Source organism: Haladaptatus sp. HS23, from assembly GCF_056892285.1.
The window spans coordinates 1-56,599 of the sequence record NZ_JBXGLH010000013.1; the positions used below are offsets into that span (position 1 = coordinate 1).

The 56,599-nt window shown below is 52.1% G+C and carries 61 protein-coding genes (1 of these 61 cut by a window edge); 26 read left to right on the plus strand and 35 right to left on the minus strand.

All coding sequences use genetic code 11. From position 1 onward, the window contains the following. The first annotated feature begins 373 nt into the window (after positions 1-373). Positions 374-1,270 (plus strand): sugar kinase, encoded by an 897-nt coding sequence (locus tag AC1XDK_RS24800; RefSeq protein WP_483352698.1) that lies wholly within the window; start codon positions 374-376, stop codon positions 1,268-1,270. 110 nt (positions 1,271-1,380) lie between these two features. Here AC1XDK_RS24800 and AC1XDK_RS24805 read toward each other — a convergent pair whose 3' ends face one another. The 5 genes from AC1XDK_RS24805 to AC1XDK_RS24825 form a co-directional block, all read right to left on the minus strand. Beyond that, on the minus strand, positions 1,381-2,196 hold the full coding sequence (locus AC1XDK_RS24805; RefSeq protein WP_483352699.1) for a carbohydrate ABC transporter permease: 816 nt from the start codon (positions 2,194-2,196) through the stop codon (positions 1,381-1,383). A gap of 59 nt (positions 2,197-2,255) precedes the next feature. Beyond that, positions 2,256-3,179 (minus strand): carbohydrate ABC transporter permease, encoded by a 924-nt coding sequence (locus tag AC1XDK_RS24810; protein WP_483352700.1) that lies wholly within the window; start codon positions 3,177-3,179, stop codon positions 2,256-2,258. A gap of 24 nt (positions 3,180-3,203) precedes the next feature. Beyond that, positions 3,204-4,514 carry a type 2 periplasmic-binding domain-containing protein gene (locus tag AC1XDK_RS24815; RefSeq protein ID WP_483352701.1) on the minus strand — a complete coding sequence of 437 codons (1,311 nt, stop codon included), beginning with the start codon at positions 4,512-4,514 and terminating at the stop codon, positions 3,204-3,206. Between the two features lie 222 nt (positions 4,515-4,736). Then, positions 4,737-5,723 carry a BadF/BadG/BcrA/BcrD ATPase family protein gene (locus AC1XDK_RS24820; protein ID WP_483352702.1) on the minus strand — a complete coding sequence of 329 codons (987 nt, stop codon included), beginning with the start codon at positions 5,721-5,723 and terminating at the stop codon, positions 4,737-4,739. 31 nt (positions 5,724-5,754) lie between these two features. Beyond that, positions 5,755-6,966, minus strand: coding sequence for a class II D-tagatose-bisphosphate aldolase non-catalytic subunit (locus tag AC1XDK_RS24825; RefSeq protein WP_483352703.1), 1,212 nt, complete (start codon positions 6,964-6,966; stop codon positions 5,755-5,757). Positions 6,967-7,147: 181 nt separating this feature from the next. On the opposite strand from AC1XDK_RS24825, the gene AC1XDK_RS24830 reads away from it, so the two are divergent. Next, on the plus strand, positions 7,148-8,182 hold the full coding sequence (locus AC1XDK_RS24830) for an SIS domain-containing protein (RefSeq protein ID WP_483352704.1): 1,035 nt from the start codon (positions 7,148-7,150) through the stop codon (positions 8,180-8,182). A gap of 125 nt (positions 8,183-8,307) precedes the next feature. On the opposite strand, the gene AC1XDK_RS24835 is transcribed toward AC1XDK_RS24830, so the two are convergent. Both AC1XDK_RS24835 and melA read right to left on the minus strand, forming a co-directional pair. Then, positions 8,308-9,444, minus strand: a complete 1,137-nt coding sequence (locus tag AC1XDK_RS24835; RefSeq protein ID WP_483352705.1) for an ABC transporter ATP-binding protein — start codon at positions 9,442-9,444, stop codon at positions 8,308-8,310. A 132-nt stretch (positions 9,445-9,576) separates the two neighbouring features. Next, entirely contained in the window at positions 9,577-10,920 is a 1,344-nt protein-coding gene (gene melA / locus AC1XDK_RS24840; protein ID WP_483352706.1) for an alpha-galactosidase, read from the minus strand. A gap of 322 nt (positions 10,921-11,242) precedes the next feature. Here melA and AC1XDK_RS24845 point away from each other — a divergent pair, with 322 nt between their 5' ends. After that, positions 11,243-12,175 carry a glucosamine inositolphosphorylceramide transferase family protein gene (locus AC1XDK_RS24845; RefSeq protein ID WP_483352707.1) on the plus strand — a complete coding sequence of 311 codons (933 nt, stop codon included), beginning with the start codon at positions 11,243-11,245 and terminating at the stop codon, positions 12,173-12,175. 121 nt (positions 12,176-12,296) lie between these two features. Continuing rightward, on the plus strand, positions 12,297-13,502 hold the full coding sequence (locus AC1XDK_RS24850) for an aminotransferase class V-fold PLP-dependent enzyme (protein ID WP_483352708.1): 1,206 nt from the start codon (positions 12,297-12,299) through the stop codon (positions 13,500-13,502). Positions 13,503-13,509: 7 nt separating this feature from the next. On the opposite strand, the gene AC1XDK_RS24855 is transcribed toward AC1XDK_RS24850, so the two are convergent. Further along, positions 13,510-14,265, minus strand: coding sequence for an IclR family transcriptional regulator (locus AC1XDK_RS24855; protein WP_483352709.1), 756 nt, complete (start codon positions 14,263-14,265; stop codon positions 13,510-13,512). A 99-nt stretch (positions 14,266-14,364) separates the two neighbouring features. On the opposite strand from AC1XDK_RS24855, the gene dgoD reads away from it, so the two are divergent. The 3 genes from dgoD to AC1XDK_RS24870 all read left to right on the plus strand — a co-directional run bounded on the left by dgoD (position 14,365) and on the right by AC1XDK_RS24870 (position 17,272). Then, positions 14,365-15,516 (plus strand): galactonate dehydratase, encoded by a 1,152-nt coding sequence (dgoD, locus tag AC1XDK_RS24860; RefSeq protein WP_483352710.1) that lies wholly within the window; start codon positions 14,365-14,367, stop codon positions 15,514-15,516. 740 nt (positions 15,517-16,256) lie between these two features. Then, positions 16,257-16,466: a hypothetical protein gene (locus tag AC1XDK_RS24865; RefSeq protein ID WP_483352711.1), complete on the plus strand. Its 210-nt coding sequence runs from the start codon at positions 16,257-16,259 to the stop codon at positions 16,464-16,466. Then, the gene (locus AC1XDK_RS24870) at positions 16,463-17,272 is read left to right on the plus strand and encodes an SDR family NAD(P)-dependent oxidoreductase (RefSeq protein ID WP_483352712.1); all 810 of its coding nucleotides are present in this window, start codon (positions 16,463-16,465) and stop codon (positions 17,270-17,272) included. The genes AC1XDK_RS24865 and AC1XDK_RS24870 overlap by 4 nt, the downstream gene beginning before the upstream one ends. 410 nt (positions 17,273-17,682) lie before the next feature. Here AC1XDK_RS24870 and AC1XDK_RS24875 read toward each other — a convergent pair whose 3' ends face one another. Next, entirely contained in the window at positions 17,683-17,895 is a 213-nt protein-coding gene (locus tag AC1XDK_RS24875) for an antibiotic biosynthesis monooxygenase family protein (RefSeq protein ID WP_483352713.1), read from the minus strand. Between the two features lie 369 nt (positions 17,896-18,264). Between AC1XDK_RS24875 and AC1XDK_RS24880 the strand changes: the two genes are divergently transcribed. After that, positions 18,265-18,630 carry a hypothetical protein gene (locus AC1XDK_RS24880; protein WP_483352714.1) on the plus strand — a complete coding sequence of 122 codons (366 nt, stop codon included), beginning with the start codon at positions 18,265-18,267 and terminating at the stop codon, positions 18,628-18,630. Between the two features lie 346 nt (positions 18,631-18,976). Here the strand turns inward: AC1XDK_RS24880 and AC1XDK_RS24885 are convergent, their stop codons facing one another. From AC1XDK_RS24885 to AC1XDK_RS24895, 3 genes are all read right to left on the minus strand, one after another. Further along, positions 18,977-20,080, minus strand: coding sequence for a hypothetical protein (locus tag AC1XDK_RS24885; RefSeq protein WP_483352715.1), 1,104 nt, complete (start codon positions 20,078-20,080; stop codon positions 18,977-18,979). A 51-nt stretch (positions 20,081-20,131) separates the two neighbouring features. Beyond that, on the minus strand, positions 20,132-20,293 hold the full coding sequence (locus tag AC1XDK_RS24890) for a hypothetical protein (protein WP_483352716.1): 162 nt from the start codon (positions 20,291-20,293) through the stop codon (positions 20,132-20,134). Between the two features lie 674 nt (positions 20,294-20,967). Then, entirely contained in the window at positions 20,968-21,849 is an 882-nt protein-coding gene (locus AC1XDK_RS24895; protein ID WP_483352717.1) for a helix-turn-helix domain-containing protein, read from the minus strand. A 222-nt stretch (positions 21,850-22,071) separates the two neighbouring features. On the opposite strand from AC1XDK_RS24895, the gene AC1XDK_RS24900 reads away from it, so the two are divergent. The 6 genes from AC1XDK_RS24900 (at position 22,072) to AC1XDK_RS24925 (ending at position 26,117) form a co-directional block, all read left to right on the plus strand. Beyond that, positions 22,072-22,560 carry a hypothetical protein gene (locus AC1XDK_RS24900; protein ID WP_483352718.1) on the plus strand — a complete coding sequence of 163 codons (489 nt, stop codon included), beginning with the start codon at positions 22,072-22,074 and terminating at the stop codon, positions 22,558-22,560. A gap of 501 nt (positions 22,561-23,061) precedes the next feature. Continuing rightward, positions 23,062-23,802, plus strand: a complete 741-nt coding sequence (locus AC1XDK_RS24905; protein ID WP_483352719.1) for a mechanosensitive ion channel family protein — start codon at positions 23,062-23,064, stop codon at positions 23,800-23,802. A gap of 204 nt (positions 23,803-24,006) precedes the next feature. Beyond that, on the plus strand, positions 24,007-24,399 hold the full coding sequence (locus AC1XDK_RS24910) for a SprT-like domain-containing protein (RefSeq protein ID WP_483352720.1): 393 nt from the start codon (positions 24,007-24,009) through the stop codon (positions 24,397-24,399). A 44-nt stretch (positions 24,400-24,443) separates the two neighbouring features. Then, positions 24,444-24,587 (plus strand): hypothetical protein, encoded by a 144-nt coding sequence (locus AC1XDK_RS24915; protein ID WP_483352721.1) that lies wholly within the window; start codon positions 24,444-24,446, stop codon positions 24,585-24,587. A gap of 510 nt (positions 24,588-25,097) precedes the next feature. Beyond that, entirely contained in the window at positions 25,098-25,754 is a 657-nt protein-coding gene (locus AC1XDK_RS24920; RefSeq protein WP_483352722.1) for a helix-turn-helix domain-containing protein, read from the plus strand. Positions 25,755-25,847: 93 nt separating this feature from the next. After that, entirely contained in the window at positions 25,848-26,117 is a 270-nt protein-coding gene (locus tag AC1XDK_RS24925; RefSeq protein WP_483352723.1) for a HalOD1 output domain-containing protein, read from the plus strand. A gap of 1,205 nt (positions 26,118-27,322) precedes the next feature. Here the strand turns inward: AC1XDK_RS24925 and AC1XDK_RS24930 are convergent. From AC1XDK_RS24930 to AC1XDK_RS24960, 7 genes are all read right to left on the minus strand, one after another. Further along, positions 27,323-28,111 (minus strand): DUF8130 domain-containing protein, encoded by a 789-nt coding sequence (locus AC1XDK_RS24930; protein ID WP_483352724.1) that lies wholly within the window; start codon positions 28,109-28,111, stop codon positions 27,323-27,325. A 92-nt stretch (positions 28,112-28,203) separates the two neighbouring features. Beyond that, entirely contained in the window at positions 28,204-29,370 is a 1,167-nt protein-coding gene (locus AC1XDK_RS24935) for a M48 family metalloprotease (protein WP_483352725.1), read from the minus strand. Between the two features lie 415 nt (positions 29,371-29,785). Further along, entirely contained in the window at positions 29,786-30,445 is a 660-nt protein-coding gene (locus AC1XDK_RS24940) for a dihydrofolate reductase family protein (protein ID WP_483352726.1), read from the minus strand. A gap of 1 nt (position 30,446) precedes the next feature. Continuing rightward, the gene (locus AC1XDK_RS24945; protein ID WP_483352727.1) at positions 30,447-30,950 is read right to left on the minus strand and encodes an SRPBCC family protein; all 504 of its coding nucleotides are present in this window, start codon (positions 30,948-30,950) and stop codon (positions 30,447-30,449) included. Further along, on the minus strand, positions 30,947-31,411 hold the full coding sequence (locus AC1XDK_RS24950; protein ID WP_483352728.1) for an SRPBCC domain-containing protein: 465 nt from the start codon (positions 31,409-31,411) through the stop codon (positions 30,947-30,949). Before AC1XDK_RS24950 ends, AC1XDK_RS24945 begins: the two co-directional genes overlap by 4 nt. A gap of 1 nt (position 31,412) precedes the next feature. Continuing rightward, positions 31,413-31,910: an SRPBCC family protein gene (locus AC1XDK_RS24955; RefSeq protein ID WP_483352729.1), complete on the minus strand. Its 498-nt coding sequence runs from the start codon at positions 31,908-31,910 to the stop codon at positions 31,413-31,415. Continuing rightward, positions 31,907-32,245 (minus strand): ArsR/SmtB family transcription factor, encoded by a 339-nt coding sequence (locus AC1XDK_RS24960; RefSeq protein ID WP_483352730.1) that lies wholly within the window; start codon positions 32,243-32,245, stop codon positions 31,907-31,909. Before AC1XDK_RS24960 ends, AC1XDK_RS24955 begins: the two co-directional genes overlap by 4 nt. A 501-nt stretch (positions 32,246-32,746) precedes the next feature. On the opposite strand from AC1XDK_RS24960, the gene AC1XDK_RS24965 reads away from it, so the two are divergent. Then, positions 32,747-33,610: a DUF7351 domain-containing protein gene (locus tag AC1XDK_RS24965; protein ID WP_483352731.1), complete on the plus strand. Its 864-nt coding sequence runs from the start codon at positions 32,747-32,749 to the stop codon at positions 33,608-33,610. 82 nt (positions 33,611-33,692) lie between these two features. On the opposite strand, the gene AC1XDK_RS24970 is transcribed toward AC1XDK_RS24965, so the two are convergent. Then, entirely contained in the window at positions 33,693-34,121 is a 429-nt protein-coding gene (locus tag AC1XDK_RS24970; RefSeq protein WP_483352732.1) for a VOC family protein, read from the minus strand. Between the two features lie 421 nt (positions 34,122-34,542). Here AC1XDK_RS24970 and AC1XDK_RS24975 point away from each other — a divergent pair, with 421 nt between their 5' ends. Both AC1XDK_RS24975 and AC1XDK_RS24980 read left to right on the plus strand, forming a co-directional pair. Next, complete coding sequence (locus AC1XDK_RS24975; protein WP_483352733.1) at positions 34,543-35,667, plus strand: epoxide hydrolase family protein; 1,125 nt, start codon at positions 34,543-34,545, stop codon at positions 35,665-35,667. After that, entirely contained in the window at positions 35,664-36,776 is a 1,113-nt protein-coding gene (locus AC1XDK_RS24980; RefSeq protein WP_483352734.1) for a winged helix DNA-binding domain-containing protein, read from the plus strand. Before AC1XDK_RS24975 ends, AC1XDK_RS24980 begins: the two co-directional genes overlap by 4 nt. A 17-nt stretch (positions 36,777-36,793) precedes the next feature. Here AC1XDK_RS24980 and AC1XDK_RS24985 read toward each other — a convergent pair whose 3' ends face one another. Together AC1XDK_RS24985 and AC1XDK_RS24990 are read right to left on the minus strand one after the other, a co-directional pair. Next, entirely contained in the window at positions 36,794-37,456 is a 663-nt protein-coding gene (locus AC1XDK_RS24985; protein ID WP_483352735.1) for a VC0807 family protein, read from the minus strand. Then, the gene (locus AC1XDK_RS24990) at positions 37,453-38,547 is read right to left on the minus strand and encodes a hypothetical protein (RefSeq protein WP_483352736.1); all 1,095 of its coding nucleotides are present in this window, start codon (positions 38,545-38,547) and stop codon (positions 37,453-37,455) included. Before AC1XDK_RS24990 ends, AC1XDK_RS24985 begins: the two co-directional genes overlap by 4 nt. Positions 38,548-38,748: 201 nt before the next feature. On the opposite strand from AC1XDK_RS24990, the gene AC1XDK_RS24995 reads away from it, so the two are divergent. Next, the gene (locus AC1XDK_RS24995) at positions 38,749-39,393 is read left to right on the plus strand and encodes a helix-turn-helix domain-containing protein (protein WP_483352737.1); all 645 of its coding nucleotides are present in this window, start codon (positions 38,749-38,751) and stop codon (positions 39,391-39,393) included. Positions 39,394-39,486: 93 nt separating this feature from the next. Then, on the plus strand, positions 39,487-39,657 hold the full coding sequence (locus tag AC1XDK_RS25000; RefSeq protein WP_483352738.1) for a hypothetical protein: 171 nt from the start codon (positions 39,487-39,489) through the stop codon (positions 39,655-39,657). A gap of 12 nt (positions 39,658-39,669) precedes the next feature. Here the strand turns inward: AC1XDK_RS25000 and AC1XDK_RS25005 are convergent, their stop codons facing one another. The 7 genes from AC1XDK_RS25005 to AC1XDK_RS25035 form a co-directional block, all read right to left on the minus strand. Continuing rightward, entirely contained in the window at positions 39,670-40,116 is a 447-nt protein-coding gene (locus tag AC1XDK_RS25005) for a DUF6653 family protein (RefSeq protein WP_483352739.1), read from the minus strand. 189 nt (positions 40,117-40,305) lie between these two features. Further along, complete coding sequence (locus AC1XDK_RS25010; protein WP_483352740.1) at positions 40,306-41,613, minus strand: MFS transporter; 1,308 nt, start codon at positions 41,611-41,613, stop codon at positions 40,306-40,308. Positions 41,614-41,698: 85 nt separating this feature from the next. Further along, positions 41,699-42,613, minus strand: a complete 915-nt coding sequence (locus AC1XDK_RS25015) for a DUF7351 domain-containing protein (RefSeq protein ID WP_483352741.1) — start codon at positions 42,611-42,613, stop codon at positions 41,699-41,701. A gap of 373 nt (positions 42,614-42,986) precedes the next feature. After that, on the minus strand, positions 42,987-43,493 hold the full coding sequence (locus AC1XDK_RS25020; RefSeq protein WP_483352742.1) for a class I SAM-dependent methyltransferase: 507 nt from the start codon (positions 43,491-43,493) through the stop codon (positions 42,987-42,989). Positions 43,494-43,961: 468 nt separating this feature from the next. Beyond that, entirely contained in the window at positions 43,962-44,900 is a 939-nt protein-coding gene (locus AC1XDK_RS25025; protein WP_483352743.1) for a helix-turn-helix domain-containing protein, read from the minus strand. A 156-nt stretch (positions 44,901-45,056) separates the two neighbouring features. Then, positions 45,057-45,509, minus strand: coding sequence for a DUF7344 domain-containing protein (locus AC1XDK_RS25030; RefSeq protein ID WP_483352744.1), 453 nt, complete (start codon positions 45,507-45,509; stop codon positions 45,057-45,059). Between the two features lie 60 nt (positions 45,510-45,569). Next, positions 45,570-46,238, minus strand: coding sequence for a bacterio-opsin activator domain-containing protein (locus tag AC1XDK_RS25035; RefSeq protein WP_483352745.1), 669 nt, complete (start codon positions 46,236-46,238; stop codon positions 45,570-45,572). Between the two features lie 677 nt (positions 46,239-46,915). Between AC1XDK_RS25035 and ddfA the strand changes: the two genes are divergently transcribed. Continuing rightward, entirely contained in the window at positions 46,916-47,221 is a 306-nt protein-coding gene (ddfA, locus tag AC1XDK_RS25040; RefSeq protein ID WP_483352746.1) for a DdfA family disk-determining factor, read from the plus strand. Positions 47,222-47,331: 110 nt separating this feature from the next. On the opposite strand, the gene AC1XDK_RS25045 is transcribed toward ddfA, so the two are convergent. Further along, positions 47,332-48,171: a TrmB family transcriptional regulator gene (locus AC1XDK_RS25045; protein WP_483352747.1), complete on the minus strand. Its 840-nt coding sequence runs from the start codon at positions 48,169-48,171 to the stop codon at positions 47,332-47,334. A 639-nt stretch (positions 48,172-48,810) separates the two neighbouring features. Further along, positions 48,811-49,125: a DUF7344 domain-containing protein gene (locus AC1XDK_RS25050; RefSeq protein ID WP_483352748.1), complete on the minus strand. Its 315-nt coding sequence runs from the start codon at positions 49,123-49,125 to the stop codon at positions 48,811-48,813. 77 nt (positions 49,126-49,202) lie between these two features. On the opposite strand from AC1XDK_RS25050, the gene AC1XDK_RS25055 reads away from it, so the two are divergent. Beyond that, on the plus strand, positions 49,203-49,778 hold the full coding sequence (locus AC1XDK_RS25055; RefSeq protein WP_483352749.1) for an Lrp/AsnC family transcriptional regulator: 576 nt from the start codon (positions 49,203-49,205) through the stop codon (positions 49,776-49,778). A gap of 299 nt (positions 49,779-50,077) precedes the next feature. On the opposite strand, the gene AC1XDK_RS25060 is transcribed toward AC1XDK_RS25055, so the two are convergent. Beyond that, entirely contained in the window at positions 50,078-50,203 is a 126-nt protein-coding gene (locus AC1XDK_RS25060; RefSeq protein ID WP_483352807.1) for a HalOD1 output domain-containing protein, read from the minus strand. A gap of 260 nt (positions 50,204-50,463) precedes the next feature. Then, positions 50,464-50,844, minus strand: coding sequence for a hypothetical protein (locus AC1XDK_RS25065; protein ID WP_483352750.1), 381 nt, complete (start codon positions 50,842-50,844; stop codon positions 50,464-50,466). Positions 50,845-51,061: 217 nt separating this feature from the next. Here AC1XDK_RS25065 and AC1XDK_RS25070 point away from each other — a divergent pair, with 217 nt between their 5' ends. From AC1XDK_RS25070 to AC1XDK_RS25085, 4 genes are all read left to right on the plus strand, one after another. Further along, positions 51,062-52,063 (plus strand): Cdc6/Cdc18 family protein, encoded by a 1,002-nt coding sequence (locus AC1XDK_RS25070; protein WP_483352751.1) that lies wholly within the window; start codon positions 51,062-51,064, stop codon positions 52,061-52,063. Between the two features lie 71 nt (positions 52,064-52,134). Beyond that, on the plus strand, positions 52,135-52,815 hold the full coding sequence (locus tag AC1XDK_RS25075) for a hypothetical protein (protein WP_483352752.1): 681 nt from the start codon (positions 52,135-52,137) through the stop codon (positions 52,813-52,815). Continuing rightward, the gene (locus AC1XDK_RS25080) at positions 52,802-53,074 is read left to right on the plus strand and encodes a DUF8156 family protein (protein ID WP_026178017.1); all 273 of its coding nucleotides are present in this window, start codon (positions 52,802-52,804) and stop codon (positions 53,072-53,074) included. Before AC1XDK_RS25075 ends, AC1XDK_RS25080 begins: the two co-directional genes overlap by 14 nt. 3 nt (positions 53,075-53,077) lie before the next feature. After that, complete coding sequence (locus AC1XDK_RS25085; protein ID WP_483352753.1) at positions 53,078-53,644, plus strand: hypothetical protein; 567 nt, start codon at positions 53,078-53,080, stop codon at positions 53,642-53,644. A 24-nt stretch (positions 53,645-53,668) separates the two neighbouring features. On the opposite strand, the gene AC1XDK_RS25090 is transcribed toward AC1XDK_RS25085, so the two are convergent. Then, the gene (locus AC1XDK_RS25090; protein ID WP_483352754.1) at positions 53,669-54,715 is read right to left on the minus strand and encodes a hypothetical protein; all 1,047 of its coding nucleotides are present in this window, start codon (positions 54,713-54,715) and stop codon (positions 53,669-53,671) included. A gap of 541 nt (positions 54,716-55,256) precedes the next feature. On the opposite strand from AC1XDK_RS25090, the gene AC1XDK_RS25095 reads away from it, so the two are divergent. Then, complete coding sequence (locus AC1XDK_RS25095) at positions 55,257-56,495, plus strand: RNA-guided endonuclease InsQ/TnpB family protein (protein ID WP_483352755.1); 1,239 nt, start codon at positions 55,257-55,259, stop codon at positions 56,493-56,495. Between the two features lie 11 nt (positions 56,496-56,506). Here AC1XDK_RS25095 and mntA read toward each other — a convergent pair whose 3' ends face one another. Next, on the minus strand, positions 56,507-56,599 hold the final stretch of the coding sequence (mntA, locus tag AC1XDK_RS25100) for a type VII toxin-antitoxin system MntA family adenylyltransferase antitoxin (RefSeq protein ID WP_483352756.1). It continues 342 nt past the right edge of the window; 93 of the gene's 435 nt are visible here — the last part of the coding sequence; its start codon lies off the right edge, out of view — the gene reads right to left on this strand; it ends in the stop codon at positions 56,507-56,509.

Sequence of the window (56,599 nt, forward strand, 5' to 3'; positions counted from 1 at the left end):
TGGAAGCATCAGCGATTCACGCTAGCTATACGCGCTTAGCCAGCATAAGGTGCGAAGTCGAGTAACTAGACAGTGCCATTGAAGACTAAGCGACATACCAAATGGTCGACGCCGAAAGGGCCATCCCCCTTTTGGAGTTCTATATTTGTACGATAGGAAGGAAACCCCACCGCAATTGACTTACGACGAGAAGACGAATACAAGTTTATAGATCGATCCATGAATATTGGAATCGACAAACACACTGGCAAACCATCACGATCGGTGAGCTGTCCAGCGATTTTGTTTGATCGGAAGGAGTCGACTGACGTACTTGGGGAGGTGAATTGAACTGCCCAAAGTAATTACCGTTGGTGAGATACTCGTTGAAGTCATGCGCAAGAAGCGAGGTATCTCATTCTCCGAACCTGCCGACTTCATCGGACCCTTCCCAAGTGGAGCGCCTGCAATTTTCGCCGATGCCGTGGCGAAACTCGGCACCAGTTCAGGAATTGTCGGTGCTGTGGGAGAAGATGGTTTTGGAGATTGTGTTCTTAGCCAGCTCGAACTAGACGGAGTCGACATTTCACACGTTCAGCATCGGAAATCGCTTTCGACTGGTGTTGCTTTCGTTTCATACTTCGATAACGACTCACGGAGATTCATCTACCATATGGGTAACTCCGCGGCGGGAACCATCACGACCGATAATATCGACGAGTCCTACGTCACGGACGCTTCGATCATCCACTTCAATGGGTCATCGCTAGCAACGAACGAGTCGATGCGCGAGGCGTGCTACCGAGCGGCGGATATCGCCGCTGTCCACGACCTCGTAGTTTCTCTTGACCCTAACATTCGCGAAGAATTGGGATCTTTCGAGAAGACGCGAGAACTATTGGCACCCATCGTGAATAAGGCTGACATCCTGACGCCAACTAAAGAAGAGTTGTGCCTCGTCACAGCAACTGATGATGAAAGAACGGGTGCACGACGATTGCTACGGAACGATGCCGAGATAGTTGCTGTCAAAAAAGGTGCCAACGGTGCAACGATATACACCGACGACGGTGCGGACGACTTCGCTGCGGTCGACGTATCCGAGGTAGATCCAACTGGTGCTGGTGATGCATTCTCTGCGGCGGTTGTCGTTGGATTCCTTGAAGACATGCCGATATCGAAGCTTGGGAAGTTCGCTAATGCGACCGGCGGGATGGCGACGACTCGGAAAGGCCCGATGGAAGGGCTCGTTCCGCGCGAAGAGATCGATACCTTAGTGAGTGGTAACTAAGCCCGTGAAAAACAACGAAAGGGTTCGAACTGGCTATCGAGCGTGACCAAAGAGAGCAAGAGAGTAATGTTCCACGAGCTAAATTGTACTCCCATCTAATGGTTGAGTTCTCATAGCCCTTTCATTCCACCTCCTGCCAAGCCCTCGACGATGTACTTTTGCACGAATGCGAAGAGGACGATCACCGGCAGCATCGTAATCACGGCGGCTGTTAATACCGCCCCCCAATCGACGGCGTTCGCCGATTGGAACAGCGCGAGGCCGAACGGGAGAGTTCGAGTCGATTGCGATTGAGAAAGCATAGAGACGAAGAGGTAGTCGTTCCAGGACCCAACGAAGGTGTAGAATCCAGCGACGGACAAACCGGGTGCCGAGAGCGGAAGAATTATGCGGCCCAGTATATCCATCTGCGAACATCCGTCCATGATTGCGGCTTCATCGAGGGTCTGAGGTATTTCATCGAAATACCCCTTCAAGAGCCAAATGGAGAAGGGAACCGTCACGACGCTGTGAGCGACGATGATACCCAAGTACGTGTCGATGAGACCCAGTGAATACATCACCGTAAAGAACGGGATCAGTATCAACACGAACGGCAACATCTGACTCGAAATGAATCCAACGATCAAATAGCGGTGACCCGGAAACTCGAACCGGCTGAGCGAGTACGCTCCAAGCGTCGAAACCACGAGCGTAACAACGGTCGTCGCCATCGCAATAATCGTCGAGTTGACGAAATAATCCCGGAACTCGTCGCGGGCTAAAACGTCGAGGTAGTTTCCGATCGTAAACTGGTCTAGCGGCGGGACGATGATCAGTCTGTTGGCAAACAGTATCTGGTCGGATTTGAAGGTGGACGTCACCAGATATAGAATGGGGAACAAGAGGACGAGAAAATACAGTCCAAGGACCGTATATACTGCCACTGCCGTTCTCCAGGACACTTCCGAATCCAACCACGAGTCGAATCGTTGTATTACTTCCATTATTCCGTTTCCTCCAAGCGAACGTAAACGATGGTAAAGGCGGACATGATCAACAACATCACGACGCCGATGGCAGCGCCGTACCCAAGCATGTTCTGGAAGAACGCTTGCTTGTAGACGTATGTCGCCAATACTTCGGTCTTGTTTAACGGGCCGCCTCCGGTCGATAAATAGATGATGTCGAAATTATTGAACGTGTACAACACGTGAAGAACGATCATGATCATGGATGTGTACGCAATATTTGGCATAGTAATATATCGAAACTGTTGAAGCGCGCTTGCGCCATCCATTCTAGCGGCTTCGTACAGCTCGTCCGGAATTGCCATCATGCTCGCCATTAGCGCGATCGCGAAGAAAGGTGCATTTCGCCAAACGTGCATGAATATAACGAGGGGCATTGCGAGGTCAGGTGAACCGAACCAATATCTAGTCGGCAAACCCAGTTGGCCCAGCACAATGTTGATCACACCGAAATCCGTTTGGAACATGAAGTTAAAGATCGTTACCATCACGATGACGGGCAGAACCCACGTTACCATCGTGACGCTCCGAAACAGCTGAATCCCCGGAACTTTGCGTTTAAGGGCGAGAGCGAGCCCTAATCCGAAAAGATACTCCAACGTCACTGCGGAGGCGGTCAACATGACTGAATGCCACAGTGACGTCCAGAAGATGGGATCCGAGAAGAGATCCTTGTAATTTTGCAGACCGACCCACTCCGTCTGGTTCGGATAGAGATAAGATTTCTCAAAAAAACTCGTCCATATCCCGGTCACCGTTGGATACAGAATGATAAACGCGACTAAGAATACTCCCGGTAACACTAACGCCAGACCAAGCCAAGATTCACGTTTGAGTGTGAAAAATCCTTCAAGATATCTGCTCAAACTGCTTTCAGCAGTCGTATTTGAATCACTCATGGTTCTCTGAATTATACATCGCGTTTATGAGTTCATGTCCTTTGCTATTTCCACGTAGTCAGAGCGTAGATCTTTTCCTGCTTTGAACGGATCTTTTTTGCCGTAGATCACCTGTTGCATCTCATTGTATAGTGAGTCCCTCGGCTTGCCCCAGCTTATGAACGCCAGCCCCTTTCCCTTTTTGAAGGCAGTTTTTATCTCCTTCCGATCCGGACTATCGATTGCCGACTCCACGTTACTAAACGGAGACGGCAGTAAATACGAGGGATCTTTCTTTCCGATCTTCTTGATGGAATCTGGACTGGCATGAACCGCGAGCGCTTCCCATGCTTTGTCCTTATGTTTCGCGTTCGCGTTAATCATGTTCGACTCCGTTTCGAGATATGTTCCCGCAGGATCGGATGCACCGGGCGCGTGAGCAAGTTGTGCAGTGGCGGTATTTTTGATGACGCCTTTCGCTTCATCGGGATCCTTGGCCTCGGTATTCATGCCGAGTAACCACGGCCCACATGGAACGCATGCGTATTTTCCGTTCAGATATCCGACATCGTTCGCCCGCCAGTCCGTACTGCGATCCTCCTTATTCGCCGCATTGGTATTCAGATACGGATCGGCATAGAACCATTTGAACACCTTCCCAAACGTGTCCGCACTTGGAACCACGGTCCACTGACCGTTCTTTATCTTGAACACGTGATCTTCGAACTGATACATATGGGAGATCCACTCTTGAAATGCACGTACTTCCCCTTTCTTAGTGGTGTTGTGAAAGCCGTACATCCCATCTTTGCTTTTTGAGATCTCGCTCATTTGTTCGAGGAATTCGTCTGCTTTTTCGGCTGGGCCATCCTCCCAACCCATCTCCTCGAATATATCCTTTCTATAGAAGTACGTTCGGCCGTTCCCCTTCATCGGTAACGCCCACAGTTTTCCTTTCCATGTCACCGAGTCTAATCCTCCCTGCAAGAACTTATCGTAATACTCGAGGTCCTTGGCTTGGTCCGTGATCGGATCGATCAGTCCCGCGACAGCGTACTCATTGACATGTGAAAGTACGCCTTCGATTATATCCGGCGTCCCAGTTTTCGCGCCCGTGAGATACTTTTTCCGCATATCCATATAGGAGAACGAGGACAATTGAAGGTTGACTTTCGTTTCCTTCTTCGCCTTCGCTTTATACCAGTCCACCCACGCCTGTGCCTTGGGGTCATCGAAAAATCCACTCCAATGAGTGACGGTCGTGAGTGAACCGTCGGAGCCTCCACCGTTCTTTGAGCCGTTTGAATCACCAGTATCACCAGTACCACCGGTGCAGCCTGCCAGCCCGGCAGCCATACCGGCCCCGATCCCTGTGATATACTGTCGTCGATCGATTTGAAGTCTACTGCCTTCTGCCATGGTTAGACGTACCAAATGTACCAATAGATATTATATAAACATTTCTTAAGAAAATCTATATAATATATTGACTATCAGGTTCGCTCCGTTCAACGAACCTGCGCATTTCTCCATAGTCCGCTTAATGATTGGATGAACCGCTTACGGCAATTTCACCGTTCACGTATCGAGGTGGTTACGTTCGGCGGTTTCGATTTCATCATCGAGGCAAAGGAGCGTCGATTTCTCCACGTCGTCTCCCAACCGCTCTGTCACAAATGCGAGAGTTCCGACAACCGGGTGATCCACCTGTTCGAGGAATTCGATATCGGTAATTTCGTCTGATAACGCCGACCGAAAGGTGGCAGTGACGAGAGGTGATGTACCGAATCCACCGACACACCCGACTTGAACCGGTTCAGTGAGCTCGAGATTTTCGATAACCGCTACTGCCGCACTGGCAAGCTCTTCCCCGGCCTCTTCGATGATCCCCAAGGCGACGCTGTCGCCCTGCTCCGCTATTTCGGTGAGCGGTTTCGCAAACGCGGCTATCTTTTTCGGGTGGTCGAGCTTATTGTGTATCGTCGGAAGGACGTCCTCGAACTCGTCCACATCGAAATGGTCCATCGATGCGTTCAATAGCGCAGTCCTCGGACCGCGTCCATCGTACGCCTTTGCCGCCGCCTGAATCCCTCGCTTGGCGGAGTAATACCCGCTCCCTTCGTCACCGATCAACCATCCCCACCCGCTAGACCGACAGTTCCCCCCGGATGCGTTCGTTCCATACGCCATCGCACCGGTACCGGCAACGACTGTGACTCCGGGCGCTCCGGCCGTCATCGCGTAATGCGCAATGACTACATCGTTTTCTATGAACTTTCGATCGATGAACTCTATTTCGTCCAAGAAACCGGATATTATCTCGTAGTCACTCTCCGTATCGAGAGTTCCCATTCCAAATCCGCCGATAATTCTTTCCGTTTCATCGATTCCTCCTTCCCGGAGCGCCTCCCGTATCGCCCGTACGATGTTCTCACGCGCTTGATTTACCCCCGCGACGTGATAATTCCCGGGTCCGCTTTCACCGACCCCGAGCAGATCGTACTCCGAATTGACGAGGATGCATTTTGTCTTCGTTCCGCCAGTGTCTATTCCAACGATATACATAGTCTATCTTGGTAAATTTACCGCTCCGATACTAGTTGAAGGCCTGTACATATCGGTGAATGGTGTCCTGGACGGTATCCACGATCAGCCGATCCGGATTTATGGCTGACTGATTGCTCCGGAGGTTCTCGTACAGTGTTTGCCGCGCCTCGATAACATCGGTCCGGTTTAGCACGTAACGGCCAACACAGAGAGCGATGTTCCTTCGATTCTCACGAGCAAACGGTTTACGCTCGTTATCGTCCAGACGGTCCGGCGCAAATTTCTGCCAGGGAGCGTCTTCGATAGCGGCGTGTTCTAACACGTTCATGAAATCCGATGCCTCACTAGGTTCGTCTTCCAGTACTTCGCGTTCTTTTTTCTCCAACGTCTCCAACCCGCGAACGACTGCTGCAGCAAATTCCGGTCCGACGTTAGCAGCACCGACCCCCAACTCGGGAAATCTAGAGAGATCGGTTTCGTCAAGCCAATCGGTGTAATGTACTTTCAAAAATAAACCGTGATTCTCGACAATATTGGTAAGCTCTCTCGTTTTGGATCTCTCGAAATCGTTTTCCATATCGATTCTCATCGTCGTTCCCACCTGACCGACGATGAAGAGCACCCGTTCCATCACACCCCCGTATCCGGCTTCCTGTAAATTGTTCTTCAGTAGTTCGATGAACCGCTCAAAATCATCGGAATTAGTCATCCCTCCTGTTATCTCCTCAGTTCCGACCTCGTAGTAGACCTCGGAAAGTCCCTCTGCTTCTCGAGTTTCTTCCAAGTATGTTATCAGTTCGGTCGTTCTTCGTGCGATTTCCGCCAGGTCGAGAACTCCATCTTCATTCGGATCTTCCGTTGCGTCCACGTGGAGAACGTCGAACCCGGCCTGAAGATCATCCAAAAACAACTCCTTCGCGTACCGCATCGCCTCTTTCAAGGGTACTTCTGCATCGCCTCGATCGCGCATACTTTGATACGGACCACCATGATCTCTCGCGACGACGTAGGGGCCGTCGTAGCCGGCCCCCGCTGCGGACGTCTCGAGGAGTTCGACGAGTTCCGACTGGGACCAGCCGGTATAACCCCGATCTGCGTCTACCTGCCGGGGCGTAGCAATAAACATGGGAACGAAGCTAGCATTCATCGCCGCTTCTTGAAATGTGGCCTCGATGATCTCTTTAGACATCGGGCACACCCCGAGTTGAGTGGATTCATAACGGGATTCCTCTAACCACGAATGGACGTTGAATTCCTCCATTTTATCTTTTTCAGGTAAGTAGTCGGGGGACTTAATACACTCGGTCAATCCCCTAGGGGACTCGTAAGGATCACATGCGAAACCGATCTCGTTGATACTAATGTGACGACGCCCCCTAATACCTTGAAAAATAAACAGTTATCTAGTAGTTATTTAAACTCGAGTAGAATAATCCCATATAATGGAGTCGAACCATGCGACTATCAGAGAAATCGTAGAGCAACCGAAATCGATCGAAGCGGTACTCGATGAAGTGGAACGGAAGGAGGATAATCTCGCGCCACTCCTGACCGACTCAAAGGGAATCTGTCTCACGGGGTGTGGCACCTCCTATTTCCTCTCCCATTCGGGAAGCGCTAAATTGAACGAGTCAACGCCCAGCTTTGCCTATCCCGGGTCAGAGGTGTTCATGTCCCCGGAACAACTACCGAAACTCCCGATCGACCTGATCATTCCGGTTTCGAGGTCGGGCGAATCGACGGAGACCGTCCGAGCTACCGAAAAATTCGCCGAGGTGTACCCGGATGCGACGGTGCTGGGGGTTACTTGTTCTGAAGACAGTTCTATCGCAGAACGGTCCGATCAGGCGCTGTTATCTCCCGAGGGGAGTGAAGAGAGCGTCGTGATGACCAAATCGTATTCTTCGATGCTCGTCGCACTGGAGAGCGTGGCGCGGATGGCCGATGGGCATACGTCTGTCGCGGACGGTCTCCGTTCGATTCCCGAGCACAGCCGACGAGTGATCGAGAACACCGAGACGGTCGCGGAGAAGATCGGAGCTCGGACGGATTTTGAAAAATTCGTTTTCCTCGGCGGAGGATCGCTGTATGGAGTCGCTGCCGAAGCGATGCTCAAGTTCGAGGAAATGACGCTCTCATGGACGAAAGCCTACCGACCGCTCGAGTTCCGACACGGCCCGAAATCGATCGCTGATGAGAACATGCTGGTGACTATCTTCCTACCGCAGGGAGCGTCGGACGCGTATAGCGCCCTTATCGAAGATATTCGATCGTATGGAGCAGAAGTCCTCTCCATCGGTACGGAGTCCGCGCTTAGCGCTGTCGATTCGGATCACACCGTACAAATCCCATCCCACGACCCGCTCTCCGTGGCTATCTACGCACCGGTGTTCCAGCTCATCGGATATCACCGAGCGATAGCCATCGGGTTGAACCCGGATAGTCCAAAGAATCTATCCCAAGTCGTCGAATTATGATCAACTACCCGCCTGATCGAACGAGGTTACCGACCTGCTCACTGCCCGACCTATATTCATCATTCACCTGATGTAGCGTTCTCGGGTCGACCGATCTTCGACAGCAGTTTTTAATGCTCGACCGATCAGAGCCGTTCCGGGTTGATGGTCGCCGCATCGCCTTCCAACACCTTGCGATTACGGAGCGTCGCACCGGTCTCCGCATCGAAGATGTGGAGACGATCCTCGGGGAAGCGAACCGGTAGTGTGTTCCCCTCATCGACGATTACATCGCCGTCAAAACTCGCCGTGTACTGCCTCCCTCCAATGTCGAGATACACGTAGCTGACGTCGCCCAGCGGTTCAACCACATCGACGGGGAATTCGAACGAGTTCCTTTCGTCTTCGTCTGCAAGACCGATATCTTCCGGACGGATTCCGAGCGCTATCTCGGTTGTATCGCCGATATCTTTGCGCAGTTCCTCCGTGATTGTGTACTCAAAGGAATCGTGGACGATTGTTCGTCCATCGACCACAGCGTCGAAGAAGTTCATACTCGGCGATCCGATGAATCCGGCGACGAACTGATTCGCGGGCTGATGGTAGCACTCCAGCGGCGTCCCGATCTGTTGTAACTCTCCACCGTTGAGCACGACGATGTGGTCACCCATCGTCATCGCCTCCGTCTGGTCGTGAGTAACGTACATGGTCGTTACATTGAGCCTCTGTTGGATATTTTGCAGTTCAGTCCGCATCTGCGTGCGGAGTTTGGCGTCGAGGTTCGAGAGCGGTTCGTCCATCAGAAAGACTTCCGGATCACGAACGATGGCACGGCCGAGCGCGACGCGCTGTTGTTGCCCACCCGATAGCTCACTCGGCTTTTTGTCAAGCAAATCCTCGATGCCCATCATCTCTGCCGTTTCTCTGACCTTGTCGTTTATCTCTTCCTTGGAGAAATCCCCGGTCATTTTCAAGCCGAACCCGATATTCTGCTGTGCGGTCATATGGGGATAGAGTGCGTAGTTCTGGAACACCATCGCCATATTCCGCTCCTTCGGTTTTCTGTTTGTGACGTCCTCACCGTCGAGACGAATTTCACCCGAAGTCGGATCTTCGAGTCCAGCAACACACCGAAGCGTAGTTGATTTCCCGCAACCGGAAGGACCGACAAGAACGAGAAATTCGCCATCTACGATATCGATATCGAGATCATTGACAGCGATGATCTGATTCTCGCCATTGTCGAACTCTTTTCGTAGCTTCTCTATGTGAAGACTACCCATACCAAGTTCTGATTACATACATAATTAAATGTTTCTGTGTGCGAAAGCCGTTCGATAGAAAATAAGTTGATATGTGGGGGAGAAAATACGAATCCCCAATCACGTTTCGAGATGTTGTCTGCTATATCTCGATTATCGCGAGACGGTGGGAGCAAGTCCGTCGAGGTTCTCCTCCGAGATTTGAGGTAGGTACTCATGGTTGGCTCGAATGAGGTCGGTCGTCATCTCTTGTATCGCATCGAGGTCAAGTACCGCGGCCGAGAGCGGGTCGAGTTTGACAGCGTGGTAGATTGAATCGACATCCTCCTCGAGAGCCGCTTTCACTATGAGCTCTTGCACGTTGACGTTCGTTCGATTGAGAGCGGCCAACTGCGGTGGTAGGTCGCCGACCACTGCGGGATGGATTCCCGTTGCGTCGACGTAACACGGCACCTCGACGCAGGCGTTCTCCGGAAGGTTGCGTATCAAACTCCCGGCGTTGCGGACGTTGAGGTTGAACCTCCGACGCGTATCCGTTTCGAGCGAATGGATGATGCGGGCGGCGTACTCGTCCGAGCGCTCTATCAGGAGATCTTCATCGTCGAAGTCGGCGGACGTGTTTCGTTCCTCTGAACGTTCGAGCCACCCTTCGAGATAGGTCGCGGTGGGCATCCGCTCGGCGTGATCGGTTCCAGTGAGATCGTCGATGAGGTCATCGTCGGTCCGGAAGTAGGGGACGTATTCACTCATGTGGTGGCTCGACTCGGTGACGTACGCCCCGAAATGACACAGAATCTCGAATCTCACGGTGTCGCGCTGATACGTTTCGGAATCGGTCATCGCTTCCTCGAGATCGGGGTACAGATCTTCACCGTTCCGTTCGAGGTCGAGGAACCACGCCATGTGGTTGATACCGGCGACCCAGTAGTCGATGTCTGACTGGGCGACTCCCACGTAGTCCGCGATAGCGTTCACCGTGTTCGGGACGCTGTGGCACAGCCCGTAGACGTCGATATCTGTGGCTTCATCGACCGCCCAGCAAATCGGAACCATCGGGTTCGTATAGTTCAAGAATGGAGCGTCCGGACAAATCTCCTCGACGTCTCTCGCGATGTCGAGAACTACGGGAATCGTTCTGAGAGCACGAAACACTCCGCCCGGTCCGAGTGTATCGCCGATAGCCTGGTTGACGCCATACTCCTCCGGAATTCGAATCTCGTTGATAAACGGGTCCGCGTCACCGACGTTTATCATGTTGACCACGTAGTCGGCGTCCGAGAGGGCCGTTCGACGATCGGTCGTCGCTTCTACCTCCGCATCCAACCCCGCATTGGTTATCATCCGTTTCGTCACCTCCGCGACGTCGTCGAGGCGCCCTGCATCGATATCCATCAACGATATGGTGCTGTCTGTAAATTCGGGGAAGGATAGGAGGTCTCCTATTATCTTCTTAGCGAATACCATGCTCCCAGCGCCGATTATTGTTACCTTCGGCATACGAATCACTGCTCATCCCATTTATATAAAGATGTGTGTCCCCTTCACTCGGTACTAACTCACACGAAAAGTGGAGGCTAACATCCAGAATCGGTGATCAGCGATTGGCGAGCCATTTCCCCAAACGAGCCGTCCGAGTAACTTCATAGTTGATCGACAAATCGTCGCTGTCGTTCTCATCAACGTTGCAGCGATCCACACTGCCGAAATCAACTGAAGAACACGGTAAACGGATCGAACTTGCCAACGGAGCAACCACATAAGGTTATTATTACTCGGAAAATAGAGGAGAGTATCAAACGCGGATGGAGGTGAACAATATATGACTACGTGGAACGGCGCCGTTTCAAGTACCGACCCCAGCATCGTACGAAGAAAGAGTCCCGTCGTGTCGCAAGCCGATCGGGTGACGAATCCCGTGCTCACCAGTGACGACGTAACAGACTGTGAGAATCCAACGGGAGCCGCCGATCCGTTTGTCGTACACGACGGGGATCGGTACCACATGTTCTTCGAAGTGATTATAGACGATCCAGGCGATGACGACACCCTCGCGGAGAAGATTGGACACGCGGTGAGTGATAACGGTCATAGCTGGCGGTACGATTCAATCGTGCTCGATGTGGAAGGGCACCTCGCATATCCGTACGTCTTCTGCTGGAACGATGATTGGTACATGACACCCGATAGCGGTCTAGAAGGGCTCTTTCGAGTCTTCCGGGCACGGTCGTTTCCATCTGAGTGGGAACAGATTGCCACTCCGATCGAGCGTGACGGACTCGTCGATCCATCTCCCTTCCGTTATCACGGACACTGGTACATGATCTGCGGTGTCGCTCCGGTCGGGGATGGTCGGGACTACACCTTGTGTCTGTACCACGCAGACGAACTCACCGGTGAATGGATCGAACACCGGGGCAGTCCCATCGCCACCGGTAACCGGATCGCCCGTCCAGGCGGTCGTCCGATACGTCACGAGGAGCACGTCGACGTGTTCTTTCAGGATTGTCGACGCACGTACGGGGATAAAGTTCGAGCCTATCGGATTTCAGAACTGACATCCGACGGCTACGCACTCGAAGAGTATCCGACGTCGCCCATCGTCGAAGCAAGTTTCCGAGACGAGTGGAATTACGACGGGATGCACCACGTCGACTTCGGTCTCGCGTACACCGGGATCTCCGATATCATCGCCATGGATGGGAAGGCGACCGGGTGGAATCAGCGGTTCTCGATCGGACTCGGGAAATTCTAAAACTGTCAACGACCCTTTCTCCGAAGACGATTTAACAGCGGACTATTGGCCGCGATGACACATGACATATTAATGACTGTGTTATTTTTATACTAGCTCCTCAAAAATGCAGTGAGCGTCAATGCAAGAAGCAAGCATTTATGAAGAGATTGGCGTCCCGACGGTTGTGAACGCAGCCGGAACGAAGACTCGAATCAGCGGGAGTCTGATGCGCGAGGACGCTGCTAGTGCGATGCGCCGTGCAAGCGAGAAGTTTGTTCGGATCTCGGATCTACAGGCTCGGGCCTCCGAACTCATCGCTAACGTAACAGGAGCGGAAGCCGGATACGTCTCGAACGGGGCAAGCGCCGGACTAACGCTCTGTGCGGCCGCCTGTATCGCGGGACACGATCTGGTGAAGATGAACTGCCTTCCAAAGACGGACGGGATTCCCAGCGAAATCGTGATGCCGAGGTCTCATCGCAACGGATACGATCACGCTCTACGGGTCGCCGGCGCGGACATCGTCGACGTGGGAGGATGCGACCAGGACCTCGGAACGGGTGGAGAGAACACGGAACTATGGGAACTCGACGCTGCGATCGGTGATCAGACGGTTGCGGTCGCGTACATGGAGAAGTCATACTCGCAACCAGAGCTAAAGAAAGTCGTCGAGGTGGCCCACGATAACGGAGTTCCCGTTATCGTCGACGCAGCGGCCGAGTTACCTCCGTTGGAGAACCTTTCTCGGTTCACCGACGTCGGTGCCGATTTGGTCGTATTTAGCGGCGGAAAAGCGATTCGAGGGCCGCAGGCGTCCGGGATTATTGCAGGAAAATGGGAGTACATCGAGTCCATTGCCCTCCAGAACCTCGATATGCATACCGATTCATCCGTCTGGTCACCATCTACGGACCTCATCGACGTCGAAAAACTCCCCGGGGTCCCGCGTCACGGTCTCGGGCGGGGATTTAAAGTTGGAAAAGAGGAGATCGTCGGACTTATCGTAGCACTCCAACGGTTTATCGAGATAGACCACGAAGAAGTCGAGGCAGGGTGGCACTCGCAGGCAGAGTGGCTCAGTGACGAACTCGAGATCGCCGACGGACTCGACGTCCATATCCAGGAGAGTGGGGAGACGAATCGTGCGTCCACGGTGTTCGTTGAATTGACCAGCGATTCTTCGATGAGCGCCGACGAACTGATAACAGCACTCCGACAGGAGACGCCGAGGATCTTCGTCGGCTCCGACTATCTCGAGGCCAATACCTTCACCATTAACCCGATGTGCTTGACGGAGGAAGAAGCGAGGTACGTTGTGGAACGACTGTTGACGTATCTCGATTGATCGTCTATTATCGATGGGGAACCGCGACGATTTCCCCGACGTTACTAAGGAGCAAACCGGGCAGATGCTCGTCGAAACCTTTCCCATTCAGCCGTTCTTTTGGTCCGACGACGTAGAGTGCCCCTCGAAAACCGGTCTCTTCGGAAACGGGGACGGCGATGCTCCGAACCCCGTCCTCGTGTTCCTCTCGTCCGAATGCGATTCCACGATCGCGAATCCGTTCAACCTCTTCACGGAGCGCCTTCGGGTCCGTGATCGTGTTCTCAGTTAAGGCGGACAACTCGACTTCGTTGACAAAAGCTTCGAAATCGGTGCGGTCAAGAGTGGTTAGGGCTGCCTTCCCCGCTGCGTGACTGTGGAGATGTGGTTCTAGTTCGACAGGAGTGATATCGTCGTTCGCGACGGACTGATACCAGTCGATCCCTCGGTGGCCGTCGATTATGTAGATGCCACATACTTCCCCGGTCATGTTCGTGATCGAGTCGACGACTTTCTGATTGGCTTGATTGATATCTATCGTCGTCGGTTTCGAATCGGTAAACCGCTGGAATTTGTCGGATATTGTGTATGAAACCCCGTTTTTCTCAATGTAGCCGAGCGACTGAAGCGTTTGAAGATGTTTATAGACGGTACTGCGGGATATGTCGAGGTCGTTTGCCAACGTGATGACTCGTGCAGGTTGGTGTACGTGGAGTGATTCCAGAACCGTGAACGTCAACTCCACAGACCCGATCATCATGTTATTATCGATCTCGTTTGTCATCGGATATCGTACACATGATCGGTACTTAATGGTTTCTCATGAGTGTCGATAGGACGGAGTTCCCTAGCCATTAAGCCACCGTACATACTACGCCCCTTCATGGAAATCGTCGACTACGAATTGTTTCAAGTTCCCCCTCGGTGGCTATTTCTCAAGGTGATCACGGACGAAGGTGTGGTAGGTTGGGGAGAACCCCTTATCGAAGGCTCAAGACAGACGGTTAGTCAAGCGGTAAAAGAACTGATGGAGAAGTTCTTGCTGGGTTCTGATCCGCACCGCATTGAAGACAACTGGCAAGCCATGCATCGCGGTTCCTTCTACCGGGGAGGGCCCATTCTGATGTCTGCCATCGCCGGTATCGATCAAGCGCTTTGGGATATTAAGGGAAAGACGCTTGACGTTCCCGTTTACGAGTTACTCGGTGGGCGTACACGCGACCGAATCAAGGTATTCCGCTGGATAGGAGGCGAAAAGCCAGCGGATATCGCATCGGAAGCGAGATCGATGGTCGATGCGGGGTACGATGTGTTGAAGATGGACGCGGTCGAGCGCATCACCCACATAGATTCACCGGAGACGATGACGCACGCCGTAGACCGTATCGAGGCAGTTCGGACGAATATCGGAGACGATGTGTGTCTCGCGGTCGATTTTCGAGGACGAACGTCGAAGGCGACGGCGAAGCAGCTCGCGCGTGCGATAGAACCATTTCAGATCATGTTCATCGAGGAACCGACGAGTCCCGAAAAGACGGCCTTGCTTCCCGAAATCGCCACTCATACGAATATCCCGATTGCAACCGGTGATCGTTTGTATACGCGGTGGCAGTTCGACCGCGTCCTCCAAGACGGCGCCGTAGATGTCGTTCAGCCGAACATCTCACACGTCGGGGGGATCTCCGAAGGTCGACGGATCGGCGTATTCGCCGAAACAAGGGATGCAGCGATCGCGTTCAACTGTCCACACGGCCCAATAGGGATGGCTGCGGCGATGCAAGTTGCGTCATGCATCCCAAACTTCCTCGTTCTCGAACACGGGTTCGCGAGTGACAGCGACCCAACCTCGGATGTCTATAGCTATTCTCTCGACGACTCGTTGTTTGAGATGCGTGATGGCTATATGGCAGTTCCAGATAAACCTGGTCTCGGCATCCAGATCGACGAGGATGCCGTCCGCGAACTCTCTAGCGAAGACACGACTTGGCAGAATCCGCTTTGGCGACACGAGGACGGCAGTATAGCGGGGTGGTAATCGCCGTCGTGTTCTCGTTCTCCTTGTTGAGTCGCGAGCTCGTTTACCTATGGGAAACGGGCCCATTACATGACTATTGTTGTAATCCTCGGAAAATGCAATCACCATCATTAATAACACGAAAATCGGATGCAAACAGCTTGCTAAACGGATTTGAGAGCAATGGAGAACAGTAATTGACTGTCATCGTTACTATTGGGAAACGCGTTCGAACGACTCGGCGTTGACCGACAGATGGATATAGTGAATTCACCCCCTTGGAAGCAGTTCAGACGTGATTGTTCGAACGTGCGTTAGAACAGGAATCCGAAGGCAAATTCATCACCGTTTTCTGCGATATCTGTCATGTAATGGATGGTTCGATGGAAACACATTTGACAATTTCAAGCGCTGAGCTCTATAATAGCTGAAACCAGCCAGTAGCCATAGCTTCGAATAACCGCATCTATACGATGAATTCAACGATCGGGGCGGAGCGACGTTCTCGGTGAGTTCGCGATTTCGCTCCGCTCAGCGAAGTCATCAAAACCGGGGTTTGGAAGTAACCGACCGGAGGGTGTGATGAGAAAGAAGCCGAAAATATACCGATCCAATAGACGATCTATGATGGACTAGTCGCTCCGAAAGGACTGCTTTGACGAGACCCGATCCTGCAACTGTTTGATAGACGGAAGACAAGATTCATGTATTGATGTGACCATCTTTAATTGAGCGATATTACCACTTCGAGAACTATGAAAATGATCCAAACAGAGGAGACACCAGCTAATAGAGATCCGCACTCCCAGAGAAACGCCACGAGATCGATCGTTTACATCTCGCGGGAAAATCACCGCTATCTACGGATGACGGCTGGCGCCGAAGAGGGCGCACGGAGCGAGAACGATCATGGCTTCAAAAGCGAGGTGTACGACGCGGAAATAAGAACCGTCCCTGGGAGGGGAGAATGACTGACCAACTCGCGAACGATGTTGCCGTCGTCACCGGCGCAGCGTCCGGTATCGGTCGAACGATCGCAACACGATTCGTGGCCGAGGGGGCGACAGTTGTTATCGCAGATGTTAATGTCGAAGATGGGACCGCGGTCCGTGACTCGCTCCGAGAAGCGGGGGGAGTAGTTGAGTTCGTCAAAACGGACATCTCGAATGTGAACGATGTCCGGTCGCTTTTCGACGCTGTTGGCGCGCAGTATGGAGGACTCGACATCCTGGTTAACAACGCCGGAGGAGCGTTTGGCGACGACAATCTTCATCGAATAGACGAGGAAACGTGGGACAGAAATGTCGATGTGAATCTGAAGGGGCCATTCCTCTGCACTAAACACGCGCTTCCGCTGCTCATCGAGGGAGGCGGTGGCCGGATCGTTACGATGTCGTCCATCAACGGACTTATCGGACTCGGGCTGACCTCGTATTCGGCCGCAAAAGGGGGAATCATCCCGATGATGAAGCTCGTTGCATCGCAGTATGGTCGCCACGGTGTCCGGGCCAACGTCATCTGCCCCGGTGAGATTGCAACCGACGTACACGAATACAGTTCCGCTTCCGACGAGGTTCGTGAAGAGTGGCTTGATCAGTTCGCTCTCGGCCGGTTTGGCAGTCCGGAAGAGGTGGCATCGGTTGCACTGTTTCTTGCCTCAGAAGAGTCCTCGTATGTTACTGGGACCAAAATCGTTGTTGACGGTGGGATGATTAATGGGAGGAATCAGCGACTTCAGGAAGTCACTTATGATGTCGGAGATCTCTATGAATGGTGAATAGAGTTGCAAGTGTAGCGACTGCATGTCACTTTCAATTGATGTCGAGCGTGGATTTCCCCAACCGATTACGATAGCTTTCGTTGCAAAAATTTCCGTAGTGAGTAATGATAAGATCTGTCATCCATATCCATCATGCCCTATGGCGGTAAGAAACAGAACTAAATGAATTAGATTTCAATATACATCTTAGTAGGTGGTGTTCGATCAGTGATAAAATATCAGTTAGAACCCATGAATATATCAAAAATCAGAACATTTTCATGTCAAATATGGATTTTCTTCGAATATACTTATGCCATAGCCTTCTGAAGTAAACTGATAGTGCGGGAGTTGAGGACTATCGAGATTCCGATTCCTGTGGCAGAAGCTATGCGTTTGTGAAGGGTCCCGACGGCCACGAAATCGAATCATTGAACGAGACGGGATCGATGGAGATCTCTATTCACGATGCGTTCGCCGTCGAGACTGCGGTGGAGGCTGAACGAGACGAACCCCGGGAGGTCGCCCATTGAATCGACGTTCTCTTGGATCTCGTCGATGAGTGGTTGCTGATTGTCGGGATCAATCCTGAAGACGTTGATAAGGGTTGCACCGACCCTCTCGTCATTGATTTCGGGCATGGGATCATTTCCCTCCTGAATTTGCTACTTTATTCGCCGCGACGAGTCCAAGAACGACACCGAGTCCGAAGACGACAAAGCGAGGCGGACCTCGTTGCATGGAACGCCCGCTATCTGCACACTGTTTTGTCTTTGCGTGTTCTCTACCACAGGATGTGGGTCGGTTCGGGCATGACGTTGGAGCCATCACCTCTACAGACGAGCTCTCATACCCTCAAGATTCGTTCGAACATGTTCGAGTAAATAGTCTTCGTGGCTGCTATCGTCCTCTAAGGTATGAAATCACCTGCTGCTGGAGTACCAAAGAATGAGTCGAATTACAGAGGAACACGATTTCGTAATAAAACCCGAAGTAGCGAGGGAATCCCGATGAGACGACTCATGCGCGTATTGCTAGGGGTTGAGGCTGCATCGTTTTTTCTCGCCGCTATGATCCATGCAGGGATGCTCATCAGTGGCTATGAACATCACGAAGCGATGATTGCCGAGAGTATAATCGGTACGGTTCTGCTCGGTGGCTTAGTGATGACCTGGCTCCGTTCACGTTCGATGTTCGCAACCGCCATAATCGTCCAAACATTCGCATTCCTGGGTACGCTCGTCGGAATCTTCACGATTATCATCGGCATTGGCCCTCGTACAGTCCCAGATATTGCGTACCACGTATGCATCTTGATAGTGTTAGCAGTTGGTCTTGGACTGTCCCGACGCGGACGTAGAACTGAAACAATATGAGGCCCGTCACAGAATTGAATGCCGGTGATGCTGTGTATGGTTTCAGTGGATTCCCCCAGACTGACTCCTACGTAGAATACACAACAGCGGCAAACACAAATTAGATATTTTTAACTAAAATCAAGAGCGGAAGCGGATTACCCCCGGGACCCCTGAATCGATCTGTGGCGACTGCTACATTCTGCCAATTCGCATGGAGTTCTGATGAGCATGAACTGGTTAGTCGCTGCGCGAAATGATACTCCGCTCGAATAGACCATCTGGCGTCACAGATTACGTCATCTTCCGAGGTGGCTAGCGCACCGAAAAGAGAATGGCCGTCAGTTCCGACACTGAATTGGCACGCCTAGCCCGCGATTTGTACTTCGGTGGGTCTGATCTCGTCGATCTGGTCTACCCGCACCGGATAGGTGTCCTCGGCGTGTTCCTCGACGCCGAGTTCGGCCTTGATTCGGTCCGTAAAACTCGGATTCGGGTTAATGTAAATGATGTCCGTTTCGACCTCGGAGACGATTCCGATCTTCTCCCCCGCACGGTTCACCACGTCCTTTCCCGAATCGTTGCTGCCGAGCGAGATCGATTCATCCTCGGCTTCGGTTGTCTCTTCTTGTTCGACGGTCCTGGATTCAGTTTCCGACTCCGTCGTCTCTGTGGCCGTCGTTTCCTCGTCGATTGTTGCTTCCGTTGAGGTCGTCGATTCGTCCGCCATCGTGACTTGTTCGGACTCAACCTCGACCTCTCGTTCGACGTATTCGACATCGACGAGACCGCTTTCAACGAGTTCGGAGGTCGCCGTGTTACTCTCGACGACCTCGCTCTCGGCGAGGTTGTAGACATTCTCCACTCGGTCTACGATTTCATCCTCGATGAGCCGTCGTTCGAATAGCACGCTCTCGATGATGCGGTCATCGGTGAACTCACTCTCGATATCCGTCGTTTCGATTACGTCCTCGACGGGCATCTCGGCGAAGATATCGTTTTCGAGGATGGTTCGCTGGACACCTTCGATATCGACTACGCTTTCCAGCGAATCCTCCTCCAGGATGTCGCGCTCGGCGATATCGACATCGATGACTTCGCTCTCGATTAGCTTGCGCTCTATGACCTCGCGACGAACCAATCGTGTTTCATCGAATTCGAGAACGAGGGTGTCGTCGTCGAGGAACTCGGGTTCGGTGTCGGTCAGTTCGCGGCGGATGAGGTCAGTGTCGATTATCTGGTCGGCAATGATTTCCGAGTCGATGACCTCGCTCTCGATGGTTTCGGTTTCGACTATTTCGCGCTCGATAACGCGGGTTTCCGTGATTTCGCTTCTGACGGTTTCACCCTCCAATAACGCTTGTTCAACGTCCGCGTTTTCGAGCGTCGCCTGTTCAGCGACTTCCGAACGCGGGACGACCTCGTACCGCTCTGTCTCCTCGCCCGTTGGCGGATACCGGATGAGCGCCATGTTTTCGTTCTCGAACGTTTCGAAGAATGTCTCCCATTCGGTTTCTTCTGCTTACACGTCAGAGTGCCGCTCTGAGTGATAGGCGAAAGGTGACTGAGTCTCTTCATCGTTCCGGTATGCGGGTTGCCAACCACTCTCCTCCGCCCATGTTTGAATCGTTTCGCGGTCGGTCGTGATACGTGTCTCGTCGTTCGTTTCTGTATTGTCCGTCATCTTCCCCCACCGATTAACGGACTAGCCAATGGGTTACTTATATGTGTTGGCAGGCGATTAATCTTTGAACCGTCATCGTTGTAATCGTTATCTTCGACAAGTCCGTTTAAAACCTCACAGGCCGACGCCGCGGCCCTCAAACTCCTCCGCAATTTCACTCGTCATGGAGGGTTCAAGCGGTTCGGCTAGAAGATGGAAAAGATACAGAGATGATGATATACAATCCTTGAATTCTTAGAATTCTAGCTATTGGATGGATTAACTGCCGTTTCCTTCTAATAGATATTTATTTTAACATATAAACATTGCAGAAGTAATTTTATATTAATAGAACATTCGATTCGAAGGAGTACGAACGTCGCGAAAGGAAAATCAGCCCTGTTGTCGCTGATTCTGACGATCAACGGACGAACTTCGAAGGTCATATGCTGACCCAGAAGGCTGTAACTGTGACGGCTTCGACGGCTTCCCGTGCAAGCCATGCGTGCGAACGGGACGTAAGGAACTGCCGAACGAACCACCGCTTCAGCTCTTTTTATCCATGGCACGCCAAGTGACGGTTTCGGATAGCACCGACCAGCGAACGCTGACGGAAAGCGCGAAAACTGAGACCGACGATACTCCCGAGACACCGACGGGAGAATTTGACCGCTGTACAAGGTGCACAACAAATTCTATTTGGACCGTTCTTTCCCAGCGCCGTCCCCGATAATGAGTGTGTTTTTGATTAGATTGGCGTACCCACGTCGCAGCCGCTCAGAAACTGCTTGATGAGAAATGTCGAGATCAGCAGCTAGTTTTTTTGCATTTGCCTCCCGCGGGATATCGAAATAGCCTGCCTCGAACGCAAATATGAGCGTGTTTTGTTGTTCTTCTGTCAGTCCCAACCGACCCTCACGCCCTTCTTCAAACTGATAAATGTTCATGATATCAAATGTTAACCCCTGGGCTTCACAGTAATCAAATGTTTGGGAGAGTGAGTCTCGGTCTGCGAACAAGATCCGAAGATTCCACCCTGCTTGCGTACCGACCGCGGAGAGGATTGTTCCCTGTTCTTCAACGAGAATGTGGATGAGGGCCTGTATTTCAGTAATCCATTCCATCCGATACAGCCATTCGTCGTCTAAATCAGCAATTAGATCAAACTGTTCGAGGCTTGGATCGTCACCAACAACTGATTCAAATTCCTCACGATCGATTTCATTGCTCTGTACCCAGACGAAGGGCATCACCCGATCAGCATCGTGAGCGACAGCTCGCTCGATCTCAAAGTCAATGGATGGGAGTTCAGAGATCGTTTGTCGGAGCGCGAACTCATCAATAGGAATCTCAACTTCGACAACTGTGCCCGCCATAGTTACCTCTTCGTTAGCCGAACGGATAAACTCGGTGAGCATCCAACGATCAGTAATACTGCCATTGGAAATCGATTTCAAATCACGACTGCACTGACTTGGTAGGCTTACGAACACCACGGATCGGAGCAATTCAGCGAAACCGTGTGGCACAAACTCATCTACGTATGGCAGTATCACGAGTTCGGCGACGTTTACCACGGTGACGTTCACCTACTGGATAGGGAGCCTCACTATTCTCTAGGCTGCGAGCAATTTCCTATGCTACGGGGCTTACCGACGAGGACGTGAATACTGTTGGTCAGCACTTTTCTGTTGTCGGCAGTACCGTCATCTCTCGACCCAGTTCATTTCAGTCATTACACTCCATAAACAGTATTATTCAACCAATACTTATCCTCTTGTCCACTCTTGAGAGCGGGTATGGAAACATCAGCGGGATTTGACATCGTTGGGATCGCTGGACCCCAGTGGACTGAATCAGAGCTTCAATCGCTCTCAGAGGAGCTAAAATCCCACGTCGATGGCGAGTTCACCTCCGCTGTTATCGGGGCTGAGACACTTATGCGAGTGTTCGGTACAGATGATCCGCATCAACTGCTTGAACTTGGCCTTACGAACCTTGACGAATCTGATATTGAACTTCCAAGTTCGCCGGAGTCGACATCGATTCCATTAAATCCGGGTTTCATTCCTCCCGATCTAATTCCATGGATCACGGGGTGGGGAGCGGCACTATTACTCCAACCGGCGGAATCCACATCGCTTTCAACTGAAGCCATTGTCCAAGCCCTCAACGATCTGTACGCCACAAGGGAATGGAGGTCAGAACCAGTAGTTAGTACCGTTCACTACCCTAGCGGGGCCGAGAATCCCTCATTTTACCGCTCAGGTGGGTCCAAGACGGATTAATCAAGTAGGTAAATGTACTGCGTATCGCCATCAGTTATCGCAAACGTTTGGCGGTCGGTGGAATCAATGAAACCTCGGCCGACGTTCTGAAGTTGGTACCCAGCCAGAAATACTTCTGGTCAAAATCAAATCGCTCATTGCTAGCTGAAGTTGTTTAATTGACCATCGAACGCTTGCAGAGCGTATGCAGGTTGTACGAAACCCGATTGGACCAGTCAATATTTTTTCAATTGTGAGTAATTGTTCGTTTCTCATTTCCTAAATTGGACTGTGACCTACGGAACAGTCGAGCTATCTCACATGCTTCAACCTCGGTCTAACTGTCCACTCCTTACCACTATCCCCAATTTGTTCACTTTCTCTCTGACAGTAACGAATGACATACAACTAGGCTCATTCTCCGTTACTCATTTACCGTCGCGATTTAGGCAGCCAAGAACAAATTGCCTGCATTCGCTTTTTTCTGATGAGCCACGCGACAGCGTGGAGGAGATTAATACGATGACACAACATAACATCTTCACGGAGAGTGTCCTACAAATCAGCGGCGTCCCCGGATGGCTGCAAGATCCTATTTCAGGATTCATCGCACTGCTTCCACGACTTATTGGTGCACTTGCTATTCTGATCATTGGCTGGGTGATCGGACGCGCCGTGGCAGCCGTTGTCCGGCGAATTGCCGACCGAATCGAACTCGATCGAATGGTACTTAATACGCCGCTTGGTCGGATGCTGGGCGGCACCGAAAGTGCAGTATCGGGCGCATTCGGCAAACTCGCCGCATGGTTCGTCTATGCACTCGCGATTCTAGCAGCGGCAAACGTCCTCGCAATTTCAACACTCTCGCAATGGGTTGCGACAGCCGTCTCGTACCTTCCAGCACTAATCGCTGGTTTGTTAGTCATCATTCTCGGATTCGTGGTGGCTGATTTCATTGGTGATGCCATCACGCGAACACGGACGGCGACACACACCGCGTACACTAACTGGTTCGCCACGGGGACTCGACTGTTCCTGTACTTCACCGCCATCGTCATCGGTCTTGACACAATGGGTATCGACGTGGGTATTCTCTACCTGTTCGCTCGTGCCCTTGCATGGGGACTTGCGGCCGCTATCGCCATCGGCGCAGGTGTGGCGTTCGGCTGGGGTGGTCGAAACTACGTTGCCGAACACATCGACGGGTGGATGAGTAGCGCGAGTCAGGGCACGCCGAGTCCGCAACCGAGCGATGACGACTAAAGAGAAGTCCTTCGCTGACGCATCTCGGTGGATCCGGTACGGAACTCACCACGAGGTGCATAGCCCTCACGGATATCTTCATCGATCATCACACCGCTGTTCGCGCCCATTCGCTCTGTGTCAGCGTCAGGTATAGCTTTCAATTGACTATCCCCATAGCACTGATTCCACCAAGGAACGGGGGACTCAGGGCAGGGCGATCGATTGAGAAGTAGCAAAACACACCCATCGACAGCTAGCGTCACGAAACACGATCCTGCAACGGACGAGATCACGATTGCGCTGACCTGGACGGCCTACGTACACCACGGATGGGAACAATTCAGTTCGACCGTGCGCCATGAGTTGATTCATGCATGGCAGTATCACGAGTTCGGGGAAGCGGACCACGGGCGAACGTTCGACCGGTGGACCGATGCTCTCGACACAACCCAGCATTGCGAGCGGTTCACATCACCGAACTGGTGGGTGATTTGCGAGCAGTGCGGCGGGAAGATCGCCCGCTATCGACGCTCGAAGGTCGTGAAACAGCCCGAGAACTACAGTTGTGGCGACTGTGGCGGGTCGCTCCGCGTCGAGGGGGTAAACGACGAATGACGCAGAAGTACCGTTGTCCACATTGTCTGCGGGTTGTTGGGACCATGACGGTGGCGGGTCCGTCGCGGGTCCATGTGAGTCCATACGGCCATCGTCTCGCGGCACCGGACGCGGTGCTTGCAATGGGCGATTTGCACCCACCCCGCCCTGATGTGTGGGTGACGGACTTCCTCGCTGACGCTCACTAACTCTCGCGAACGCTTTCGGCCCTTCCTCATTCACGTATTCGGTATTTTCGGCGGTACAGGTGCTAACGGATGTTAGTATAATAAACTAACTTCAGTGTATTCACTTCCGATCTGGCTAGCGATGAACCCACCAAACAATATGATTTAGATCGGTGACAACGAGCGTGGAAATTGATGGCTAAAATCGCCACCAAGCTAGAAGTGCCATCCGGTAGTCTGCTCAATGCGATTGACACTGTCCTTATCGACGAGGACAAACAAGAAGACTAAACCTGATTTCCTACCGCCTAAATCCATAAGCGGAAGTGGAATAGGGCAAGTTGCCGCCCTCAAGGAAGCATATTTCGTCCATTCACGGAACAGCCGCTTCATAGCTTCAGTTTCTGCACTTTGTGAGTATCGAAGACCGTGAAATGAGTGGCTCTAAGCCCGTCGTGGTGAAGTTCTGAAACTGCCCAGCAGTTATCAATTGAACCCAGAATTTACCCAGTCACGTCCACACAACCTAGTGTGTCCACGATTATCGAATTCACGGTCCCAGCGGACGAGTTCCCACTTGGTAATATCTTTCACGACTTTCCGGATGTCGAGATCGAACTTGAACGCGTTATCCCAACGAACCATGCAGTTATCCCCTATTTCTGGGTCTGGGGGCCGAATATACCGGATATTACGACTCACTTTAAAGAACACCCTGTGGCACACTCGATCGAGCTTGTTGACGAGGTTAAAGGGGGCGGTCTGTTTCGCGCCGAGTGGAATCCCGATATGGAGAGTGTCTTGAAAGGAATCGCGGAGACTGACCTCATACTGGTCTCGGCAACGGGGACTGAATCTAAATGGCGGTTCGAACTGCGTACCGCCGATACGACAGGGATTACAGCTTTTCAACGCTACTGCAACGATGATAATATTGATATCACCATCACGCGCCTCTATGCACTTTCGGAGCTACGAACCGGCGAACAGTACCATATCACGCCAAGCCAGGAAGAAGCGCTTACTGCAGCATTCAAGGCCGGATATTTCGACGAACCACGTGAGGCAACACTCGAAGACATCGCTCAGAAGATGGACATCACACGACAGTCACTTGCTGCACGGCTCCGACGAGGGCATCGAAATCTTATCGCGAATACACTCTTTCATGAGACGACTGACCAGTGAACGATTGCACCAGTGTTTCATCTACATATAAACCTCATACATAGTCAGTCCTAGTAGCCAACTAATACAGCGGCCATTAGTGGAACACAATACATGCCTGCTAACGCTAATACTTCAGACGAGGCACTGTCGCCGGTACATCCCTCTATGTCCAGTGGATCAATAATCGAGACAATCATCGATGAAGTACTTGAGATGGAAGGGTGTGAGGCCCACGAAATTCCACCCCTGTATGAAGCAATTGATCCCGATGCGCTCACCGCACTCTATACGCGTGGCTCACCAGCTATTCGGTTCCAGTTTGCCGGCTACCAAATCGAAATCACGCCCGAACAGACCATCTCTGTCACCACCGATGACTAAGTCGTTCTCACTGTACTGTGTGATATGTGAGTGGCGAGCGGCCACCAATGGCGTCCACACACGCTCTGATGTTAATACCCAGGCGGTTGCCCATCATTGTGAGACGGGTCATACTGTGATACAGCGGATCGAACGGTAGTTCCTAAGCAACAGCGACTCCCATAGCCTTTCTTAAATTATAAGCGGGAGTAGTTATGCCCTGGAACCTCCGAATCAATCTGTGCGCAACGCTTCCTCACCCCGAACTGGATGATCTGAGATTAACGAACGGTTCGCACGTTATCGGCGCTCAAAAGTCGTGAAGCACCCTGAGAAGTACAGTTGCGGCGACTGCGCCGGGTCGCTGCGAGTCAAAGAGACCGATGACGAATGACGGCCGAACACTGACTGTGTGTGAGAGGACTCAGAGCACAGGGCTCCGGTTCACGACTTGTTACAGTTCGTAGTGACATGAATCTTCTTGGGGGGTGTGATGGTGACATCGATCTGTTTTGGCGAACACTCAGTGAAATTCAGCCGTCTTGTACTGCTATTTGCCTCGATGAGCACTGACGCTGTGTTCGTGTCAAGATTTATATTAGCCTCTTCGCGCTCGTTTGGTTGCAGGAGAAAGTCGTAGCTGCCTATCGACTCGTTGTTTGCATCTCGTAATCCAATCCAGACGTATTTGTCCTTGCTAGTGTTATTCTCGGCTGTCATTCCGATGCTGATCGATTGTGTGAGACATCCAGCAGCCAGAAGGACAACCACCAATATCCCTAGCATTCGAACGGCCGACTGTCGATCCATACTGCATCACGTGGTCGAATCCCCATGATTATTCCGACTCACGAAACCTGTTAAAAACGAAAGTGCCATTTGTTCCTCCCATTTTCTTCCATCTACCGACGCTTTTCGCCCTCTCAGATTCACAATCGCCCGTTTTTGGCTGGGACAGTCACTTACGAGAGTTAGTATGATATACTAACTAAATACGGCTGTGTGCTAAAACATAAGCGGTTTGAATCCAATATTCACTCCAATGACACTGAAGAAAATTCAATTTGGCGCCACTGTCTTTGTCATCCTCGCAGTTGCACTCCTCGCCTTCGGACAAGTAGCTCGCACTATTGAGTTCTCTTTTGTTGGCCGGAGTGTCTCAGTGCTTGTACTCCTTCTTTTTGCGCTTTTCAGTGGCTATTACCTGGTTTACCAAAATCAGTGGATCACGGCTCGTCGTGACTGAGTGATCGAAGTGCGAAAGTGACAGTCCACTCAATAGCCTCCGATGGTGGTTCATCAGCAAGCCGTGAATTGAGCACTCCTGAAATCTCGTACGCGCCGAGTATCATCCTCTCTGTATCAGTGCGAACTTCGTATGTCCGAGTGATCGTCTCACCCGGATCAATCGGTGTTTCGACTTCGACTGAGTTGACTTCCACCCCTTGATCGGTGATCGACACATCGGTACTCGAGTTATACTCACTCCACAGTAAGAATGAATGCTCGTTGTCGCGTGCTTCGGCCCACAGAACACTGAATGGCGGAAATGGGCCGCTCGAAATCATACGAATTTCGTCACTTCGATTCGTCACACGAAACTCAATCGTCCCAGGTGTTTCTGGTGTAATGTGATCAGTGTTCAGCTCAGCTGTTATCGCAAGATCAGATAGAGCACTCGGCGAACGACGGTAGAGCACAACACCAACGTGCGTCACGACAGCATCCGTACCCTCGTTCCACGTGAAAAGATCGGTGTCTTCGATGAGGTCACCAAGCCCAGTTGGAATGTCGTTTGTCCAGACTTCTCCCTCCAGCAGAACCCTCTGAAGGAGTTCCTGGTGTTTCTGCTCATCAAGCGTCGGAATATCGACGATAGTTGCATTTGGATAGTCGTCGGCAACGGTTTCCGCGGAATAGTACGCAGACGTTCTCAGTTGGTAGGCGTGAGTGGGTAGTACGATGGTTGTGTCGACCGCAAAATCAGTAATAGTGTACTCGTCAGCCGAACTCATACCTCTTCTTGACGTGTGCCATGTTCAAAGGCATTCGGAGGCCGAACAATTGCCACCATTCGTCCTTCCGGTTTATTCTTCCCCGAGTGCAGTCAGAAGTCGCGTTGATTCGGCGTGAGTGCCTCTTGCGTATCATCAGCTGCCGTGCGTGTACGTGATATCCGCTGCATGCGTAAGACTCGATCTGCGATGGTCGGGTGAACCGACACAACCGTGCCCAACACTCCAGTTTGACTGAGGATTAGATGCAACTCCGAAAGATGCAGTAATGCACCTCCGAGTGCTGTATTTCCTAACCGGTCGGTCGCATACGCATCCGCATCATACTCCGTGCGACGAATCAGATAGTAAGCACCGAAGAGAAACGGGACGAACAGTACGCCACCAACCACAAATCCATACGGAACCTTCAGCTCGACAGCAGCAAGCCACGCGACGATTCCACTACCAAGCACACAGAGTCGATATAATACATGGTGGTGTTGGTGATGCCCGACTTCATGCGCAACGACTGCCGCCACCTCGTCAGGAGACAACACTTCGAAGAGTGATTCGGTAATGAACACGAATTGAGTGCCGGGAACGATCCCAGCAGCAAAGGCAACTCCAAAACGCGTTCGATCATCCACTACTCGCACACTGATATCCGTCCCCGAAATCGCCGGCGCAACAATCGCTTGCTCATGTGGCGTGACGGGGCGTGCTCGCGTCGCATAGATCAAAAAGTACGGCATGAGCACTGTACTCCCAAGACCCAGTGTAACAACTATCAGAATTCGGCTCCAGCCTGGCGGCACCAGCCAGACAAGACTGATGATGGCAAAGAGTAGCGATATTCCACTCAGTCCTCGTGTGAGCACCCACTGGCTGATCTCACGATAGTACAGGTCTAACTCACGTGCTTGCTGTCGATACGAGAGTGTAGCCAGCCGAACCACAAGAACAATGAGTAACCCAGGGCCAGCAAGCAACCCAAGCATCGTGATCGCGGTAAGGACAGGTGAGGTTGGAGTTCCGAACCCTGCCCAGAAGAGGACTCGTCCAATCAAAGATCGAATATTGAACAGCGATCCCAGAAGGACAATTGCAATGCTACCTGTCAGATAGCCACGACGGCGAAGGCGACGCAGCTGATAGGCAGTTCGGGGATCGCCAGCTGGATTGCGGTAGATACGCGCTGCGAGCCAGTGGATACTGCCATACCAGAGCCCAATGAGGAATGCATAGCCGAGGAAAACTGCGCCACTCTCAATCAACATTAGTTCACCGAATAGCACTCATTTTAATTGTTGACTACTAAATTCTTTGTTCTCCGGATTGTACAAGCGAATGATCGGAGGAAAAGTAGTCTGAATTCTGGGATTTCAGCGCATTTCAAGCTGCGTGACTGCTTTGATAACCGAAGTAGAACGTCCGACGGCGGTGAGTTCGATTTCTCGAATTTGCCTGATTTGCTGATTGACTTCCTGTGGGCAGTATAAGCGGCAGTGGAAATGAGCAAGTTGCCGCCCTCGGTGAAGCATATTTCGTCCATTCACGCGATTAGCTGCTTCCTCGCTTCGACTTCTGCAATTTGGTATCACGCTATAGCTCCGCCCAAAGCTTGTCCACCTCCTCATTCGTGAGCCAGTGAAGAGGAACGATTTATTTTGATAATCGTCATTGGACTTTCTCCTATTCGTTCGCCGTGTCAGTTTTGACTCGGAATCGAAGGTGCGTCACGTCGGGTGATTCCACCATTCTCGTTCGTTCCAGTTCGATCGGCCCGTCGGCGAGGTGCTCGAACAGCCGAATACCGTCGCCGAGTAGCACGGGCACGAGCTGAAGCTGTATCTCGTCAACCAGTCCTGCCTCTATGTATTGGCAGACGACATCTGCACCGCCCGCGATCCGAACGTCTCGGTCGTCGGCCGCCGCCTCTGCTCGCTCCAGGGCCGGTTCGATCCCGTCCGTGATGAAGTGGAACGTCGTCCCGCCGTCCATCTCCAGCGGGTCGCGAGGGTGGTGCGTGAGGACGAACACTGGGCCATGAAAGGGTGGGGTCGCGCCCCAATAACCCTCGAAGGGTTCGTCTCCCCACGGCCCATCATCGTTGTCGAACATCCGTCGCCCCATCACGTGAGCACCGATGCGCTCGATTGACTCGGCCACGATTTCGTCGTCCGGGTTGGTTTTCCCACCGTCGAGTCCCTGATGCTCACGCCAGCTCGCCAGCTCGAACACCCACTCGTGGAGCCGTTCGCCACCCTCGCCTATAGGATTCTCCCGACTGTCGTTTGGCCCGGCGATAAATCCATCGAGCGACATCGACATGTCCACGAAAACGGCGCTCATGCTACTTCGCACCTCCGGCTCCGTCGTTCGCCAGGAACCCTGCGAGACAGTCCAGGGTCTGCTTTGCCGCTTCGACACCGTTGAATTTCTCCAACGTCTTACGATCTGAAGCGGAATCGAAATTCATCCGGAACGTAAGATCCGTCCCACCGACGGCTCCCTCGTCGAAGGTCACCGTCACCTGAAACTGCAGAAAGTTATTCGCTTCATTAGGGGGATGAGTGTAGACCAGACGCTCGGGTTCTACGATCTCGTCGTAGACGAACTCGTTATGATTATCTGCACCGTCGGGGCTGTGCATGACAAACCGCCAGACACCGCCCGGCCGCACGTTCATCTCGTGGACCGTGTTGGTGAACCCGTTCGGGCCCCACCACTTCGCCACTTGCTCTGGATCGGTCCACGCATTCCAGATGCGCGCTCGCGGAGTGTCGATCATCCGCGTGATTCTCAGTTCGGTAGTCTCTCCTTCGATCGGTTGGTCGTCGAGTTCGTCGTCAGTCATTGGCCATCTCGATTATTCGCTAGGTGGTCGGCAAGCCGGTCTAGGGTCTGTCTAGCGCCTTCGTCCGCCCCATGCTCAAGGGCTTCGTCAAGATCTACCGCCGATGAGAAGCGCATCTCCATGGCGAGCTCGGTCTCGGCGTCCCCGACATCGTCGAGAGTGATCGTCACTCGGAACTGCTTAGGATTGTCGGGCGAGCCGTGAGTGTAGGCCAGGCGCTCCGGTTCCACGATCTCGTCGTAGACAATCAGGTTCGGGTACTCCTGGCCGTCGGCGCCGGTCATCAGAAATCGCCAGACTCCGCCAGGTTGCACATCCATTTCGTCCGTCGTGGTAGTGAACCCGTTCGGACCCCACCACTGGTCGACCTCTTCCGGGTTGGTCAGTGCTGTCCAGACACGCTCGCGTGCGGCGTCGAACGTTCGCCGAATCGTCAGACTCGTCTCGTTGGTTTCGATCATCTTACGCCCCCTCGACCAGTTCCGCAAGGTTCCCAAGCGAATCGTTCCATCCTTCGTTGGCGTCCTTGGGCGGGATGTTTTCGGGAATTCCTGCTTGGTGAGCAGTGACTTCGGTCCCGTCGGAGACCTTCTCTAAGGTGACCGTGGTCGTCATCTCGCCGGCCATTCCTGGGTCGTCGGACTCGAATTCCTCGGTGTAGACGATCCGCTGGCCAGGAGACAGCTCCTCGTACGTTCCGTGGAATGTGTGGGCGTATGGCTCCAATTCCTCCATGTCAGCAGTGAACGACATGCGGAAGGTGCCGCCCTCCGTGGCGTCGAACTCGTGAACTTCGCAGGAGAAGCCCTCTGGCGGGAGCCACGCGGCGAGTTCGTCGGGATCGACAAAGGCTTCATAGACTCTCTCCGGTGGCGCTTCGATTACACGGTTGACGGTAATACTTCGGTCTTCATTGGCCTCTGTGCTCGATTCTTGCCCGTTATCAGTGTTGTCTATCATTGGTCTTCTTGCTCCAGATGGTCGGCCAACGCGTCGAATCGGTCTTCCCAGAGCACGCGATACCGGGTCAGCCATCCAAAGGCTTCACTCAGCGGCGCGGCATCAAGGTGACATCGTCGAACCCGGCCGTCCTTCTCAATCTCGAGTAAGCCTGCATCTTCTAGCACGTGTAGGTGCTTGGAGACTGCCGCCAACGAGACGTCGTGTGGTTCGGCCAGTTCACCGACACTTTCGGGGCCATCGGCGAGTTGTTCGAGTATCTCTCGGCGAATCGGATGGGCTAATGACTTAAAAATCGCGTCGAGATCCTGGTCGTTCGGCTGTTGTTCAACCATCCAGTTGAACGTACAGCACACTCAATATTAAACCTATAGGTTAAACAAAATGCCTTCGATGATTCAGGTGGAGTGAGCAGCTCTCGTCAGAAATAAACGCAATTGCGATCTTTTAACACAGTATGAAGTCGTATTTCTTAGCTATCGGTATCGGATTTAGTAGGTATTCCTTGATTCTATTGGAAACTGTGAATCTGATGAAGCGGCAGTGTTGAAGAGGTAGCCATTTAAACTCGTGAACAGGTTCACACACAAATTCGAGGCGTTTCTTATATTGGTACAGATATGCCAACACTGCCATCAACAGGCGACATGGAATCTCCTACATTGCCCGATGTGAACAGCCTTCCAGAACGTGGACTGTTGCCAATCCGTACTGTAGCCGCGGGAAACATATTCCTCCGAGAGAAATCACTCCAACTTGTGGCCGTCCTTGCCGACACGTGGGAATAGTCCGCTAATTCTATGATTAATATGGATGATAACAATTCCAACATTGGTGTGAACGAGGAGATCTACGCCATCCTTGGTCACGAAACACGTCTGAAAATCCTCCTTAACCTCGGTGAGTTAGAGGGTGCAACTTCCACACCAGTCACGTTCTCCACTCTTTGGAAGCGGACTGGTGTTCGCGATAGCGGCAAATTCAATTTTCACCTTCGTAAGCTCGCTGACCAGTTCATCACTCGCACTGAAGACGGTTATTATCTCACCTATATCGGTCGCCTCATTCGACGAGCGATCCTTGCAGGACAGTACAATCCAGATCATCTTGCACTCGCCGACATTCCAATTGAGAGTTCGTGTTACAACTGTGGTGCAGCGCTCGTCGTCAGTTACGATGACGGTCGACTCAGACTCCGATGTATTTCCTGTGAGAATCTTTCGTATCGAATCACGATTCCACCGTCGGCACTTGCTTCTCGTGATGTCGAGACATTTCTCGATGCTGCTAATCAGCGTGTTCGAACCGACATTGCACTCCTCGCGAAGGGTGTGTGCCCAACTTGTTCTGGACCAATAAACACGGAACGGCGTAACCCAACCGATGCACCAACCGAAAATTTCTACGTTAATCATATCTGCAAGCAGTCTGATGACCGAATTCTTAGTACGACAATTGGTGAACTGTTACTCGTCCATCCTGGTGTTGTTACCTTCTTTTACAATCATGGAATTGATCTCACAGAGATGTATTGCTGGGAGATCGATTTCTGTGTGAGTGATGAATATCTTACAGTCATCTCGAAGGACCCTTGGACGATCCAATTTGAGTATTCACTTGGCGACCAACTCCTTCGAGTAAGCCTTAATGAAGAATTTGCCATCACTGACCTCTCAATTTCACCAAACGGAGTCAACTGATCGTGTAGCCTACTGGAAAAGTAAGTGGGATGACTGTGTAGCGGATGCTCTCTCTAATTCCTTGATTGGGAAGTAGTTGATGTCAATTCGTTTCTTTGATCTCGAGAAGGTAGCCGAAGGGATCTTTCACATACACTGCAGGAGCAGTACCGGTTGCTCCGAGTGGATTTGACTCGTTTTCAATGTCTATGCTATTACTCGCCAAGAGGTCCTTGACGTCATCGATGGATTCCTCGATGAGAATTGCAGTGTGGTCGAAGTTATTGCCAGAGGGGGGTTCGAAATCTTCGACGGGTCGAAAGTGAATCACATTCTCGTTGGCGAGCCGAATCGAAAAGAAACTCTTCTGACCCGATTCATAGAGATCTAAGTTTTCTACCTTGAACCCGAAGATATCTCGATAAAAGGCTATCGCCGTCTCAATGCCGTTGGCTGGTATTTTCAGATTGACGTGATCGATTGTCTGAACGGTGACCGAGAGCTGTTCTGGCGTTGAATCGTTCGGTGCCATACGAGAGTCAATCGATGTTGGGAGAGAAATAGTCTCGCTGAACCACACTTTTGCAAATTCTGTTACAAGATATGGATCTGGATAGACGTCCAAATTCTACTTTCGGTGAGATATGATTGAATATTTCACGGTTATTTTCATCACCGTCGACTGGAAGTCACGAGCGAGATGCCGATACAAGACCAGTGAGTAACAACGAGTTCTTTGGCAGTAGACGATTGTATCCGAACTTGTTTTTAAACATGTGAACTAGTTCACGTGAAATGCTGTAGCTTCTCGTGTGTCAGTATGATCATGTCTTGTTTGACATCCGCGTGTGATATGCAACTGCCGACGTCTGTCGAAACGAACCCCCCTGCAAGGTACTCTGTTCTACTAGCACAGGCTTCAGTTCAACTACTAATGGAAGGGGGTGCTGTCAATGAGCAATACTGAGATTGAACCATACAATGTCCAGATCCCCCAAGACGAACTAGACGACCTCTACCAGCGTCTTGGTCGCACTCGCTGGACTTCAGAATTCCCCGATAACGACGAAGAGTACGGTGTGTCAGTTGACCATGTTAAAGAGTTGGTCGAGTATTGGCAGCAGTCCTACGACTGGCGCGAACACGAAGCGAAGCTCAACGAGTATCCTCAATTTACGACCACAATTGACGGCCAAAATATTCACTTCCTGCACGTCCGTTCTCCAGAATCAGACGCGCTACCACTCATTCTCACACATGGGTGGCCCATGTCGGTAATGGAGTATGTAGATGTCGTTGATGCGCTCACCGATCCCGGCTCGCACAGCGGGGATCCAGCTGACGCGTTCCACGTAGTCATCCCTTCCATTCCAGGCTTTGGATTCTCCGGACCGACCACCGAGCCAGGGTGGGATACTCGCCGAATCGCTACAGCGTGGGCCGAGCTAATGAACCGGCTAGGCTACGAGCGGTACGGTGCACATGGTAATGACTTCGGTTCGGAAATCTCTCCGGAGATCGGTCGAGTCGACCCTGACCACGCCATCGGTGTACACGTCACACAGATCTTTTCGTTCCCCTCCGGTGAGCCGGACGAGTTTGAGTTACTCAGTCAGGACGATATGGAGAAAGTGGAGTTTTTAGAGTGGTTTTGGGAGAGCATGGGAGCGTTCAACAAGTTGCAATCCCAAGCGCCCGCAACCTTAGCCCATGCCTTGGCCGACTCACCAGCCGGTCAGCTTGCTTGGAGTACGCAGTTATTTGGTGACGCCGTTAGCGAGGAGTACATTCTCACCAACGTTATGATTTACTGGCTCACTAATACCGCCGGCTCCTCGGCTCTTGTGGGGTATTATGAAGACGAGCACACTTCAGACAATCCAGACGAACCCACCACTGTACCGCTCGGCCTCGCCAATTTCGCGGATGACTTCCAGTCTATCCGTCCCTTTGCCGAACGCGACCATGAAAATATCATCTCCTGGAACACCTATGACACAGGTGGGCACTACCCCGCTCAGATGACACCCGATCTGTTGATCGATGACATCCGGCAATTCTTTGGACAACTACGATGACGGCCGACACGCTCGGAAAGCAAGCCCTCAATCGCGCCCTCTTGGAGCGCCAGCTATTGCTCCGTCGTCAAGAACTGCCCGTGAACGAAGCAATTGAACACTTGGTGGGGATGCAGGCACAGAACCCGAAGGACCCCTATTTCGGGCTATGGGCTCGTCTGGACGGATTTCATCAGGACGAATTGGCCGAGCTTCTCATCAATCGAAACGTGGTCCGTGCATCGATGATGCGCGCTACTATCCATCTGATCACCGCTCGTGACTGTGTAGCGTTGCGTCCCATTGTACAACCAGTACTGGAACGGGATGTGTATAGTAACAGTACCTACGGCAAGCAGCGTCTCGAAGGACTGGACATGAACGCCGTATTAACGGCTGGACGGGCACTGCTCGAAGAGGAGCCGCGGTCCGCTGCCGAGCTACGCGAATTGTTAAGCCCCAAATGGCCCGATCATGATGCAGCGGCATTGGCTTATGCCGTGCGTGGCCTATTACCAGTTGTTCACGTTCCGCCTCGCGGCATATGGGATAAGAGCGGTCCGATTGCGATGACCACAGTCGAAAACTGGCTAGGACAGAACATAGGCACGAACCGGAACCCCGAGGAAATGATCCTCCGATACCTCGGAGCATTTGGTCCCGCAACCGTCGCCGACATGCGGACATGGTTAGGTCTCACGGGTATGGGTGATATCGTCGACCAACTTCGACCCAATTTGCGAACGTTTTCCGACGCGGATGGAAAGGAACTATTCGACCTTCCCGACGCTCCACGGCCCGATCCGGACATCACCGTTCCACCGCGGTTCCTTCCTCGACTTGACAACGTGTTACTCTCACACGCTGATCGGACTCGCATTATTCCTATCGAGTACCGCAAACGTGTCATCCACGAACGCTCAGCTAAGGGTACTGTGTTGATCGACGGATTTGTCCGAGGATTCTGGAGCATTCAACAGGACCGCGATGCTGTGACCCTCCTCATCGAGCCGTTCGAACCAATAGACGAACTAGATCATACCTCCCTGACTGACGAGGGGACCCGGCTACTCATGTTCGCCGCTCCTGATATCGAATCACAAGAGATCGAGTTCTCCAATGCTTCATAATCCCCGTTCTGCGATGATCAATTTTCATCTCTTCTGATAGAGGAGTCGGAATGAGCGGCACGTCTTTGAAATAATAGATGCCAAGTGCCGGAGCGACGCAACAGTAGATGTGTCGGCAGTTGTAGAAGAATGATCGTGGCAATACTCACGCCGGTATCAAGCATGGGTACTACTGATATCGGCAATGTGTAAGCCATCACTACTCGAAGCCCACTATCGACAAGCAATACGATTCCCCACAGTATAGTAATCGTGCGAAAGGTGCGCCGAAATTGTGGATTGGACTCCCAGAGGGTGTCCATCACCTCTGCTCGATGCGGCAGTAGTGCACGGGTGGCCTGATAGCACAATGGCTGAGAGAATCGAAGACTGGCTAAGGTACCAAGACCTACTGGTGCGCTCAGCCACGCTCCACGAACCAGCAGTGTGCGTGGATTGTTAGTAACCAGTCCAACCAGTACTCCAACCGTCATTGTGACGAGTACAGTCAAATTGATGGGACTGATCTGCCGATACCGAATCGCGGAATAGAACGCACCGATGACGGGTGGAACTGCGGCTGTTGTCAGTGCCACAACGTCACTTGTCCCCAAGCTATGCAAAACGTAGTAAATAATGAGCGGGGCTGTGATGTCGACAAGGAGCGTTCGTGCCGCGGTACCTCTCAGAGATGGTGTCATGATTGAGGTTCCACTGATTTGACCTCGTCACCATCATACCTAGGTATTCGTTCGTATAACAAAAATACGAAAACGATCTGAATGATCGCGAACCCTCCAAGTGCGACGAGTTCAACCTTGTTCGTCGGTCCAAAGATCGAGGCACCAGCTGCAGTATGAGCAACTAGAAGGCCACCTGCCAAGCCAACACGATGTCGATCATTCCAGTCAGATCGAGTGGACCACTGTCCCAACACTACGAGAAGTACAGCCACAGCCATGAGTGATGCACCGATAAGCACGTAGACAGGCAAACCAGGTCCAAAGGTTGGACCCTGGTTTACCGCACCCCGTAACGGAACTGGCAGGCGAAGCGCGAGAAACATACCAATCCCAGCTACGCTACCGACCACCCAGGGTGATGGTGAAGCCATTGAAGACTGGGTTGTAGCCCCTTGGTATCCGTTGAGAGGCAATTTGGTCAAAGCGATGATGCTGGCTCCAAGTACGACAGCAGCGGCAGCAATAAGATATCCGATTGGTGCGACGTATCCTGGGTCTTCCGTTGGTACAACTGTGAGTCTCACAAGTCCAACACCCAGTATAAAGCACATAGCTGTGATAATCAGCCCACGTATCCGGAGGTAGGGTTGGTCGCGATGTTCTGGGAAGAACAAGTCAACGACAAGAATCGGAAGTGCAACGCTGAAGACCGCATGGTATACAAGAATCATCTCCGTGTACGCCCAGTTGATACCGAAAACGCGCGCGCCCCAGTCAGCGACGTTGTACATCGTGGGACTAAACAGCGACTGCAGTCCGATTCCTTCCTCTATGATGCCATACATAATGCCGAGTATCAGAATACTCGACCAGCCACGATGAGCACGGTTTACCAGTTCACGAATGAGTAGAGCACCGCATCCATACATCGGTACGAGAAGGGGAAGTGCGTAGGCTACTTGAATCGGTAACGAACCCCAAAAGAGCTCGGCTATTAGGGGAGAAACCAGTAATAAAACAAACGCAGGTATTTTTGTATTCCACGAGTTCATAGACTGGGTACCTTCGCCTTCTGTCACCAGCGCGCGTTCGGTTTGCTGGTCAGTCATGGAGCTTCCATCCTGCGATCTTCGTCACCAACGGAGGAATTTTCTCGAAGGGACTCCTCAGGTCCATCCCTGACAATCCCGGCGATCTTGTCATTTCCACAGTAGACATACTTCTATTGATGTGGGTGATGTAACGAGATTGCGGGTGAACTGGTGCAGATGCTTAAGTAGTTATACGCTCGGGATCCACGGTCCCATACGATGGCCCGTATTCAGCTCAAAATCAATGCCGCAGCGTCTCAGGATCAGCTGGCCGCAGTATCCACCGAATTTCCGGACGAAGTGTTCGAAATTCTAGCGAGCCATGCGAGTGAAGGCCGACTGGTCGGAATCATGCAAGCTCGAACGGTGGATGGGGATGCCCTCGCTCAGCATTTCGTAGAAGCCCCAGATGTCTACTCGTCAGAGGTGATTTCTCTAGATGAGCAAGCTATCCTGCTTCGATATGAAATACCAATCCCTGACTCCTATCGTGTAAATCGAGAATCAGGGAATCTTTCGTTGTTTCCGATCACTATGCAGGATGGATGGTTAACTGTTGAGCGAAGTGCTTCTCACGAACGATTAACACAGTATATAGACAACTTGGATAACGCTGGTCTTCCGTACCAGGTTCTCTCAGTTAAACAATCCCATGATCCGATCGAACTACTCACAGATCGCCAAGAACAGTTCATTATCGAAGCTATTGCTCGGGGCTATTACGAGACTCCTCGCCAGTGTACACTCACGGAACTAGCAGAAACTTTTGGAGTGAACAAATCAGCGGCCAGTGGAACGCTCCGGCGAGCAGAAGGGAGAATCATCAAGGACGCGCTTCCCGAAGCAGGGAAGACTGTGATCTGAAAAAACCAGCTACGGACCATTAGCCACGAGGCACCCGACGAAGTTTTCGTAAATTGATTTCATCAATTTTCCTTCGACGTCGAAGCCCCCGGAATGGTCGAAGTGACCGACGAAAGCCACGAAAACCCCACAGACTATCAGTACATTGACTCCATCGACGACGTGACCGACGAGCTGATGGCCTGCACCTGTCCGTACCATATCCACCACAACGCCTTCTGCAGGCACATACCTACAGCTCAAAACACAACCGACAATGAGTGACAAAGATACTTTCTACTGAGAATCAACTTCCTTGTAGTACTCGATGATCTCCTTCATACACAACTGGTTGAGTCCCTGTGATGCAACCGTGAACACCACTGTTGAGATCGGTTTCCGCTTGTACGCAGCATAGAGACCATAGATCCCAACTGGAATACTCGCTGTGTTGAGAATCTGCGGGTAGTCGAGACCGATCAGACGGTTTCCGTCATTTGTCCATCGTTCTTCGGCCTGGACGACCTTGTACATCCAGTCGTCTGATTCCTTGGTGGGTTCGCGAAACAACACCGGGTTGAGTAGTAAGAACAGAACAGTGAGTCCTACCACCTTCCATTTCCGATGGTAGAGTGCGGCGACGATCACGAACCCTGCGGCCATTCGACTCCAACCACTCTTCGGATTAGAATGACGAGCCCAGACATCCTCCTTTTCGATGGAACCCTCGAACATACTTGTCATTCTGTGCGAGGAGCGTATCTAAGTATCGTGTGTAGTTTTTATTGCGACGTTGCCTGATAGATGAACGATTGGATCTGCCTTAGTATCGCTTGCAACGACATCTACATGGATCACCAACGAGAGCGACGAGAACCCCGCAGTCCACCAGTACACTGTCTCCATCGACGACGTGACCGTGGGGATCTTTCGTCAACGGCGATCTGCTTCGTTTAACCCTGATCGGATGGTCCGCATCTCGTTTACCGCTGGTAATCTGCGAAGTGCTGGCACTGCTGCAACATAGCCAGCAACCGAGAGCAATCCGAACCCACCAGCAGCCATCATCACCGCCACTCCAAGTTTTTCCCCAATAGTACCACCAAGAAGCATACCAACTGGCGTCACTGCAACCGACGCAGATCCAAGGAGAGCACTCACCCGACCGAGGAACGCATCAGGAACCATCCGTTGTATCATCGTTCCAATGAGCACATTTGTCGTACCAACTGGAATAAGGGCAACTGCAAAGCAAAATGCTGTCGCTGGCAATGATGGAACGAATAACGCTGCGAACCAGCCACCTGCAGAACACAAAAATCCACTCACCACGAGTGGACCAAATCGAATATCGTCTATCCGCGATCCGAGGAGTGCGCCTACAAGTAAACCGGCGGCAGTTCCTGCTCGAATCGTCCCATATGCACTTGACCCTCCGAGTTGATCGGCAAATGCTGGAAGAACAGCATTTGATGCGCCAAGGAGCCCGTTTGCAAATACCCCAACTCCTAACAACCAGACTAGTGGCGTTCCACGAACAAATTCGATGCCAGCTCGAAGTCGGGCCAGATAACTACTAGTATCACCGCCGTCAGTCGCCGTGGTTACCTCTGTAGCCTCCTTAGTTTCACCAACTGTTGTCGTCTCGTCACTCATGTCACCTGTTCTTGCAGTCGGAATATTGACTCCAGCGAATAATACAGCTGCAATCACGAATGTCAAAGCATCCATTGTATACAACGCTACGGCACCGACTGCAGCAACGAGTGCTCCAGCAAGACCATTGAACACGAGGTCTGCGCCTTGATACGCGAATGAAAACGCCGCATTCGCCTCTGTTAATTCCTCTTGTGCAACAATTCGGGGGAGTGCTGCACTCTGGGCAGGGTATACGAATTGATTGAGGAGTGAGAGAACTGGCACAACAACTAATACCAATGTAACCGAGCGGATGCCAAACAGCCATGCGGCCGGAATAAAGAGGACGACGGTTGCTTGGACGAGCTGGATGGCGATAAGCAGTCGGCGGAGTGGCCAGTGGTCTACCAATGGGCCGATAAGCATCTGTGCGAGTTGTGGTGCCATTGTGAGTGCACCAGCAAGACCAGTATAGGTACTGGAACCAGTGAGCTCATAGACTAGCCACATCGCGGCAACAGCGTAGAGACTGTCGCCAGCATTCGTAATCAACCGGCCGAAAAAGAGCCGACGGAATGCTGTATTCCGGAGGAGCTTGAGCATACCAGTGACTACTCGTTTGATAAGAAAAACTCTTGCAGAATGACATTTCTGTCTTTCACCTCACAGAATGCTTGTTCTGTAGTATTTATGAACACTCTGTAGAAATGGTCTGACCATTTCGGCCGATCGTCACCGTGAGCGTATCGTTCTCAGTCTCAAACTCGACTACCACCTGATATGGATCATCGGATGTAACTGTTGTTTCCGTATCAAGTTTGTTCACTAATTGCCATGCTGGCATCTCTTCAGGGTTAATCCCATGATTATGGAGAAAACTCACAACAAGAGGATCATCCAGTAAGAGGCCAGCAGGTACTGTTCCAATGAGGTCTTGACAGCGATCACAGAGTAATGACACGGGTGGCCCATCCGATAATGGTGGCTCTGCTTCCCCCTCAAAGGCTAGTGGGACCCCGTCGATGTCACCAACGTATGTCGTCATCGGGCCGGAGCAATTCGGACAAATTCCACGACGCGCTCGTCCAAGCAGAGTTCGAAGATGTGTATCAACGATGCGCGAGAGTTCTTCCTCGTCACGATCTGCGAGAATGCCCGGTGGGATGCCAAAATCTGAGAGGCAATGGTCACACACGGAACAAACAACATGTACTCGCTCGTCCTGGTAGCGAATTCGAAGATCACTATTGCACTCAGGGCAGGAACCTTCGGTTGGGACATCAAGATCATTGCCAGGCGCATAGGTTCCCTCGAGAAGTGCACCAACAACGCGTGTTCCGGCATACCGCAGTTGATAGCCATCGTTGGTTTGCGTGATGAATCGGTTTGTTAACTTTCCGAGGTGGTAATTGAATCGACCAGAATCAGCAACACCGACGCGCTCGCGGAGCACCTCAAACGGCACTGTTTTCTTCTCTCGGTCTTTCTGTGCTTCCCATAACGATCGAAGAATGGCAAGCCGGGTTGAATCTCCCAGGAGAGAAAATGTCTCTGCAGAGTTGAATTCTGCAGATGGCGAATCATCTGATCGCTCGTCAGCCATGTTTGTTGGGTGAATGCCAACAGTCTTGGCCGTATCGATTAAGAGCTCGATGTAAATAGAGTATTTTGAATTAGTGGGTATTAGTCGTCGACAGCAACGGCTTCGCTCGAATCACTATTCTACGAAAGCTATCAGATAAGCACATGCTGCCGTTGCAACCGCAACGGACGACGGCTTGTTCAACGCATTCCCATCGGAGTGTGAATACGATACCGATCCGGGAGACTGAGACTGCGACGACCTCGGTGACTTCCCGTGCTGGCCGTGTGTACGAATAGGACGAAAGAACCTGCCGAACTAACCTCGACTTCTTTTTCTTGTCAACAGATGCTAACAGAAGTGATTGAACGATACAGACTCACTACCCGACATCTCATTTTGACATTTTCTCCACGATAGCACAGACGCCTATATCTCGTTCCTCAACTCGAATGTCATCAAACCCGACCATTTCAAGGAGTGGTCGCAGTTCATCGCGAGATTGACCTGCAATTGGTGTGAATGCGATAGCAATTCGGCCGCCGGGTTTCAACACACGTCGCATCTCTTTGAGACCAGCAGCAGCATCGGGCCACACTTGCATCGAGTTGATAGAGAAAATCTTATCGAATACTGCATCTTCGGAGGGAATCTCGTCAGCGGAACCATATCGAAGATCGACGTGACCAGCGTCAATGGCCACTGCATTCCGTTTCCGTGCCATCTCAACCATCTCGTGTGAGTAATCAATACCAGCGACAAACCCGTCCGGAGTCGCAGCCGACGCGACCTCTATGCCAAGACCCGGACCGAAGCCGACTTCCAAGAGACGGTCAGTTGGCTCAACAGCCATTTCCGAGAGAGCCCACTCAGCCATCGCACGCTTATCCTTTCCCGTCATTAATCGTCCGCCGATGCGTCCAGCTATTCCACGTGGCTGTCCAAACACGCGATGCAAGAGCATACTTATTGGATTCATTTAGATGAGCCTGCTTTTGTCTGCGATTGGTTCGCTTGCGCTGTGTGACCTGCCTTCTGATGGTGTATTCTACAAGCACCGAACTGGGCCCCGATATACCACACAACGGCTCCGAAAATAAGGAACAGAAGGGAATTAATCGTTGTCGCGTATGATGGTGCTGGACTCACAAGGTAAACCCCGACGTATGTACCGTAGACAATGGTGAGTGCAAGAACCGTCTTGACTGGGGTAAACTGCATGCTTGCTTGGTCGTGGGGTGATTCAATAGGATCACTGCCGGAGATATTCGGCTCTTACTTATTTCATCCAATGTCCTCAACACGCTGAGATCATCTATCTTACTAGCTCCGAGATACGAGTTGCGAGATCGAGTATTCTAAGTGGCGTTCACTGGACAATCCGCGAGAGCACGTTTGCCTCGATCTTCTGAAGGTGCTCACCGACAGTTGCTCGGCTGAGCCCCATCTTCGCTGCGATAATTTCGAGTGTCGCTTGTCTTGGCACCTTGTAATAGCCTTCCTGGACGGCCACTGTCAATATTTGATATTGCCGATCCGTGAGTGTTGCTCCGAGATCACGAACTCCAGGTCGGTATGTTCCTGTCTTCTCGAGATGAACGTTGACAATTTCGGAGATCGCTTCAAGTGCCTCTCCAAGCACTGGTTCCTCCCCGATCAGTGTTGCCTTAACCGAGCCATCGTGTGTAAATTCTAATGGCATATCGAGAACAACCTCAAATTGATGTAGTGTTGAAATGATCGATCTAACTGGATCCTTTAGCTTACAGTGGATATACGCGAACCCTCCACCTTCTTTCTGATCGACGAGATCGTAGTTCAATACGTCTGGTGCTAAATCAAGTATTGTTTCGATCTGCTGGAGATCTCCTTGGAAATGGTAGAGTAGAACAACCGTCTCGTCATCGACTAGATTGAAATGGTGGAGCTGTCTGCGCGTGACTGCGGATCTTCTTGGTATTATATCATCGTCTGCAGACTCGTTCTCATCATTTAGTTCCAGTAGAACGGTCGCATATCTCGGCCCTTGTAACTGGCCGCCTTTATCCCTCTCATCGGTTTCCTTATTCTGTGAATTTAAGTGGTCCGTCATCATGTAACAGCCTATTTTATCTGGAATCCGTGACCAATAGAACGGCTGTTTCTTATTTAAATAGACTGCGACAACGCCACTGACGACGGCACGCTCGACGCTTTCTCCTTCGAGAAAATGTGTGACTGCGACGGCCTCGGTGGCTTCCCCTGCTGGCCATACGTGCAAACGGGACGGACAGAACTGCCGGACTATCCACCGCTTCAGTTTTTTCATCCATGGTACGCCAAGTGACGGTCTTGGCTATCACCGACCAACAAATGCTCATGAAGCGTGTGGATGCAGCGAGCAATACTATTCTCAAGACACCAACTGCCTTATTCGACCGAGTGTACCGCTATGCGGCAACCGTCATCAACCACCGGTACATGCCTATTCATCGCGGCTCGTGTCAGTGGCTTCATTGTGGATGTTCTTCTGCACTAGGTCGATGAATTGCAGAGAAAAGTCGGCGGTATCCTCACACAGGGAAACGCGTTTTTCGGTCACATCGAAGGAAACAAGGTTTGCATCAGTTAACTTTGGCAGATGCCAATGGTACAGTGAGAGGTAGATTCGCTCACGTTCTGCTTGCATCTCTGTCGGTGCCGTATCCATTTCCCGCCTGACGATCTCATCAGCTACGTCGGCCAATGCCATCGGCGTTCGAGATGTGTTGAGACACTGAAGGACGTATCGGCGGCGACGATCAGCGAGAGCGTCATATATTTTGTCCCAGTCTGATGCTTCTAGTTGAGTACGTGAGAGCGGTTTCGATGATTGGTTCTCTGGTTGATCATCATCGAGTTCAGAAATCCCATTTGAGGTCTCCGACTCATCAGTCATTGATAGAGCCAGATCATATAAAACAAAGAGTCTGGGGTGCGTATATACGCGCTATTTATTTTATGCATCCTCATCGTCCAGGTGGCTTACGGTCAGGACGTTTGTGATCAAGTTTCGATGCGCGCGACGTAACAGCTTTGAGTACGATTGTTGGGAAATCCCCATTTCGTCTGCAACGGCATCCATCGATACTGTACGTGGGACATCGAAATAGCCGCGATCCACTGCGGTAACCAATGCATTTCTCTGTTTTGGGGAGAGCCCGTACTGTCCACCACTCCTCGGTTCAGAGGGATGGTACAACCGATGTAATTCAAACGGAACTTCATGCTGCCGACAAAAATCTTGAAAATCAGATACGAGATGTTCAGTATCGAACCGCATCCGAAGCTCCCAGGTTTCCGCGCGTCCAGTTGCTTCAAGGATTGTCGCCCCGACTTCGAGATACGCATAGACGATGCTTTCGATGTTCTCCGTCCACTCGGCCCGATAGAGCGTTCCATCTTCGTATTCATCGAGTTTTGTTACGCTTTGGGTTGAAGGGTCATCTTTCACTGCCGCTTCGAATTCGGTGTAATCACCCCCTCGAACCCAGAAATAGGGCAGTACTCGGTTAGTATCGTGAGCAACAACGCGCTCGATTTCGACAACCATTTCTGGTATTTGTGTGAGCGTCTCTGAGAGTGCAAGAGCACTAGTTGGGACTGTGAATTCAGCAATAATACTCATACTGGGTTGAGAAGGGATAAGCGCATGGCCGAAAGCGTTCAGAAGGTTCAAGAGCTGCATAGGACATAAAATATGTCCTTTAACGAATGAGATCACGATCACGCTGACCTGGAAGGCTTACGAACACCACGGCTGGGAGCAATTCAGCGAAACCGTCCGGCATGCACTCATTCACGCCTGACAGTACCACGAATTCGGCGACGCGGATCACGGCGCAACAATCACTCGCTGGACAGACCGCCTCGACACCTCGCAGCACTGTGAGCGATTCACCACGCCAAAGTGGTGGCTCGTGTGCGAGAACTGCGGTGGTCGGATTGTTCGGTATCGCCGGTCGAAGACCGTCCGCAACCCCAAGCAATACAGCTGTAGTGAGTGCGGTGGGTCACTACGCGTCGAGGAGGGCGATGGTCGCTAACCAATTCCCGTTTAAGTAGCTCTCGCGATAAGAAGTAGATACGAGGAAGATTTTCGCGCATTCCTGCTTTGTGCTTGATTCTCATCGGTTCCCTAGATTCAGTAGGAGTGCAGAGGTTAGTATTACATACTAACACCGAGCGTACCTTCTCGTATCTGGAAGACTGCCAGAATTTCGCCACAAAAATCGCTCTACTGTACTTGTAACCCCTTTCCTCACACAATGCTTTTGCCAATTGCCACCGTAGCGCATACCAATCATGAATGAGAAGGATTCGCTGAATGCGGACACTGACGACGAACCACCCGACGCGATTCACAACCAGTACGAATGGTCGTCGATAGAACCGAGCGTCGCTGTCGTCGAAGCAGTTTCCCAGGCAGCGAATTGTGACCACCAAGAACTCAGTCCGCTCTACGAGTGTATTGATCCTGAAGCCTTTGACACAATTCTTGCACCTCCAAGGATAAGAAACACCGAGACGACCGCTTCGATCTCATTTGCGTATGCTGGCTACTCCATCACCGTCCAAAGCACCGGCTCTGTTTACGTCACTCCCGCCTAAGAGCTTCTCCTCCTCCAACTCAAAACCCCTACACGCCTTGGTGAGATACCGCTATGCCCTCGGCATATCTCTCGAAAAATAGCATCCTGATGATGCACTAGCAATGAGAATTATTCATCGCCTGGCATGTCAGGATCCTGTCTCCGTGGCAACCCGGTCGCCATCAGTCGCCGAGCGATAACGACAATCCCATTGTCAAAGCCTCGTCCGAACACTGCTTTCTCCGTTTCAACCCCACCAACGTCTGTCTCGTGGACCGAACTCACAAGAATCGTGTTCTTGTCGATCAACAGCAGCCGACTGATCGTCGTGTCATCATCGACTTCGAGTGGCGAACTGTGCAACCACTCCAACCCCGAGATGAACACTTCTGCGTTAGGCACTGTCTCTGCAATCTGCTCACGGATTTCCTCGGTCTGGGTCCCAATCAGCACATCAAGACCCGTGTCCAGTGCCTCTTGGAGCTGTTCGAGCAACTCGTCGGTAACAACCTCTTCACGACCGATAATGAGCACAATCTCACGGCCAGCGGCATCAATGAGTTGTTGGGTACGATTCGTAATCGCAGTGGTGCCCGAGAGTGCCCACACTTCGTGGGTGATTTCCTCGTCACCACCGTTCAATTCTGTCGGCTCAATCGCAGCGAGTGCCTCGACAAGCGTATCCGTTCGTGATTCGTACTCCTGACGCAGTGTCTCGGCGGCCTCTTCGATCGGTACGGCGCGAAATTGCTGTGGATTCGAATGCTGAATCTCAACCAATCCTTTCGTCTCTAACACGCGAATCGCATCGTACACACGCGTTCGTGGGACTTCGGAGATGTCGCTGATTTCTTTTGCTGTCCCCTTCGGCAGGCGTGCTAAGGCGACAAAGCAGCGTGCTTCGTACTCTTTTAACCCGAGTTGCTGTAACACTTCGATCGATTGCTGTTGATTAGTGATTTCGTTCATGGGTCCCAACCACTTGTCCGGTTTCCCCGGAGTTGTTCAGATTATTCTGTCGTCGCCCGTAAGTCAGTTGGTGTTGAGTCCACCGAACGCGTCCGACAGAACGATTCACCATCAGTATCTCTTGTTCTTCGAGACGTATCAAAGGCACTCATGCCCACACTGTCAAATTGCTGATTCACCAGTCCATTCTATATTCACTCAGATAATCACAGGGGATCGGTCCTGAATACGCAATATTATGCGACAAAATTTCTCATTTCGCAGTGTTTGAACACCCCTCTCCTTCGGAACCGTAGCCTCGTATGGTGTCTGCTGGTCGAATCACTTATTGCATCCTCGTGCTGGAGTAATCGTCTTCGACTGGGACGGTTTCATCGGTAACGACTGTTCTCATTTCGGTGATGTTCCCGCTGCAACGGTAACTACATGACCGAACAGAGCGTTTTGAGGTATGAAATCTGTATTCCGAGAAACAAATCCCTCCGACGATTTATCAGACGGAGTATTTGTAACCCACATAATCACAATAGGGTTATACCGGTCTAGCTCAAATCTCTATGTGGCACGGAGTTTTGATGGGTCCCAACCAATCGTCACTCCGTGCTCAGACTGCCACATTTGTGGCAGTTTTCGAATGCACTAGTCTGGTGGCTTACCAGGCGGTCCTACAGTATGATTCTCCGTAAGTGTTGTGAGCAGCGGCTCGATCGCGTCGAATTGCGGGCCTTTCGCTACCTCCCCTGTCTCTAGATCCCAGTCGATGACGCCGTGATCTTCTAGCTGGGGAAGATGCATATGGTGCATAGCAATTGCTCGTTCTTGGTCGCCATCGTCGGTTTCCACGGATGCTGTGGAGGCAGTAGGTATGGTTTGTGGGGACTCCTCTGTGAGTGCAAGGAGGAGTTGCCGTCTATGACCGTTCGAGAGTACTGTGAGCTGGTCATCGAGCATCATGATGTCCCTGTCGAGAACACATTGCAAATCATTAAACACCGTAGATTTTACGGATTGATAGTCGTTTGAGCAAGTGAGTGAATACGTTAAACCGGCATTTGTGTGGAGAAATCACGCGGTTTCTCACACTCTATTTAGGCTCACTTGACGTACTCTTCATTATGGGCCGACCATTGGATAACGTGGATCGTGGCATCCTCTATCATCTCCAGCGAGATGCACGGAATACAACTACCCAAGAGATTGCAGAGACTGTCGGTGTTTCGGCGAGTACTGTCCGGAACCGAATCGAAGCGCTCGAAGACGGTGGAGTCATCAAGGAATACCATCCCGAGATCGACTATGAAGCAGCGAATCTCCCGCTGCGTGTGCTGTTCGTCTGCACCGCGCCGGCAACCAAGCAATCCGAATATATCCAGCAAATACTTGAGGTACACGGTGTGATCGATGTGCGCGAGATGCTGGTCGGCCGGCGGAATATCTACGTGGAAGTGGTTGGGACGAGTACGGAAGATATTACGCGTATCACGGACACACTCCACGAGTCAGGGCTCACGGTTGAGAGTTCCGAGATCATGCGTGAACGGCATATCCAGCCCTTCAATCATTTCCACTTCAGTGAAGCCACCGCCGATGAGCGGCGTGAGAGCTGATTTCCCCGACCTTCAGAAATCCGTATTCCACACTTTAGAACCCGAATATTGCGCTAGTCACATATGTGGTGTGTTTGAGAACGATCTTTTGAGGGTGTTTCCCCGTATTTAGCAATATGACAGAACATCCTCTAATAATAGTTATGTATGTGGCTAATCGAGTATGACCAGTCAACCCAGCAAGCTACCTACACTGCCTCACCGCAGGTCGACTCACTACTCGATCAAATACTGGTGACTGTGTCGACTGGGAAGCAGGAACCCTCGCTACAGGAGTAGTGGCTGTTAGCAGTGCTCTTCTATGTATTCAGCTCGGATACCGTGACGGTTCGGTCGGAGTGAATGGTAACATGGTTCCCGACATATTCGAACGTCACTTTGGGCGAGGCGTGTTGATACAGATCCTCGAGTGCATCGGGGTCGATGGCCTCATAGAGATGTCACGGGTTTCGTGCCGGTGGCTTCGGTCACAGCTGTTACCACGGCAGCAGTGATCGACTCGGTGTCGGTTGCTGAAGCGTGGCGGGATGACTCTGGGTGCGAAGGTGACGAAGTTGGCATATCCTCTGTGAGTGGATGCCAGAAACATAGTGTTTGAGTGGTTCATGTTACCAAGTAGCTTGATATCGAGAGGAGGTTTGTCATCCGAGTATACCTGAGTTACACCACTAGCCGTCGCTCTGGCTCATTTTCCTCCAGCATAGACGGATGTAACAAAATAACAACCTTTCGGAATCTGGCCCATCTCCTTGAGTAGTAGGCTCGGACACAGTAATCCACCCATCACTGGTAACCTCAACCTGATATTGATTGCATCGGAAGGAAACACTACCTTCACTATCGCGTGAGTGACCGTTGATCGTGGGCCCGAAGACCCCGTCTTCGATTGCGGCGATATCCACACACCACCTACGAGCAAGCCTATGCCGTTCTGGCTGAGAAAGAAGATCTCGAGCGGCCTGCTGCCGAAGATATCATCGAACGATTGTACAACAAGGGTCCTGTTTACGAAGTCGAGGGAGAACTCCGACTCACTGATTGTAAGTCTGCATAGCGAAGCCGCCATGTTTTTGTAATTAATGTTTCGGGGATAATCGAACCAGCGCCACGATTGACTACGACATCCGGATCGCCGTTGTGCTCTAGTGTGGGTAACGGTTGAGATACCACTCCCTCTTATTGAGGGTCGTCGATACCGCTCCTGAACGAACGATGTTTTCGGAAGAATTGGAACTTGCCCACTTCCGTTTATTATCGCGGCCGAAATAGACACGGACAACACAATGATTCACGATGCTCGCGTCCTGCAACCACAGTTTGTCCCGGAAGAGGTCGAGCATCGCAACGCCGAGATCAACACGCTCTCGAATACGCTCAAACCGATCATGGACGGTCAAAACGGCGAAACATCGCTCCTATTGGGACCGTCCGGTGCGGGGAAAACCTGTATCGCGAAGTTCACCATCGAGCGACTACGTGAGAACGTTCTTGATATCAACCGCCAGTACGTCAATTGCTGGCAGGATTACACGCGATTCCAAGTCCTCTATCGTATTCTCGAAGGGATCGGTCAAACTGTCAACATCCATCGTCGATCGACACCAAAAGACGAACTCCTCGACCGTCTCCAGCGGTACGATGGACCGCAGTTCATCGTCATTCTCGACGAAGTCGACCAACTCGAAGACAAAAGCGTCTTGTACGATTTGTATCGGATGCCGACCATCTCGATGGTACTCATCACGAACCGCGAGGAGGAGCTATTTTCCCATCTCGACGGTCGATTGGCCAGTCGGTTGCGGACGTGTGTTCGCGTTCCGTTCGAAAAGTACCACCTCGACGAACTCGTTTCGATCCTTCGTGCTCGTGTCCAGTGGGGACTTTCGGAAGGCGCAATCGGAAACCAGGAACTCGAACTAATTGCGGACGCAGCAGCGGGTGATGCACGGGTCGCAATCGGCATCCTCCGAAATGCGGCACGTCGCGCCGACCAGAGTGATCTGGATCATATTTCGACCGATATCGTTCATGAAGCAATCCCGGATGGCCAGCGCGAAGTTCGGCAGAAAACGATCAATCAACTCAACGCTCATCAGCGCGCCCTCTACGATATTTTGGAAGAACAGGGCGAACTCAATCCGGGGGAACTCTACGAGGCATATCAGGAACGCGTCGAGAATCCGAAAACGAACCGGACGGTCCGAAATCACCTCTCGAAGATGGAGCATTATCGGCTCGTCGTGGCCGATGGGAAGAATCGGGCACGGACGTACCAACTACGCTAATCACGCTTTCGGAAGCGTCGGAAACGACCCGGTCTTGCCTATAGTTCCTCCGAGAGATACGTCTATTCGTGATGACGAGTCAGAGATCACCAACGCTTCCGACGCTCGGCAGTGGAATAACACTCCTCAACGTCGATGACCGAACGACCGGTGCACTTCAGTCCCTTGTTTTCGACCACCTCTTGCTCGAAGACGGTTCTGCCATCTGGGTCGATGCACAAGGACACGGAACCACACAGCCACTCGCACGAATTGCACCATCGATGCGCTTACTCGATCGAATTCGTATCGCTCGTGCGTTCACACCGTGGCAGCATTCGAGCCTTCTGCAGGACCTCAAGTCGGCCGTGACGGACGACACGACGCTCGTGATTCTCCCCGCGTTCGACTGGTTCTCCCGCTCGGACGATCTGGGCCGGGGTGATGGAAAACGGTTGTTGAAATCGGGTATCGAGTTCGTCTCCGAATTCGCGGCTGAAACCGACACCTCGATTCTAGTGACCCTGAATCGCGACGATTCGTTTACCGCACCGATTCGAGCGGCGGTAGACGACGTCATTCGCTGCGAACGGACCCCGTTCGGCCCTCGATTTACCGGCGATGACTTCGAAACGCTAGTCTATCCGTTAGAGAATGGCCTGTTACAGACTACATTCGCGTATTGGAAACGAGTACTCACATCGCGACATCCCGCTTTCGCGAGTGGGAGTACCGACACTCGAACGGAGGTGAGCGTCCATGGGACGAACTAATTCGACGTATCGTGACCTCCTCCGGGCAATGGAGAACCGATGGGGAGAGTATCGACGAGGACTCCGTCGTGCTGACCAGCAGGTGTTCGACCGGCTCTTCGAATTCGCACGAGCACACGCGGATGCGAGCGGATTACAGACGCCTCGCCTCGTGGAGATTCCCGCGCTCGTCTCGATCATCCTCGAACAGCAAAAGCAGATCGACGACCTCGAAGACCGTCTCGACCATCTCGAGCAGGATTTGAACGATCGGGAATGAGAGATGGTATACAAACCCGGCTCCGTCGACGGGGACGTGCTCCGATGGTCAGTAACTGGGTCGGGTGTGACCTGCGAGGTCGACGAATCGTATACACCCATCGACTTCTCGCGGGAGTTCCGCTACTGTCTGGAAAAGGATATTGACCCACTGCCGACCCACGAACTCTCGCAGATGCAGATTGCTGTGTCGGAGACGGAACTCGCGAGTGAGACGGTTACCGAACTCACGATCGACGATGAGATAGTGACTGGGAGTGGTGCGGATGTGTTAGCAACATTGTCGGCTCGTGTGAGTTCGATTGACCCGGAGATTGACCCGGATGTACTCTTCCTGAATACGAGCGACCTCATTCCCGTCCTCTTCCAACAGGCCGATCGGCTCGAGCGTGGGGCGGTCGATCCGAGTGAGTTGGTGATCACGAATCGGGTTTCGAAGCAGCGGGAGGACTACACGCAATCGACGCGGAGTGTAGTTAGCACGCTCATAGACTCGTTCACAAGGAAGCATATTCGGCATGGGAATAACTGCGCCCGTATAGGTTACCGTCACCGCAGGTGGTTCCGGTAGCTGTCAGAAGGGATTGTGGTAGAGCTAGTAGGAGGTGGTGACACCATCGCTTGGGCTGCGGGGGGACAGATGATCGAATTCCTTGGTCGGAATCGTGCCGTCAGTCCAGGCCATCCGGCCTTCAGTTTTAGTAGTGAGCCCTTCGTACGCACCGAATCGATCGGATTCCGATTCGATGTAGTCCGTCAGTTCGCCACTCTCCGCCGTCTCGGTGTCAGGATAGGTGTTTGCCCATGTAAGGTGGGTCGTCTCGACTCCGAACCGCCACGATTTGAGCTCGCCCGTGATGACATCCTTCCGGAAGCCGCGCGATGTTGACCCGTCCATCGCCTCCGGATAGCACCAGAGGGCGTCGGGATTATCAACGACTCCGAGCATCGACGACACGTACTCGTTGCTATCGGCGTAGTGGCTCATCTTCCCCTTCGATGCGTCGATGACCGCTTTCGAGTGCTCAATCGGGTCGGCCCCGCGCCATGGACTCACCTCCAGTAGGGCGTCCTCCGAGACAGCGTAGACGTACTCTGTCCCGTAGAGGTCGAACCCCTTGTAGCGTTCTTGCTTCGCCCAGTAGGATTCCGTCGCTGTCGTGGACTGTGTTGTCTCGGAACTCTGCATCGTCGTCGCGGTGGACGACCGGCTGTCACTGGTGAGTTTTTCGCCGAAAGCCTCCGGATCGAACGATCCGAGGACCAACTGCACATCGTCGAAGCTCAGTGCAACATCGACGGCAGTTACATCGATGTGATCGCTCGGAATGGGGCGCAACATCTGGGTTTTGAGGCGGTCGTAGGCATTCTCGTGGATGGCATCTTGGTGGGAACGAATGCCTTTCAGGTCGAAATACAGAATCTCGTAGCCATCTCGGAGGGGGGTTTTCGTTGGATCCGGAAGCCACCGTGCAAAATCCGGCGCTGTGGTTCGCTTTGACTGGTTCGCTGTGGATGTGTTATCTGGATGACTCTCACTCCCAATCGATGGGTCGCTGAGACACCCGGCCATCGACGCGAGCGTTCCGCTACTGAGCGCGAGACCTGCGGTCCTGAGGAGGGTTCGTCGTGAGCGGGGCATGGAGTGGACTTCGTGGAGTTGCGGAATAAGTTTTCTGCTGTCTTTTTATCGATGGAATCTACGAGATATGGTCGGTTGTAATTTGTCCTCGACTTGCTGACTCTCGGCACGCTTCGCGCGAAAGTTGACAAGCTCGGTATTCTGTTCCGGGTGCCGGATCGTCTCAAAACAAATCTATTCTGTTCAGAATCTGATTCGGTTAGCTGATTGCAGGCGCTAAGCCCCCTTCCTCAGGGAACGCCGAATGGCGCGAGCAGGGAGGGGATACAGCGTTCACAAGAGCTTCGCTCTTGTGTGCAAACGAGACGCGAAGCGTCTCGTCAACGCCGTCATCATCTGTTCATACACCGTTCTGTTGCAGGCCCACAGGCCCACGTAATCGAAGTAATTAATACGTGTTACATGCAATACATGCATACAGTGAAGCGGAAGACAATCAACATACGAGAAGACCAAGACGAGTGGATTCAGAAGAATCATCTGAATCTCTCGTCATTTATCCGCGAGAAATTGGACGAACTTATCGAAGAACGCGAGTAGCATGTACTACGCCTACAAATATCGTCTTGAGCCATCCGACGCCCACCGTGAGGAGTTGGACCGCCATCGCGATATCAGTAGGCAAGTCTACAACCACGCACTCCACCGCTTCAACCAAATCCCCGAGAACGCAGGTACCCTCAACCAGCGCGTTCGGTCCATCCGTGACGAACTCCCCAGCCTTAAAGACTGGTGGGATGGTCTCTCGGACGTGTACTCGACAGTTCTGCAAACTGCTGTCATGCGGATTGAGGACAACATAAAGTCGCTCAGGGAACTCAAGAAGAAAGGCTACGGCGTTGGACAGCTCAAGTGGAAACCACTACGGGAATTCCGTAGTTTCACGTACAGTCAATCTGGCTTCAAGCTCGACAAGAAGGGCGGTCAGACCGTACTGTCACTCTCGAAACTCGGGGATATTCCGATACGGATCCACCGCGCTATTCCTGACGACGCCAAACTCAAGCAAGTCACGCTTAAGAAAGAGCCGACGGGTGAATGGTTTGCTACGTTCGGGGTCGAAGTAGAGCGTAAAACTCCCGAGAAACCCGATATACTCACTGATGTAGTGGGTATCGACGTTGGGATTCTCAAGTATGCTCACGATACCGACGGAACTGCCGTCGAATCACTCGACCTATCGGACGAACGAGAGCGGCTGGAACGCGAGCAACGAAAACTCTCGCGGAAGCAACACGGGTCGAACAACTACGAGAAGCAACGACGGCGAGTCGCGGAGTGTCACGCCGACCTCCGCCGGAAGCGCCGGGACTTCTTGCACAAGCTCTCGAACTACTACGCGAAAGAGTACGACTTCGTGGCTGTTGAAGACCTGAACGTCGCTGGAATGATGCAATTCGATTCAAATTCACGCAACCGAGCGTCCGCTGCATGGCGAACTTTTCTCCGGATGCTCGAATACAAATGTGAACGCGAAGGAACGCACTACATTCCGGTCAACCCGAGAGGGACAACGAAAGAATGTGCGGCGTGCGGTGTGTCGTCGGACAAACCGCTATGGGTGCGCGAACACTCATGCCCGTCCTGTAGATTCACGGCGGATAGGGACTGGAACGCGGCGTATAACATCCTCATCCGAGGGTTGAAGAAAGCGGATATAGGAGCGGGATGCTCCGAATCAACGCCTGTAGAGACTGCGCTCCCTACGGGAACTGCTGTTGTTCCTGCAAAGCGCGTCGTGGAAGCAGGAAGCCCCGTCCTCAACGCGCGAAGCGCGTAGGGCAGGGTAGTTCACACGTCACCGCTCGCAAGTCGGTCGATGAATTCCTGACGCTCTCGCTTTCGCTCATCAGCTGTTGCACCGTATCCTTTTTCGACTTGCTC

Bases quoted from the DNA above. Each gene is read 5' to 3' on its own strand.
- AC1XDK_RS24800 (WP_483352698.1), top strand. From the start codon at position 374: ATGCGCAAGAAGCGAGGTATCTCATTCTCCGAACCTGCCGACTTCATC.
- AC1XDK_RS24810 (WP_483352700.1), bottom strand. From the start codon at position 3,179: ATGAGTGATTCAAATACGACTGCTGAAAGCAGTTTGAGCAGATATCTT.
- AC1XDK_RS24815 (WP_483352701.1), bottom strand. From the start codon at position 4,514: ATGGCTGCCGGGCTGGCAGGCTGCACCGGTGGTACTGGTGATACTGGT.
- AC1XDK_RS24820 (WP_483352702.1), bottom strand. From the start codon at position 5,723: ATGTATATCGTTGGAATAGACACTGGCGGAACGAAGACAAAATGCATC.
- AC1XDK_RS24825 (WP_483352703.1), bottom strand. From the start codon at position 6,966: ATGGAGGAATTCAACGTCCATTCGTGGTTAGAGGAATCCCGTTATGAA.
- AC1XDK_RS24830 (WP_483352704.1), top strand. From the start codon at position 7,148: ATGGAGTCGAACCATGCGACTATCAGAGAAATCGTAGAGCAACCGAAA.
- AC1XDK_RS24835 (WP_483352705.1), bottom strand. From the start codon at position 9,444: ATGGGTAGTCTTCACATAGAGAAGCTACGAAAAGAGTTCGACAATGGC.
- melA (WP_483352706.1), bottom strand. From the start codon at position 10,920: ATGCCGAAGGTAACAATAATCGGCGCTGGGAGCATGGTATTCGCTAAG.
- AC1XDK_RS24845 (WP_483352707.1), top strand. From the start codon at position 11,243: ATGACTACGTGGAACGGCGCCGTTTCAAGTACCGACCCCAGCATCGTA.
- AC1XDK_RS24850 (WP_483352708.1), top strand. From the start codon at position 12,297: ATGCAAGAAGCAAGCATTTATGAAGAGATTGGCGTCCCGACGGTTGTG.
- AC1XDK_RS24855 (WP_483352709.1), bottom strand. From the start codon at position 14,265: ATGACAAACGAGATCGATAATAACATGATGATCGGGTCTGTGGAGTTG.
- dgoD (WP_483352710.1), top strand. From the start codon at position 14,365: ATGGAAATCGTCGACTACGAATTGTTTCAAGTTCCCCCTCGGTGGCTA.
- AC1XDK_RS24865 (WP_483352711.1), top strand. From the start codon at position 16,257: ATGATCCAAACAGAGGAGACACCAGCTAATAGAGATCCGCACTCCCAG.
- AC1XDK_RS24870 (WP_483352712.1), top strand. From the start codon at position 16,463: ATGACTGACCAACTCGCGAACGATGTTGCCGTCGTCACCGGCGCAGCG.
- AC1XDK_RS24875 (WP_483352713.1), bottom strand. From the start codon at position 17,895: ATGCCCGAAATCAATGACGAGAGGGTCGGTGCAACCCTTATCAACGTC.
- AC1XDK_RS24880 (WP_483352714.1), top strand. From the start codon at position 18,265: ATGAGACGACTCATGCGCGTATTGCTAGGGGTTGAGGCTGCATCGTTT.
- AC1XDK_RS24885 (WP_483352715.1), bottom strand. From the start codon at position 20,080: ATGGCGCTCATCCGGTATCCGCCAACGGGCGAGGAGACAGAGCGGTAC.
- AC1XDK_RS24890 (WP_483352716.1), bottom strand. From the start codon at position 20,293: ATGACGGACAATACAGAAACGAACGACGAGACACGTATCACGACCGAC.
- AC1XDK_RS24900 (WP_483352718.1), top strand. From the start codon at position 22,072: ATGGAAACATCAGCGGGATTTGACATCGTTGGGATCGCTGGACCCCAG.
- AC1XDK_RS24905 (WP_483352719.1), top strand. From the start codon at position 23,062: ATGACACAACATAACATCTTCACGGAGAGTGTCCTACAAATCAGCGGC.
- AC1XDK_RS24915 (WP_483352721.1), top strand. From the start codon at position 24,444: ATGACGGTGGCGGGTCCGTCGCGGGTCCATGTGAGTCCATACGGCCAT.
- AC1XDK_RS24925 (WP_483352723.1), top strand. From the start codon at position 25,848: ATGCCTGCTAACGCTAATACTTCAGACGAGGCACTGTCGCCGGTACAT.
- AC1XDK_RS24930 (WP_483352724.1), bottom strand. From the start codon at position 28,111: ATGAGTTCGGCTGACGAGTACACTATTACTGATTTTGCGGTCGACACA.
- AC1XDK_RS24935 (WP_483352725.1), bottom strand. From the start codon at position 29,370: ATGTTGATTGAGAGTGGCGCAGTTTTCCTCGGCTATGCATTCCTCATT.
- AC1XDK_RS24940 (WP_483352726.1), bottom strand. From the start codon at position 30,445: ATGAGCGCCGTTTTCGTGGACATGTCGATGTCGCTCGATGGATTTATC.
- AC1XDK_RS24945 (WP_483352727.1), bottom strand. From the start codon at position 30,950: ATGACTGACGACGAACTCGACGACCAACCGATCGAAGGAGAGACTACC.
- AC1XDK_RS24950 (WP_483352728.1), bottom strand. From the start codon at position 31,411: ATGATCGAAACCAACGAGACGAGTCTGACGATTCGGCGAACGTTCGAC.
- AC1XDK_RS24955 (WP_483352729.1), bottom strand. From the start codon at position 31,910: ATGATAGACAACACTGATAACGGGCAAGAATCGAGCACAGAGGCCAAT.
- AC1XDK_RS24960 (WP_483352730.1), bottom strand. From the start codon at position 32,245: ATGGTTGAACAACAGCCGAACGACCAGGATCTCGACGCGATTTTTAAG.
- AC1XDK_RS24970 (WP_483352732.1), bottom strand. From the start codon at position 34,121: ATGGCACCGAACGATTCAACGCCAGAACAGCTCTCGGTCACCGTTCAG.
- AC1XDK_RS24975 (WP_483352733.1), top strand. From the start codon at position 34,543: ATGAGCAATACTGAGATTGAACCATACAATGTCCAGATCCCCCAAGAC.
- AC1XDK_RS24980 (WP_483352734.1), top strand. From the start codon at position 35,664: ATGACGGCCGACACGCTCGGAAAGCAAGCCCTCAATCGCGCCCTCTTG.
- AC1XDK_RS24985 (WP_483352735.1), bottom strand. From the start codon at position 37,456: ATGACACCATCTCTGAGAGGTACCGCGGCACGAACGCTCCTTGTCGAC.
- AC1XDK_RS24990 (WP_483352736.1), bottom strand. From the start codon at position 38,547: ATGACTGACCAGCAAACCGAACGCGCGCTGGTGACAGAAGGCGAAGGT.
- AC1XDK_RS24995 (WP_483352737.1), top strand. From the start codon at position 38,749: ATGGCCCGTATTCAGCTCAAAATCAATGCCGCAGCGTCTCAGGATCAG.
- AC1XDK_RS25000 (WP_483352738.1), top strand. From the start codon at position 39,487: ATGGTCGAAGTGACCGACGAAAGCCACGAAAACCCCACAGACTATCAG.
- AC1XDK_RS25005 (WP_483352739.1), bottom strand. From the start codon at position 40,116: ATGACAAGTATGTTCGAGGGTTCCATCGAAAAGGAGGATGTCTGGGCT.
- AC1XDK_RS25010 (WP_483352740.1), bottom strand. From the start codon at position 41,613: ATGCTCAAGCTCCTCCGGAATACAGCATTCCGTCGGCTCTTTTTCGGC.
- AC1XDK_RS25015 (WP_483352741.1), bottom strand. From the start codon at position 42,613: ATGGCTGACGAGCGATCAGATGATTCGCCATCTGCAGAATTCAACTCT.
- AC1XDK_RS25020 (WP_483352742.1), bottom strand. From the start codon at position 43,493: ATGACGGGAAAGGATAAGCGTGCGATGGCTGAGTGGGCTCTCTCGGAA.
- AC1XDK_RS25025 (WP_483352743.1), bottom strand. From the start codon at position 44,900: ATGAAAAAACTGAAGCGGTGGATAGTCCGGCAGTTCTGTCCGTCCCGT.
- AC1XDK_RS25030 (WP_483352744.1), bottom strand. From the start codon at position 45,509: ATGACTGATGAGTCGGAGACCTCAAATGGGATTTCTGAACTCGATGAT.
- AC1XDK_RS25035 (WP_483352745.1), bottom strand. From the start codon at position 46,238: ATGAGTATTATTGCTGAATTCACAGTCCCAACTAGTGCTCTTGCACTC.
- ddfA (WP_483352746.1), top strand. From the start codon at position 46,916: ATGAATGAGAAGGATTCGCTGAATGCGGACACTGACGACGAACCACCC.
- AC1XDK_RS25045 (WP_483352747.1), bottom strand. From the start codon at position 48,171: ATGAACGAAATCACTAATCAACAGCAATCGATCGAAGTGTTACAGCAA.
- AC1XDK_RS25050 (WP_483352748.1), bottom strand. From the start codon at position 49,125: ATGATGCTCGATGACCAGCTCACAGTACTCTCGAACGGTCATAGACGG.
- AC1XDK_RS25065 (WP_483352750.1), bottom strand. From the start codon at position 50,844: ATGGCGGCTTCGCTATGCAGACTTACAATCAGTGAGTCGGAGTTCTCC.
- AC1XDK_RS25070 (WP_483352751.1), top strand. From the start codon at position 51,062: ATGATTCACGATGCTCGCGTCCTGCAACCACAGTTTGTCCCGGAAGAG.
- AC1XDK_RS25075 (WP_483352752.1), top strand. From the start codon at position 52,135: ATGACGAGTCAGAGATCACCAACGCTTCCGACGCTCGGCAGTGGAATA.
- AC1XDK_RS25080 (WP_026178017.1), top strand. From the start codon at position 52,802: ATGGGACGAACTAATTCGACGTATCGTGACCTCCTCCGGGCAATGGAG.
- AC1XDK_RS25085 (WP_483352753.1), top strand. From the start codon at position 53,078: ATGGTATACAAACCCGGCTCCGTCGACGGGGACGTGCTCCGATGGTCA.
- AC1XDK_RS25090 (WP_483352754.1), bottom strand. From the start codon at position 54,715: ATGCCCCGCTCACGACGAACCCTCCTCAGGACCGCAGGTCTCGCGCTC.
- AC1XDK_RS25095 (WP_483352755.1), top strand. From the start codon at position 55,257: ATGTACTACGCCTACAAATATCGTCTTGAGCCATCCGACGCCCACCGT.